This window comes from Streptomyces sp. NPDC093089 (assembly GCF_044754405.1).
Classification (GTDB): Bacteria; Actinomycetota; Actinomycetes; order Streptomycetales; family Streptomycetaceae; genus Streptomyces.
Genome location: NZ_JBIVPA010000011.1, coordinates 279,073 through 335,336 on the forward strand (window position 1 = coordinate 279,073; position 56,264 = coordinate 335,336).

Sequence of the window (56,264 nt, forward strand, 5' to 3'; positions counted from 1 at the left end):
GGCGGAGGCCGCGAGGTACAGCGCCGCGCCGGCGACAGCAGCGCGACCAGGAGCCCGCCGGTGGCGAAGCCGCCTATCTGGCAGGCACCGGAAGCCGTGTTCGTCACCGAACGGCCGAGCAGGTACCGCTCGCGCGGGAGGATCTCGTTCAGGAGCCCGTACCGCACCCCGCCGCCCAGCGAGGCCGCGAGTCCCTCCACGAGGAGGACCGCGAGGACCGCCCAGGCCGGCAGCCCGGGGATCGCCAGGACGGCGGTGACCGCCGCGAAGAAGAAGGCGATCCCGGAGAGCGCGGCGCGCGGCGGCAGCCGGTCCGCGGCGGAGAGCAGTGCGGTCGCGCCCAGCAACTGCGCGAGCGACGGCCCGAACAGCGCGAGCGCCGACAGGAGCGGCGAGCCCGTCGCGCGGAACACGGGCGTCGCGAGACCCAGTCCCGCGACGGTCTGGGCGGAGCCGGTGAGGAAGAGCGGAGTGAACTCGGGCGTACGGAAGAGGGTCCGGTAGCGGGGCATGCGGGAGTGTCCGGGCGGCTCGGCCGCATCGGTACTGCTTCGCGGAGCGGCGAAACCCCGGCCGGCGGTGTGTCGTCACTCCGGACGTGCGGGGCTGGGCGGCACACGTCGTGCAGGGCGGTGCACGCCGGGGCGGACGCGGCGCGCCGGGCGGGAAGGCGCCTGCCCGGGCGGGCGAAGGCGAAGGGTGGGGTGGACGAAGGGTGGGGTGGTGGCGGATCGGTACGGACTCGCTGGCCGGGAGCAGGTTCCTCGTGTCTCCGCTCGCCGAGACGGTCGCGGCGCTGAAGACGCTGCACGCGGGCGTGGCCTCCCATCCGGGCGAGCGGGCCTGGCCGGCCGCCCACCTGCCCGCGTACCGCGGCCGCCTCGCCGCCGAGCCTCTCGGCGCGCTGCTCGTACGGGCCGCCCTCGGGCCCACCTGGAACGCCGACTTCCTGACGCCGACGCCCACCGGCGAGCACGAGCGGTCCTTCGAGGAGGAGGTCGCGGCGGTGCGTGACGCCGGTGGACGCGGACCCGCGGTGACGCGCGCGGGCGGTCGGTGGACGCGGGTCGCGGTGGACACGGGCCTGCGGTGGACGCGGGCGGCCCCCGCCCCGGTGGTCATCGGGGCGGGGGCCGTGGCACGGCTGCCGGGGTCAGACCTTGAGGGCCTTGATCGCGGTCGGCGCGTGGCCGGGCTCGGTCGCGAGCTCCTCGAACTCGGTGACGTCGCTCATGTCGACCGTCTTGCTCATCGCGATGTTGGTGATGCGCTCCAGGATGGCCTCGACGACGACCGGGACCTGGTGCTCGACGGCCAGCTTCTTGGCCTCCTCCAGGGCCTCGCCCAGCTTGTCCGGGTCGGTGACGCGGATGGCCTTGACGCCCAGGCCCTCGGCGACCTTGACGTGGTCGACGCCGTAGACGCCGATCTCCGGGGTGTTGATGTTCTCGAACTCGAGGTTGACCTCGAAGTTGATGCCGAGGCCGCCCTGCGCCTGTCGGATCAGGCCGAGGTAGGCGTTGTTCACGAGGACGTGGACGTAGGGGACCTTGTGCTGGGCGGCGACCGCCAGCTCCTCGATCATGAACTGGAAGTCGTAGTCGCCGGAGAGGGCGACGACCGGGGTCTCCGGGTCGGCGGTGGCGGCACCGATCGCGGCCGGGATGGTCCAGCCGAGCGGGCCGGCCTGGCCGCAGTTGATCCAGTGGCGCGGCTTGTAGACGTGCAGGAACTGCGCGGCCGCGATCTGGGAGAGGCCGATCGTGGTGACGTAGCGGGTCTCCGGGCCGAAGGCCTTGTTCATCTCCTCGTAGACGCGCTGCGGCTTCAGGGGGATGTCGTCGAAGTGCGTGCGGCGCTGGAGGGTGGCCTTGCGCTCCTGCGCGGAGGCGGCCCAGGCGGAGAAGTCGGGCAGCTCGCCCTCGGCCTTCAGCTCCTTGGCGATCTCGACGAAGAGTTCGAGCGCGGCCTTGGCGTCGGAGGCGATGCCGTAGTCGGGGGCGAAGATCTTGCCGAGCTGGGTGGGCTCGATGTCGACGTGGACGAACTTCCGGCCCTTGGTGTACGCCTCCAGGTTGTAGCCCGTGTGGCGGTTGGCCCAGCGGTTGCCGATGCCGAGGACGAAGTCCGACTCCAGGAAGGTCGCGTTGCCGTAGCGGTGCGCGGTCTGGACGCCGACCATGCCGGCGGCGAGCTCGTGGTCGTCCGGGATGGTGCCCCAGCCCATGAGGGTGGAGATGACCGGGATGCCGGTCAGCTCGGCGAACTCGACGAGCAGGTCGGTGGCGTCGGCGTTGATGATGCCGCCGCCGGCGACGATCAGCGGGCGCTCGGACTCCAGGAGGAAGCTCAGCGCCTTCGCGGCCTGGGCGCGGGTGGCCTGCGGCTTGTAGACCGGCAGCGGCTCGTAGGTCTCCGGGTCGAACTCGATCTCGGTCAGCTGGACGTCGATCGGGAGGTCGATGAGGACCGGGCCGGGGCGGCCGGAGCGCATCAGGTGGAAGGCCTGCTGGAAGACGCCGGGGACCTGCGCGGCCTCCAGGACGGTCGTGGCGGCCTTGGTCACCGGCTTGGCGATGGTGGCGATGTCGACGGCCTGGAAGTCCTCCTTGTGGAGCTTCGAGACCGGAGCCTGGCCGGTGATGCAGAGGATCGGGATCGAGTCCGCGATGGCCGAGTACAGGCCGGTGATCATGTCGGTGCCGGCGGGGCCGGACGTACCGATGCAGACGCCGATGTTGCCGGCCTTGGCCCGGGTGTAGCCCTCGGCCATGTGGGACGCGCCCTCGACGTGGCGGGCGAGCGTGTGGCCGACGCCGCCCACGTTCTTGAGCTCGCGGTAGAAGGGGTTGATCGCCGCGCCGGGGACGCCGAACGCCTGGGTGACGCCTTCGCGCTTGAGGATCTCAACGGCCGCTGCGGCGGCGGTCATACGAGGCATGGGAGTGCTCCTGCTTCGGCCGGTCGGATGCGGGCACGCGCTGCGACTCGGGGGCGCTTCGCGACCTGTTTCCGTAATGCGGAAATACTGTTCTGCTATACGGAAGCAATGTAGGTGGGGTCACGGAGGGCCGTCAAGAGAAGTCCGTCCCGCGGGATCGGCGAAGTGGCCGAACACCCTCCCCGGGACGACGGATGGGTGGACGATGGGACGGAACGACAGGGGGTTGGGTTGTGGGCGATTCCGTACCGGTGCGCTGCCCGGAGTGCCGGCGCACGCAGGCGTACGCGGCGCCGGTCTTCCCCTGCGCGTGCGGCAGCCCCGTGGCGCCGCCGGTGACGGCCGGCGCGACGGCGGAGCCGATCACGCACCGGAACTGGACGGACGAATGGGTCACCGTCCGCTGCGGCGCCTGCGGCCGCGAGGACGACTGGCCCCACCCCGAGCTCGGGTGTTCCTGCGGCACGGTCCTCCGCGTCCCCGTACGCCCGGTGACGGAACCCGCCCCGCCACCGCCCTCCGGCGCCCACTCCCCCGCCCCCGGGACCGGCTCGGCCCACCCCCGCCCCGCACCGGGACCGGATCACTCCGGGTCTTCCCTCACCGCCCCCGGCGCCTCCCCGCGGCACGGCGGCACGACACCGGGCGGCACCGGCGGCCAGGGCGGCACCGCCCCCGGGCCCGCCGACGGGCCCGTCGTGCCCTGGCCGGAAACGGCACACGGTCAGGGAGGGGACGGAAGGGCGGGGCCCGAGGGGGCCGGGCCGGGCGGGATCGCCTTCGGCCTCGGTGCCCGTGGGGCCGACGGCGACCACGGGGACTCCCCCGCCGCCGCCCGGCCACGGGCCGCCGACCCGGGCTCCGACTGGTTCGGCAGAGGGCCCGCGGCGCGGGGCGACGGTTCGCGCACGGACGGTCGGTGGGGCCCCGGCCTGCCGGGCGAAGGCCCTCACGCCGACGGTACGCGTCCCGACGGCACGCGCCCGGACGGTTCTCGTGGCGACGGCACGCGCCCGGACGGTTCTCGTCGCGACGGCTCCCGTCCCGACGGTCCTGGCGCCGACGGGACGCGTCACGAAGGTCCGCGTCCCGACGGTCCCCGCTCCGGCGGGCGCGACGCGGGGCGCACGGCCGCCGGGCCCGGTCCGGCCGCGCAGGGTGCCGCCGGGGTACCGCCGCAGAGCGCGTCGGGGGTGCCGCCCCGGGTGGGTGCGCACCGCTCGTTCGCCGAGCGGTATCCGGCGCACATTCCGCTGCCGCCGACGGCCCCGCGGCCGACTCCGGCGCGAGAGGCCTTCCGGCCGGTGACGATCAGGACGGCGCGGGACGCGGTGGCGGCCGCCGCCGGGTACCTGCGGTGGCTCGGGTTCAGGGACGTCGTCCAGCCCGAGGAGCGGCCGGTCTCCGGGGTGGACCTGCGGGCGCCCGGGCTGGTGGCCCAGGTCGACCCGAGCACCCGGCAGACCGGACTGCGGGCGGTCGAGTGCCTCTGGCTGAACGGGCTGAGCGCCTCCGCGGTGAGCGTGTTCTTCTCGCTCGCCGGCTACACCCCGGAGGCCCGCTCGCGCGCCGCCGAGATCGGCCTCCCGCTGTTCGTCCTCGACCTGACCGGCACCCCGCAGCCGGTGAACCTCGCGGCCGACGAACTGGCGGCCGGCGGAGCCTGAGGGACCGGACCCGCCGGCAGCGCCGTCGGCGGGTCCGGACGTCCCGTCCCGTCCACGCCCCGCCCCATCCACGTTCCGTCCGCCCCGTCCACGTCCCGTCCCGCCCCGTCCACGACACCTCGGCATCCGAAACCGGCCATTCACGCGTGACGATCATGTTCCGCCGGGCACAACACCCTCTGGGGGTGGGTGTCATGACGACGGGGATGTGGTGGTTCATCGGTGCCGCGTGGGGAGAACTCCTTCTCGCCGCCGCGCTGTTGCGAACCCGCAGCCGGGAAAGCGGTGCGCCGTGCGGGGACGAGGTGCCGCCGCCGCAGGTGCTCGCGCTGCTGAGGGGCGGGCGGCGGGCGGCGGTGACCGTCGCGCTCGTGGCCCTGCACCAGCGCGGGGCGGTCGCGGCGGGCCGCAAACATACGATTCGGGCCAATGGCGGTCCGGGGCGCACCAGTGACCCCGTCCAGCTCGGCGTGCACGGGGCGCTCCACCGGGCGTTCGGGCTGCGGGCCCTCGCCTCGCGTCCCGAGGCGCGGCGGGCCGTGGACGCGCTGCGCGCCGAACTCCGCGGGTCCGGGCTGCTGCGGCCGCTCGCCCGGCTGTGGGTGGCCCGGGTGCTCCTGGGCTGCGTGCCGCTGACGGTGGTGGCGGGCGCGGCGGCGGGGCTGTACACCACGGGGACCTCCGGCACCCACGTCGCCGCGGCGGTCGCCGCCGGTGTGCCGCCGGTCCTGGCGGCGGTCGTGCTGCTGCGGCTGCCGCCCACCACCCGGGCGGCGGGGCGGCTGCTCGACGGCCTGCGGGAGCGGTATCCGCTGCCGGCCCACCGGAGCGAGGTCACCGACGGGCGGCTGGTCCAGCTGTACGTAGCCCTGTACGGCGATCCGGCGCTCGCGCTGTTCCTGCCGCGCTTCTCCCGGGAGGGCGGTCTCCTCGACCGCCCCGCCGACGGTCCGACCGTCGGCGGGTACGGAGGCGGGCCGTCCGGTCCGACCGTCGGCGGGTACGGAAACAGGCCGCGTCCGGAGCCGGGTCCGAGCGCGGGCGGACCTTCGCGGTGACGCCGCGCCATACTGTCTTATGCGCATCAGAGCGGCCGCTCCGGCCGAACTCCCGCTGCTCCAGGACATCGAACGGGCGGCGGGCGAGCCGTTCCGTTCCCTCGGCATGGCGGCGATCGCCGACGACGACCCCTTGCCCCTGGACGTCCTGGAGACGTACCGCCGCGCGGGCCGGGCCTGGGTGGCGGTGGACGCCGCCGACCACCCGGTCGCGTACCTGCTCGCCGACACCGTCGACGGCGCCGCCCACATCGAGCAGGTGTCGGTGCACCCGGACGCCGCCCGCCGGGGTGTCGGCCGGGCGCTGATCGAGCACCTGGCGGCGGCCGCCAGGGAGCAGGGCCTGGCGGCGCTGACCCTCACGACGTTCACCGAGGTCCCGTGGAACGCCCCGTACTACGCGCGGCTCGGCTTCCGGCCGCTCGCCGAGTCCGACCCGGACCTCACCGAGGGCCTGCTCGCCATCAGCCGTGCCGAGGCGGCCCACGGCCTGTCCGCCTGGCCCCGGATCTGCATGCGCAGGGAGGTCTGCTGACGAACGGGGCCGGTCGGCGGGCGAGGCCGGCCGACGTACGGAAGCCGACTGACGTACCGGGTCGGCCGACGTACGGAGGCTGCTGACGTACGGGAGTCACCGACGTACGAGAGCTGCCGACGTACCGGGCCGGCCGGTGTGCGCCGGCCGGCCCGGCCTCAGGCCCGGTCTCAGGCGGAGCCGTACCGCTGCCGCAGCTCGACCTTCCGCACCTTGCCGCTGACGGTCATGGGGAACTCGGTGAGGATCTCCACCCGGCGCGGGATCTTGTAGTGGGCGAGCCGGTCGCGGCAGAAGGCCGTGACGTCCTCCGGGGTCGGCGGGTCGGCGGGGTCGCGGGGGATGACGCAGGCGAGGATCTCCTCGCCGTAGCGCTCGTCGGGGACGCCGACGACCTGGACGTCGGCGATCTTGGGGTGCCCGTAGAGGAACTCCTCGATCTCGCGCGGGTACACGTTCTCGCCACCGCGGATGATCATGTCCTTGATGCGGCCGACGATCTGCACGTAGCCGTCGGCGCGCATCACGGCCAGGTCGCCGGTGTGCATCCAGCGGCCGGCGTCGACGGCCTCGGCGGTCTTCGCCGGTTCGTCCCAGTAGCCGAGCATCACGCTGTAGCCGCGGGTGCACAGCTCCCCGGCCGTGCCGCGCTCGACGGTGAGGCCGGTGGCCGGGTCGACGACCTTCACCTCGACGTGGGGCATGACCCGGCCGACGGTGCCGGTGCGGCGCTCCAGGTCGTCGTCGCGGCGGGTCTGGGTGGAGACGGGCGAGGTCTCGGTCATGCCGTAGCAGATCGACACCTCGGCCATGTTCATCTCGGCGACGACCCGCTTCATCACCTCCACCGGGCACGGCGAGCCCGCCATGATGCCGGTGCGGAGGCTGGAGAGGTCGTACGCCGCGAAGTCGGGCAGGTTGAGCTCGGCGATGAACATGGTCGGCACCCCGTAGAGGGAGGTGCAGCGCTCCTCCTGCACCGCCCGGAGGGTGGCGGCGGGGTCGAAGGAGGGGGCCGGGACGACGATGCAGGCGCCGTGCGAGGTGGCCGCCAGGTTCCCCATCACCATGCCGAAGCAGTGGTAGAAGGGCACCGGGACGCAGATCCGGTCCTGCTCGGTGTAGGCGATCATCTCGCCGACGAAGTAGCCGTTGTTGAGGATGTTGTGGTGGGAGAGCGTGGCGCCCTTGGGGAAGCCCGTGGTCCCCGAGGTGTACTGGATGTTGACGGGTTCGTCGCAGGAGAGCGGCTCCGGGCGCAGTTCACCGGCCGTGCGGCCGAGGAGGTCGTCCCAGCTCGCGTCCCCGAAGTAGACGACCTCGCGCAACCGCGGGCACTGCGGCCGCACTTGGTCGACCATCGCCCGGTAGTCGCTGGTCTTGTGGGCGAGCGAGGCGAACAGCAGGGTGATCCCCGCCTGGTCGAGGACGTACGCCAGCTCGTGGGCGCGGTAGGCCGGGTTGATGTTGACCATCACGGCGCCGATGCGGGCGGTGGCGTACTGGACGAGGACCCATTCGGCGCAGTTGACCGCCCAGATGCCGACCCGGTCACCCTTCCGCACCCCGCTGCCGAGCAGCGCCCCGGCCAACCGGTCGACGTCCGCGCCGAACCGGGCGTAGGTCCAGCGCCGTCTGGTGGGCACGTCGACGAGTGCCTCCCGGTCCGGCCAGGCGGCGACGGCCCGGTCGAGGTTGGCCCCGATGGTGTCGCCGAGGAGCGCGGTGGTGGACGCCCCGTGCGCGTACGAGAGTTCCGTGGTGCCGTCCGTCGTGCCGGTCATCCGAGGTCTCCTTCCACGTACTCCTTGCCGCCGCCCTCGGCGGTGAGGCGGCGCAGTTCCACCCGGCGGATCTTGCCGGACACGGTCTTGGGGAGCTCGGCGAACTCGATGCGGCGGACGCGCTTGTACGGGGCGAGGACCGCGCGCGAGTGGGCGAAGAGCGCCTTCGCGGTCTCCTCGTCCGGCTGCCAGCCGGCGGCGAGGACGACGTACGCCTTCGGGACGGCGAGCCGCACCGGGTCGGGGGCGGGGACGACGGCGGCCTCCGCGACGGCCTCGTGCTCCAGAAGCGCGCTCTCCAGCTCGAAGGGGCTGATCTTGTAGTCGGAGGCCTTGAAGACGTCGTCCGAGCGGCCGACGTAGAAGACGTAGCCGTCCGCGTCGCGGGAGCCGATGTCGCCGGTGCGGTAGTAGCCGTCCGCCATCGCCTCGGCCGTACGCTCCGGGTCGCCGTGGTAGCCGGTCATCAGGCCGACCGGGTTGGCCGACAGGTCGAGGCAGATCTCGCCCTCGTCGACGCCGGGCCGGCCGGTCACCGGGTCGACGAGGGTGACGCGGAAGCCGGGGCTCGGACGGCCCATGGAGCCCTCCTTGAGCCGCTGACCGGGGCTGTTGGAGACCTGCACGGCCGTCTCGGTCTGGCCGAAGCCGTCCCGGATGGTGACGCCCCAGGAGCGCCGGACGGACTCGATGACCTCGGGGTTGAGCGGTTCGCCGGCGGCGACGACCTCGCGGGGCGGGGTCTTCAGCTGACCGAGGTCGGCCTGGATGAGCATCCGCCAGACGGTCGGCGGGGCGCAGAAGCTGGTGACGCCGTTCCGGTCCATCTCGCTCATCAGCCGCGCCGGGTCGAAGCGCGTGTAGTTGTGGATGAAGACGGTCGCCTCCGCGTTCCACGGGGCGAACAGGTTGGACCAGGCGTGCTTGGCCCAGCCCGGCGAGGAGATGTTGAGGTGCACGTCGCCCGGCTGGAGGCCGATCCAGTACATGGTCGAGAGGTGCCCGACCGGGTACGAGGTGTGGGTGTGCTCGACGAGCTTGGGGCGGGCGGTGGTGCCGGAGGTGAAGTACAGCATCAGCGTGTCGCCGGCGAGGGTGACGCCGTCGGGCTCGAAGTCGGCGGACTCGCGGACCGCGTGCTCGTAGCCGAGCCAGCTCACCCCGTCGCCGCCGACCGCGATCCGGGTGTAGTCGCCGAGCACGTCGTCGAACTTGGCCGTGTCCTCGGCGCGCACGATCACATGGCGGGCGCGGCCCCGGTCGACGCGGTCGCGCAGGTCGGCGGGGCCGAGGAGCGGGGTCGCGGGGATGACGACGGCGCGCAGCTTCATCGCGGCGAGCACGGTCTCCCACAGCTCGGCCTGGTTGCCGAGCATCACGATGATCCGGTCGCCGGCGCGGACGCCCTGGGCGCGCAGCCAGTTCGCGACCCGGTTCGAGCGGGCGGACATCTCGGCGAAGGACACCTTCGTCTCGGAGCCGTCCTCCTCGACGATGTGCAGGGCGGTCCGGTCGTTGCCCTCGGCGATGACGTCGAACCATTCGAGCGCCCAGTTGAAACGTTCGGGCCGGGGCCAGGTGAAGCCCTCGTAGGCCGTCTCGTAGTCGTCGCGATGGCGGAGCAGGAAGTCCCGGGCCGCCCGGAACGCCTCCGTCGCGCTGGTCGCGCTCGCTGCCGTCATGTGTCCTCCTCGTTGCGGGACCGGTCCCGGACATCGTGTAATCGGTGACCCAGGTCTCACTACCCCCGTTCGGGGGTGAACCAGACCGACGACGAAGGAGTGGGCACGGTGCGCGAGCACGTCGAATCGGTGGAGCTGCGCGGCGCGCTGCTGCGCCTGCGCCGCACCACCGGCCTCCAGGTGGTCTTCGGCGGGCTGCTCCACGAGTCCCGGGGCCTGCGGATCGGCGAGCTGAACGGGGCGGTGACCCCGGCGCTGCACGGGCTCGCCATCTCCGCCGGGTCCGGTCTCGGCGGGAAGTGCCTGGCCCTCGCCCGCCCCTGCGCCGTCACGGACTACCCCTCGGCGCAGCACATCACGCACGAGTACGACGGCCCCGTCTCGGCGGAGGGCATCCGCTCGGTGATCGCGGTGCCCGTCGTCGTGCGCCGCAAGGTGCGCGGCGTGCTGTACGGGGCGCTGCGCGACGCCCTTCCGATCGGCGAGCGCGTCTTCGACGCGGCGGTCGCCGCAGCCCGCGACGTGGAGCAGGCCCTCGCCGTCCGCGACGAGGTGCACCGGCTCCTCGCGCCGCCGTCTCCCGGCCCGTCCTGGGAGGAGGTCCGGCAGGCCTACGGCGAGCTGCGCGAACTGGCACCCCGGGTGACCGACCCCGAGCTGCGGGACCGCCTGCTCGCCGTCTGCGGTCGCCTCCGGTCCGCCTCCGGCACCCCGGCGCCCGTCCCCGGCGTCGCCCTCACCCCCCGCGAGACGGACGTCCTCGCCGCCGTCGCCTCCGGCGCCACGAACGCGACGGCCGCCCGACGGCTCGGCCTGCGCCCCGAGACGGTCAAGGGGTACCTCCGCTCGGCCATGCGCAAGCTGGGCGCCCACACCCGGACGGAGGCGGTGGTGGCGGCCCGCCGGGCGGGCGCGCTGCCCTGACGGGTGGGGGGCCGGGCCCCCGGGCGGCGGTCAGACGAAGAGGTCCCGCGCGTCCCGCTGGGGGCCGCGCAGCAGACAGCCGATGGCCTCGTACGCGGTCGCGCCGAGGAACGCGGGACCGGTGTGGTGCAGGAGGAAGAAGCGTCCGGTCTCGTCGATGAGGACCATCGCCCCGTCGAACGTCTCGTAGCCGACGGGGAAGAGCCGCTCCCCCACGTTCCGGGCGAGTTCGGCGACGTCCTCGGCGCTCTCCTCGTAGATCCAGTGCGGTGTGAAGCCGACGGCGTCCGGCGGCGTGCCCGGAATCACCAGGCGCAGTCCGCCGAACTCCCGGACGAAGTCCCGGGCGGCCCGGAACGGTTCGACCGGGTGGCCCTCCTCGGCGAAGCGGTCGGTCACGAAGCCCAGGAGGCCGGGCAGCCGCGCGCCGACGTCCCGGCCGCGCGACCAGCCCGCCGCGGTCAGGACCGCCTCGACCTCCTCCGTCGTCATGCCCGGCGTCATGCCCTGCCTCATGCCCGGCGTCATGCCCGGCGTCAGGCCCGGCGTCAGGCCCGGCGTCAGGCCCTGCCTCATGCCCGGCGTCACGGGCCGACGTGGACGATGTCGTACGGGATGCCGGGCGGAGAGAGGAGCTGAAGGGTCCGTTCGGCCTCGGCGGTGAGGGCGGTGCGCGTCGCGCGCGTGAGGGACGCGAAGGGCTCGACGGTGAGGGTCGTGCGGTCCTTCGCCTCGTCGAGGCGCCAGATGCCGGCGAGGAGGCCGTCGACGAGGAACGTGCGGTGCGCCTGGTTCCCGGTCCAGGTGCGGCCGTGGTGCTCGGCGGGGACGACGCGGGTGCGGTCGGCGTGCGAGAGGAGCAGGTTGTCGAACTCGGGGAGGAGGCGGGGCGGCGCGGGGGTGTCCTCGTCGGGACGGGGCGCGTCGGGAAGGTCGAACAGCTCGGTGCCGCGCTCGTCCCGGAAGACGAGGAGCTCGGGCCGCAGCCGCTCGAAGGCGGGGCGGAGGCGGGTGAGGCCGCACCAGGTCTGCATGTCCTGGACGGAGGCGGGGCCGAAGGCGCCGAGGTAGCGCCGTACGGTCTCGTCGATCTCGGCGGCCTCCCCGTCGGGGTCGCCGAACCAGACGCGGGTGGTGGTGAGCGCGACCTGCCCGCTCCGGCGCCACAGGCCGCGCGGGGTGGCCTGCACCATCAGGAGCAGGCAGCGGGCGGCGATGGTCAGCGCCTGCGGGTCGGCGTCCGGCCACTCCACGAGCAGCCGCTCCCGCAGGTCCTTGGGGGTGCGGGGCCCCTCCTCCACGTACTCGGTCGCCAGCACGGCGAGCCGGTCGAGGTCGACCCCGTCGAGCCCCTTGCGGAACATCTTCAACTCCCGGTCGATGGCCCCGTCCTGCACGAGCCTGCGCAGGCCGACCGCGTCGCGGGCGGTGTGGGTGTGGACGGTCGACCGGAGCGAGACGATGCGGGCGACCCGGCGCGACTCCATCAGGGCCGACAGGTCCTCGGGCCGGAACCCGTCCAGGCGCGCGGCGAGCGCATAGTACGGAGGCTTGGTGTTCTGGGCCTGGAGGCCGACGAGGTGCGCCACGGCCTCCTCCGCGCCGAGCGCTGCGGGACGCAGGAGCAGCTGCCGGTCGAGAGTGGCGCGGTTCAGGGCGCGGGTGCCGAGCACGGGCTGCGAGGTCTTGGAGGCCATGACCGGCACACTACCGAGGCTTGCGGACAGAAACTGTCCTGATTCGAACTCGGCCGAGATCCGTACGGGAGCGATTCACCCCATATATCCTGCTCTCGGCCCCCAGGGCCGCGCTCCCGCCCCACAGAGCTCCGGTCTCCCCGGACTCCCGTCCCTTAGAGCTCCGGTCCCCCGGGCTCCCGTCCCGCAGACCGAGGAGGAGGTGGCGACGATGTCCGAACACCGCCCCCGCGCGGCCTGGCGCCGCCGCCCCGAACCGCCGGCCGCGGACGCGTCGGCACAACCACCCCCGGTGGAGCCGAGCGTCGTGCAGTCGACGCTCTACCGCGACGGCCGCCGGGTCTCCTCCCCCGCCACCCTGGCGGAGACCTTCCACCAGCTGCGCGAGTACCCCGACGGCATGGCCTGGATCGGCCTCCAGCGCCCGACCGAGGAGGAACTCCACTCCCTGGCCGCCGAGTTCGACCTGCACGAACTGGCCGTCGAGGACGCCCTGGAGGCCCACCAGCGCCCCAAGCTGGAGCGGTACGGCGACACGCTCTTCGTCGTCCTGCGGGCCGCCCGCTACCTCGACACCCCCGAGGAGGTCGACTTCGGCGAACTCCACGTCTTCGTGGGCCCCGACTTCCTCATCACCGTCCGCCACGGCGACGCCCCGGACCTCTCGGCCGTACGCCTCCGCATGGAGCAGGAGCCGGACCTCCTGGCGCTGGGTCCCGAGGCCGTCCTCTACGCCGTCCTCGACACGGTCGTCGACGGTTACGCCCCCGTCGTGGCCGGCGTCCAGAACGACATCGACGAGATCGAGACCGAGGTCTTCGGCGGCGACCCCGCCGTCTCCCGCCGCATCTACGAACTCTCCCGTGAAATGGTCGAGTTCCAGCGCGCCACCCGCCCCCTCGTCGGCATGCTCCACGCGCTCATGGCCGGCTTCGCCAAATACGGCACCGACGAGGAACTCCAGCGCTACCTCCGCGACGTCGCCGACCACGTCACCCACACCAGCGAACGCGTCGACGGCTTCCGCCAAGCCCTCGCCGACATCCTCACCGTCAACGCCACCCTCGTCACGCAACAGCAGAACGCGGAAATGCGCGCCCTCGCCGAGGCCGGTTTCCAGCAGAACGAGGAAATCAAGAAGATCTCCGCCTGGGCGGCCATCCTCTTCGCACCCACACTCGTCGGAACCATCTACGGCATGAACTTCGACAAGATGCCGGAGCTGCACTGGGCGGGCGGCTACCCCTTCGCGATCCTGCTGATGGCGGTGGTCTGCACAAGCCTGTACGTGATCTTCAAGAAGCGCGACTGGCTGTAGACGCCGAGCGGAGGGATGCGACGCAGCTCGGCCCGGGAAGCCGCCTCAGCAGGGTCGAACCGCCACCGTGCGCCCGGCTCGTCCTCCCCGCCCGGCTCGTTCTCCCGCGGAGCGGCCTACTTCCTCGTCGGCACACCGATGTCCGAGAAGATGGCTTCCGCCTGCCTCCTTCTCGACTCGGCGGTGTCGGTGTCACGGAGGGCCCTGGCGAGGACCAGGAGGGTGCGGGCTTCTCCGAGTCGGTGGCCCGTGCGGCGGTGGAGCGTGAGTGCCTGTTCGGCGTGCGCGGCAGCCGTGTCGAAGGCGGCCTCCGATTCCGCTGTCTCCGACAGGGCGGTCAGGGCTTGGCCCTCCACCACCCGGAACGAGTGATGGCGCGCGAGGGCGAGCGCCTGCTCGGCGTCACGGCGGGCATCGTCGTACCGGCCCAGCCGCTGGTACGTGAGAGCGAGGCCCAGGAAGCAGTCGGCCTCGCCGCGCCGGTACCTCGACCTTCGGGCCAGCGCAAGCGCCTCGTGGCCGGCCCGCTCGGCCAGGTCGAGGTGCCCCGACTCCCGGTGGCACGCGCCAGTCGTGGTGAGGATGCCGACCCGGATCCAGGGCCGCCCTCGGCTCCCGCACACGGCGAGGGCGCGTTTCGCGTGTTCCGACGCCGCTTCGTGGTCGCCGCGCTCGAGGGCGATCCTCGCGACGGCGTCCAGCATCATCGCGCGGTCGCTCCGGTGGCCGTCCAGGTCGTCGGCGGCAAGTCGCGGGCCCAGGGCGTCGAGGCCGTCCTGAAAACGGCCGAGTTCCCAGTACACCAGGCCCAGGTTCTGCAGGGCCAGGCTGTGGTCGCTCCAGCCGATGTCCCCGTTCCGGGCGATGGCCGCTTCGAGGTTCGCGGCGGCCTCGTGCAGGAAGCCCAGATCGCGGCAGGTCACGCCGAGGACGACGAGCCCCAGCGCCTCCAGGTGACGGTTCCCGGCGTCACGGATCATCCGGAGGCCGGTCGTCACATGGTCGTACGCGGACGGGAGGCGGGCCATGGCCCATTCCGCCAGCGCCATGCCACCCAGGGAAGCCGCCTCGCCCTCCTGCCATCCGAGTTCCCTGCTGATGGCCTGGACACGCAGGTGGTGACCCATCGACTCCCGGGCGTGCCCCCGGTCGGACGTGAGCAGTCCGAGGCTGCTGTGCATGGCCGCCTGCCCGAACAGGTCGCCTTCGGCCACGGCCGCGTCCAGCGCGGACTGCGCGGCGTCCTGCCAGGTCGCCCGAGGCAGATGCAGCCAGAAGTGACCGAACAGGGCGTTGGTCAGGTGCCAGGCCACGGGGCGGGGGCCGTTGCGCCCGGCGTGGTGGATGAGGGCCAGGAGATTCGCGCGCTCCGCGTCCAGCCACGACGCGGCCTCCGGACCGGACGGGAGGCTCTGCCGGGAAGGGGGGACGAGGTCGCGGGGCAGCTCCGGGAAGAGCCAGGACCCTCCTGCGGATCGGGCCGCGCCCAGGTACCGGAGCATGACCCGGCGCAACGCCGCGTCACGCTGCGCCGCGGACTCCTCGGCCAGCGCCCGCTCCCGCGCGTACTCGCGCAGGAGGTCGTGGAAGCCGTACCGGCCGGCCGCCGCGGGCTCGACGAGGTGCGCGGCGACCAAGGCGCTGAGCAGGCGTCGGGCCTGCGTCGGCGGTACGTCCAGGAGGGCCGCGGCGACGTCGGCGGTGATGTCGGGGCCCGGAAACAGACCCAGAAGGCGGAACAGGCGGCGGGCGCCGGGCGCCAGAGCGAGGTACGACACGGAAAACGGTGTCCGCAAAGGTGAGGCATCGTTCTCCTGGCCTTCCAGGACCTCCAACCGGCTGCCCTCGCTCAACTCCGCGACCAGGTCGGCCAACCTCAGCCCCGGATCCCCCGCCAACCGGGCGGCGGCCACGCGCAGGGCGAGCGGCAGGCTGCCGCACAGCCGGATCAGCTCGTCGGCGGCCTGGGGCTCCGTGGCCACTCGCGGCGCGCCGAGCGCCCGGCTCAGAAGTACCAGGGACTCGGCCGGATGAAGGACGTCCAGGGGCAGGGAGTGGGACCCGTCGCGGGCGACGAGATCGCCCAGCCGGTTGCGACTGGTGACGACGACGTAGCAGGAGGGGCTGCCGGGCAGCAGCGGACGGACCTGGTCCGCCGACGCGGCGTTGTCCAGCAGGATGAGCAGACGTCGGCCGGCGAGGAGGGTCCGGTACGCGCGCGCTTGGTCCTCCCGGTCCACCGGGATGTCCGAAGCGTCCAGCCCCAGGCTTCGCAGCAGCAGCGTCAGTGCTTCGCCTGCGGTGAGCGGCGGCCTGTCGTGGTCGAAGCCGTGCAGGTTCACATACAACTGGCCTTCGGGGAAGCGGTCACGTACCCGGTGCGCCCAGTGAACGGCGAGAGCGGTCTTGCCGATGCCGGCGGCTCCGCCGATGGCGGAGATGACGACCGTCCGCGCCGGGTCCGCTCCCTGGGGCGGCAGCAGTGCCTCCAGAGCAGCCAGTTCCTCTTCGCGTCCGGCGAACCCCGCTGTGTCGTGCGGTAGTTCGGCAGGGATCCGCAGAGTGCCACGACTCGACGACGGACTGGGACGTTCTGGGGCGCCGCCGGCGCTCGGGGTGGAACGCGCCGACCCGGACCCCGGGGACGGACGGCCCAGGGCGGCGTCGTCCCGGCGCAGCACCGCCTGGTGCACCCGGCGGAGTTCGTCGCCCGGATCGACGCCGAGCTCCTCGCGCAGCCGTACGCGCGTGTCCGCGTAGACCTTCAGCGCCTCCGCCTGACGTCCGCAGCCGTAGAGAGCACGCATGCGCAGGGCCAGCAGCGACTCGTCGTACAGGTCGGACGGCGACATCACCGCGAGATCGTCCAGCGCGTCACCGAACCGGCCGAGGGTCACCAGGCAGTCCAGCCGATCGCGGCGGAGCGTGCGCCATCGCTGCGTCAGCCGATCGCGTTCGGCCTGCGCGAACGGCCCGGGGAGATGCGCCAAGGGCTCACCCGCGAACAGGGCCAGCGCCTCGCTCAGTTGGCCGGCGGCCGTGGCCATGTCACCGGCCGCCTTGGTGAGCAGCGCCCGCGCAGCCAGTTCCGTCACATCCGTGAGATCGAGCCGGACCTCCTCGACGTCGAACCGGTACCAGCCCTTGCCGCTGCGGATCACGGACCGGGTGTGCCGGACTCCCGCGGCGTCGAGCGTTCTGCGCAGGGGGTTGATGTGACTGGCGAGCACGCTCGCCCCGGTCGCGGGCGGCTCCACGCCCCAGACCGCGTACAGAAGCCGGTCATGGCTCACGACGGCCCCGTCGCGGAGCAGGAGCGCGGCGAGGACGGCCTGCCTCTTGGCGGGCCCCAGCTCGAGCGGGGTGGCCCCCCGCCGGGCCCGAAGGGGTCCGAGCACATCGATCCGCAGCCGCTGCTCCCTGTCCGCGTCCACCGCGCGGCCCTCCGATCTTCCGCCCCATGGGTTTCCCTCAGCATTGCATCACCCTTACCCAGGTGCTGCGCACGAGGCCGGTGCAGCGGTCGGTCTCATGTGATCTGGAGGGAAAGACAGTTGACGATCAGTCACGTGCCGAACGAGGGTCCGACACGATCGACGCGACGCGCGGTACCGGTTGGGCGGAGCGCTCGCTGCCCGTGCGCGCACCGCGTCCGGCCACCCGATCAGGACAGCAGTGAAACAGACTTGCGGGCTTGACACGTCTCTTCACGAACGGCAGCACTGTGAAGCGCAAGCGCAAGCGCAAGCGCAAGCGCAAGCGCAAGCGCAAGCGCAAGCGCAAGCGCAAGCGCAAGCGCAAGCGCGAGGCCGCAGGCACCACGCGGCAGCACAACGGACACGTGTTCACCACTGCGCAGGGTGGAGAGATCGACCCGACCGACCTCACCCGCACCTTCACCACACTCCTACGCAAGGCCGGCCTCCGCCGCATCCGCCTCCACGACCTCAGGCACTCCACCGCCCCCCTGCGCCGCCCTCATCCACTTGCGTTGCCGTCAACTACTGCCGTGACGACGCTCTGAAGCCCCGCCAGGAAATGCCTGGCGGGGCTTCGGTATTGCCGGCGCTATCAGCCCTCCTTACTGGAGATTTCCCACGTCAGCGCTTCACCTGATCTAACGGTCACCCATGCCGCAGGGAACTCCAGATGGACACCACAGACCTCACCTACGGAATTGTGGATATCCGAGGCCGAGACGATTCTGCCGAGACCGGGACTCCCGATCCCCTCTATCTCCTCGAAAGCCCATGTCTCGACAGGCCAGCACCAATCGGGCAACAGCGGCCAACGGCCTTCAGAGACCTTCAGAGTCCAGTCCGTGTCGCACGACAGAAGAATGGAAGGACCCGCACCCAACAGGAACTCCACAGCCTCGACCGAAGTGGCACTTTGGGCGTCATCTGCGAGATACTTGACACCAAACGCAGCTCGCACACGCTGCCCGGCTCGCAGATTCACTACTTTTCGCTCGATCACTTCTTACACCCTCACGAATAGGGAGTGGCCTGCTGGAACCAGCCGTTCGGTTTATCCATGGGGAACATGGTGACGAACTGCCCATCACCCTTCGTCACCAGCAGGTCCTTCCCTTTTCGGTAGAAGAAGTAATCGTTTCCACCACCATTCGCCGGATTCCACGGCCCCTGCCGCACTTCGTCATGCGCCCCGCGGACCTCAGCGATTCTGTCACGGAACGACTGTCGGGCAGAGGCATCGCCGGGGTTGAGACCGTAATCCTGAGCATGCTTTCCCCACTTCTTCCCGAACTGCCCCTCATTGATAGACAACTCAGGACCACAGTTGCTGTTGTGAACGAGAAGCGGAATGTCGCCCGCCAGCACATAGTACGTATGCAGGCCGGAGACAGTGAGGTCGTGCGTGCGGTACCGCGTCTGCTCGTCGCGGGCCTTCGTCACGACAACCCGGGTGCCCTTCGGTGTGTGCAGTTCGTCCCCGGCCCGGAGGTCTGCGGCGTTGTTCCATTCCCGGTCGTTCGCCACCCAGAAGGGGTGGTTGTCCGTCGCCGTGATGTCGGCGGGGCCTAGATCGGTCGTGACGGTGAGGCGGGTGAAGTGCTTGTCGCCGCCGGTCGTGAAGGTGTTGGTGACCGGCCGCGTGGAGGTGAGCCCTGTCTGTGGGTCGCCGGCGGCGACCAGGTCTCCGATTCGGATGTCCTCGATGGCGCGGGTGGTGTCGTCGGCCAGGAGCACCTGGGTGCCGGTGGGGAAGCTGTGCGGCTTGGCGCAGTCCGCGGCGTTCCGTTCCGACCGCGCCTGGTCGGCGAGCTTCCTCGCCTCGACCTTGGCCAGCGCGCGGGCGTCGATGAAGGTGTTGGCGCGGAGGGGATAGGTGAGGCGGACCTTGCAGCCGCAGGCCTGGGCGTCGGCTTCTGCCTGGGCTTCGACGCGGGCTGCGACTGAGGAGTAGAGCGGTCCGGCCCCCGGGTCGGTGCAGCTCAGGGTGCCCGAGACGGAGGTGCCTCGGACCGGGAAGGTGCGCTGTGGGCTGGTGCATGAGCCGGCGGGTTGGCCGTCGATGGAGAAGGTCGCGTTCATCACGGCGGTGACTTCGCCCTTGGTGACGCGTTCCTTCCGTGCGATGGAGGTGACCTCGCCGGTGAAGGCTTGGGTGGCGGTGCAGCCCGAGGGGCCGCAGTTCATCTCGCCCGCGCCGTCGAGGGTGAAGGTGATGCCCCTGTCGGTTGCGTCCTTGAGTTGGTCCGCGTACTCGATCAGCGTGTCGAACATCTTGTCGGCGGCGTCGGCGAGAACCGGAGTCAGGTCCATCCCCTCGGCGCCACCGTCCGCCAGGGGCCCGATGGTTACCCTGCGGGGAGCTGTCGGCGTCTCGCCGTTCTCCAGCTGGTCCCTCACGTCGGCGAGGTCTTCGCGAATGTCGTAGGCCTCGAGCCGCAGCACACGGTGCGGCTTCTCCTTCGTCACGAGCAGACGGCCGGCCGAGGTGTCGATGCCGAGTGCGGGCGCGCCGTTCACGCTCTGCGGCGACTTCGACTCGTTCGCCGGTGACGGTGACGGTGACTTCTCCAGCTCGGCCAGGGCCTTCGCCAGCACGGCCGCCAGCTTCGACGGAGCGACGGTGCGGGCCAGCGCCTCGTCCATGAGTTTGGATCCGTCGTCCAGCCCGACGATCCACTCGCTGGGCGGAGCCTTCTCGCCCGCCGCCACGTCCGTGCTGGGAGCGGGGTCGGTCTGCCAGCGGGTGAACGTCTTCCCGCCGATGCGCAGCACGTCCCGGCCGGTGTCGCGTCTGCCGGACTCGGTGGTGCCGTAGGTGCTTCCTGCCGCGGTCACCGTGAAGGTGTTCTCGGTGATGCCGAACGAGGAAGTGTCTTTGTAGTGCACACCCTGGGCGACGGCGAGGCCTTCCACCGCCTCGCGGAACGGACGCAGGTCACGCGCCGTCGCCCTGGAACCGTCGGACGGGCTGCTGAAGTTCAGCGAGGTGGCCGCGATGACGGCGATCACCAGAGTCAGGATCCCGGTCGGCAGGGCGATCCGCTGCCACGAGCTCAACCGTTGCCACCATTCGTACACCGGGCTGGTCGTACCGGCGGGCCCGGAATGTGGCTCGTCGCCTTCACCGGAGGCGGAGTTCCGCTGGGACACGCTGTCCCCCTTCATGTTTCGGGCACTGGTCTGGGCAAGCCCGCGGCCGGGACCGGCCGGAGCGGAGAAAGATGGACCCGAGACCCACGCGAGGCACGGACTGCCCCGACACGAGCGCGTCGAGGCGCGGCAATCGTGGCCGGGAACGGCCGTGAACCCGTCTGGGTCAGGGCATACGGCAGCCTCGCGGATTGCGCTGCAATTCCGCTGAAGCAACGATCAACGGACTTCGGCGGGGGTATGCGTGACGGATGGTCAGAACGAGCAGCTGCAGCTCGACCTGCTCGGGTCGCCGTCTGCGCACTGCGGCGGACAGCCGTTGGATCTTGAGCCTCTACGCCGCCAGGCGGTACTCGCCGGACTGGTGCTGCGCGCGGGCAGCCGCGTGAGCCGCGAGAAGCCGCTCGCCGACGTGTGGGGCGACAATCCGCCCATGACCGACGTGCGGGTCCTGCCCAGCCACATCTGTTCCCGCGCAAGGCCCTGGACGCGTCGGGGCGGGATCAGGGTCCTTCATCCGCAGCGGTGACGGCTGCTACTGCTTCGACGCCCATGGTGTCCGGCTGCTGTTCAGCGCCAAGGAGTCGGTGTTCAAGGCCTGGTACCCGCTGACCGGGCGCGAGCTCGAATTCGAGGAGGTGGAGGTGGAGTTCGACCTGGCGAGCGGCTTCTCGGCGCGGCTGCCGGTGCCCGGGCCCGAGGTGGCCGGCCGGCGTCACGGCACCTTCTCCGGGCGCTGGACGGTGGGGCGCGGCTTCGTGCGGACCTCGGTCACCCTGCCGGGAATAAGGTGATGATCGGTCCGCCTCGGAGCGGCCCTCTCGATCTCGTCCTGTCTGGAGGTACCGGTGCGGCGCGGTGAGGTCTGGTGGGCCGATTTCGGCGAGCGGCGGGCCGTGGTGCTGCTGTCGGAGGGGCCGAACGCCCAGTTCGTCGGGATGCAGATCGTCGAGCCGGTCACCGTCGACATCACGGGGCTCGGCCTCGAAGTGCCCGTGGGCGCCGCCGACGGACTGTCGCTCGACGGAGTGGTACGGGTCGCCTTCCCCCAGCCGGGCACGACCCCCTGCACCTGGCTCGCGACACTGACAGTGCGGGACGTGATCGAGCGGGCCGGGGAGCTGTCCGAGGCCAAGCTCGACGAGATCGAGGCGGCGCTCCGGCTCGGCGGCATCACCACGCAGGTCTGACGGAACCCATCGGGGCCACCGCCGGGGTCGGCCGAGGGCCCGGCCCCCGGCCCTGACCGGCCGGACGCGAAGGCCCTGCCCCGACCGGCCGGATGCGAGGGCCCCGGCCCCGAACAGCCGGACGCGAAGGCCCTGCCCCGACCGACTGGATGCCCCCTCTGCACCCCGGCGCAGGCCTCTGCGAAGTGGAGGCCACGTCGAGGGCCGGCCCGTGGTCCGGGCCGCCACCGGCCACGGCGGTCGGGTCCACGTGGATGCCGTCCGGTGGGTCCCCAGGGCGCGGTGGACCTCGACGAAGCCCCGCACCTCGTCGCGTATCGCGTCGCGCGTGGTGTCGGCGTGCGCGGGATCGCTCACTCAGCAGGCGGAGGCGCCTCCCGCCCGGACCTTCTCGACGGCCTCGGGCAGCAGGTCGCGGACCCGGTCCGCGCCCATCGCGGTCACGAGGGCGAGTCGGCCCGGCGCCCGGTGCGGATCGAGCCGGTCCACGTGGGCGAGCGCCGTGTCCGAGGAGGTGCCGGGGCCGAGCCTGACGGCGACGGGGTTGTGGACCGAGGAGAGGCGGCGGGCGTGGTCTCCGCCCGGCTCGTGGGGCTCGGCCGGCCGCAGCAGGTGTCCGGTCGTGGCGTACGGGACGTCGTGGCCCGCTTCCGGGTGGGGCCCGTCGCGGTGAGCGCCCGCTCGTAGGCGAGCAGCCGACTCTCGTACCGACGAAGAACTCCGGCGGTGCGCCGGCACCGCTCCGGTCGAGGCCGTAGGACCGTAGGAAGGCGAGGCTTCGGCCGATCGCGGCCGGCAGCTCCTCGTGCGGGGCCCCGCCGTCCGGGTCGGCGGCGTGCTCCTCGTTCTGGGCGTGGAGCCAGTGCGGGCTGGGGGCGGGGGCGGTGGTGAGGGCCCGCAGCAGGTTGAGCACCGTGACGGAGGCCTCGTACTCCCGGCGCAGCGCCTCGGCCGGGTCGCCCGGGGGCGTTGGCGTGCACGATCCCACGGTCCAGCCGACCTTGACGACGGGCAGTGCCGTCGCGTGCGCGGGGACCGGCTTCATCTGGAGGAGGGTCCCTCCCTCGGGAAGAGGGTCCGTTGTCGCCGCATCGCGTCCTCGGTGAGGGCGTGCGGCGGCTCGGCGCGGCTGCACGCCCTGCGGCAGGACGGCCTCGCCCCGGGCGGCCGAGGCCGGGCGTCGGCGCAGTCGCGCGCACCCGGCCGCGAGGACCGGTGGTGGCATCGTCGCCGGTCGCAGTGCCTCGGGACCGACGGGACCAACAGGACCGACGGGTCCTACGGGTCCGATGGGTCCAACAGGTCCAACGGGTCCGACGGGTCCGACGGGTCCGACGGGTCCGACGGGTCCGACGCCAATGGTGTGGTCACGGAAGGTCCTCGCCGCCGCGGGTCACCGGAGCGTGGGGGCCGGTGCCGCCAGTCGGTCCGCGATCAGGTCCGTCACCTTCTCGTGGTGGTCGACGAGGTAGAAGTGCCCGCCGGGCAGCGTGACCACCTCGAACGCGCCGGAGGTGTGCGCCCGCCAGGCGGCCGCGTCCGCCGCCGAGACCTTCGGGTCGTCCCCGCCGGTCAGCACGGTCACGGGGCAGCCGAGCGGCGCCCCGGCCGCGTACCGGTAGGTCTCCACGGCCCGGTAGTCCGCGCGGATCACCGGCAGTGCCATGCGCATCAGTTCCTCGTCCGCGAGGATGCGGGGATCGGTGCCGCCGAGCTCCGCCATCGCGCGCAGCAGGCCCTGGTCGTCCAGCGCGTAGTCGAATTCGGCGCGGTGGACGTCCGGTGCGCGGCGGCCCGACGCGAAGAGCCGGACGGGCGGGTGGCCCTTCTCGGTCAGCAGCCGGGCCACCTCGAAGCCGAGGAGGGAGCCGAGGCTGTGTCCGAACAGCGCGAGCGGCCGGTCCGTCCACGGGACCAGCTCGTCCACGACGCGTGCGGCGAGTTCGGTGAGGGATTCGATCAGGGGCTCGTTCCGGCGTTCCAGGCGCCCCGGGTACTGCACGGCGAGCACGTCGACGTCCGGGCTGAGGGCCCTGGCCACCGGGACGAAGAAGGGGGCCGAGCCGCCCGCGTGCGGCAGGCAGACGAGCCGGACCCTGGCGTCGGGCGCCGGACGGTACCGGTAGATCCAGGGCGAGTTGCGGGCGTCGGGCGTGGTCATGCTGCTCCTCGGTGGTCGTGCGGGGACGGTGCGGACGGTGTCGCGGTCACGATGCCGTCCCGTCGTAGCGGAGGAAACCCCGGCCCGCCTTCCGGCCGAGGCGGCCGTCGTCGACCATCCTGCTCAGCAAGGGGGCACCTCGTCGACGAGGTCGTCGGAGTTGTCCCGCATGCTCCGCGCCACGGCGGTGACGGTGTCGGTGCCGATCATGTCGAGCAGCGCCAGCGGCCCCGTCGGGTGGCCGCAGCCGAGGGTCATGCCGCGGTCGATGCCCTCGGCGCTCGCCACGCCCCGCTCGTACACGCGGACGGCGGCCATCAGGTAGGGCACCATCAGCGCGTTGACGACGAAGCCGCAGCGGCCCCGGGTCCGGACGGCCTCCTTGCCGAGGAGGTCGACCGCGTACGACTCGGCCCATGACCCGTCTCAGCGAAGTTCGGTAAGTCTCATCGAAGTTTGACCACCGGGGCGGAGCAGGTTGTCGCGGCCGAGTCCGGACGTCATGATCACGGGATGGCTGAGGAGACGGTTGTCGAGAAAACCTGGCGCGGAATCCTGGAGGGTCGTCCTGGGGCGCGGTGGGGGGAGCCTGCGGTCATAGCGGCCGCCTACGCCGAACCTCGGCTGCGGGCCCTGTACCCGTTCCCGAGCCACGGGGCTCTCAGCTTTCACCGGAACACGCAGTTCCCGTGGAGCAACGACCTGCCGTGCATCGTGGGCGACGCGCAATCGTGCATCGTCTACGCGCCGCTGCGCGTAGACGGCATGCTGGGCGAGTCGCTTACGCCGCAGGAGGCGGCCGCGTTGGTGGTGGCCCATCTGCCCGACAACTGCGGGCCGGCCTTCGAGGGGCCTTGGCCCCAGCCGGACCGTCCTGTCGGCTGAGCCGACTACGCAGCTGCAGGGCCGGTCAAACTTCGCTGAGGCGGGTCAGTGAACCTGCCTCCGTCCCACGAGAGCAGTGTGTGCCCTGCTGGTGATAACGCCGTTATCACCAGCAGAGCACAGCCCTTCATCCATTGCAGACGAGTTGCGCGGCCGTTGACCGGTCTCACCGAAGTTTGACCGGCTCGGTGAGGTCACGCGCCTGACCTAGTCACATCCCGAGAATTCCTGCTCGCCGCGCCTGCAGTTCGGAGCGGACGAGTTCGAGGAGACGCCCTGCCCAGTTCCGGCCTCGGCCGGCGTTGTCGCCCCAGAAGGTCGAGTTCATGTCGTCGTATATCAGGGTGGCATCGCCCGTCGCCAGGAGGATCTTGGCCAGCTTTGGGTGCTGGTCGTACTTCGCGCGCAGCAGGCTCGTCATGACGGCGGCCCGGACGTGTTCCCAGCCCTCGCGGCGGGGGGCCTCGGTCGCGAGCTTGCGTGCCGCGGCGGCGGTTTCCGCCGTCGCGATGGCGTGCCGGGTCTCGGGCTCGGTGACCGACAAAGCCCAGTAGGCGTGGGCGACGGAGGGGTAGTCGCTGTCTGCGACCGTGATCGGGGCGGGGTAGTCGTGGCGCAGGCCGAGCTTTCCGGGGTCCTCCACCTGCTTGTTCGGATACGAGTGGTAGAGCTGGAGGGCCGGGGCCTGCGGCGTCTCCGGTCCGTCCGCGGGGACACGGGTGGACCGCTCGGTCCTCCAGCGGGCCCGCTCCTCGAAGTACGCGAGGGCGCTGTCGTAGTCCTCCTGCGTGACCGTTTCGTCGAACGACAGGTAGGTCCGGCCGCCGGGCCCTGCCACCAGTACCCGCAGCGGCCAGTCCTTGCTGTCCATGTCGCCCAGCGCGTAGCGGCGTTGCGTCTCCGGGACGGCCAGGAACGCGGTCCGGGCCGCAGCCCGGTTCTCCTCGGTCCGGTCGGCGAGGAAGACATCGACGGCTGCCAGGCAGCGGCCGGTCGAGTCGGGCCGCCCGTTCAGCTGGTCGATGGTGTCGCGGACTTCGTCGACCAGCAGCTCGGGCGTGAGCCAGCTCTCCGGCTCGCTGAACTTCCAGTCCGCCAGCTCGTGTGCGGAGGCTTCCCCGCCCTCCGGGAAGGAGGTGGCTACCCAGCCGGTGCGCAGCTTCTCCTCGAACTCCTCGATGGTGACCAGGCCCCAGCAGTCGATGAGTCCGTCGGCGTAGATGAAGAGGTCGGTGAGGAAGTAGTGGCCGCCGTTACGGATGAAGGCGTGGCGCCAGGTTCCGGGTATGCGGACGCCGTCCGCTGTGCGATAGGTGATCCGGTTGCCGATCATCCTGGGATTGTGTCGCAGTGGCTGCGGAGCAGGCCGTGAGTTTCCTCCGGGTCGGCCTCTGGCACCTCCAGGCCCCAGACATCGTCGGGCACTGGATCCGGCAGTCAAAGTTCGCCGAGACTCGTCAAAGTACGTTGAGACTGGTCAGCCCGGCCGACGGTCGTGTCGCCGGTACGGTCGACGGTCGTGTCGCCGGTACGGTCGACGGTCGCGCCGCCGGTACGGTCGACGGTCGCGCCGCCGGTACGGTCGGATCGGACCACCTCCACGAGCGGCATGACCGGGACCGGGTTGAAGAAGTGCATGCCGACCACGGCCTCGGCCCGGCCGGTCACTCGGCTAGGTCCGCCACGAGCAGGCTGGACGTCGTGGGGGCCAGGACGGCGTCCGGGTCGGTCGCGACCGCTTCGAGCGTCTTGAACACCCGGCACTCGGAGTTGATTTCCTCGGCCACGCCTTCACCACGAGCTGCCTGTCGGCGAGTTCGGTGGGATCCGTCGTGACCCGGAGGCGTTCGGTGACCCCGGGCGCTTCTCGGGCGCTCCTCGGGAGTCATCCGCCCCTTGGAGACGGCCCGTTCGAGGGCGCGGAGGAGCCGGTCCGACCCGGAGCCGACGCAGCCCGGCGAGGAGACCACGACCGTGACGTCGAGTCTCGCCGAGGTGTTCCACGATCTCGGAGTTCTGTCCCCACCAGCCCCGGGCGAAGGAGGTCGCGGGCAGGTCGGCGGCGTGCCGGTGCTCCGTGAGGGCGTCGAGGTACGCGTTCGCCGCCGCGTAACTGCCCTGGCCGGGGGTTGCCGCCGCGTAACTGCCCTGGCCGGGGTGCCGACGGCCGACGAGAAGAGCACGAAGGCGGCCAGGTCCCGGTCGGAGGTCAGCTCGTGGAGGTGGACGGCCGTGTCGGCCTTCGGCCGGAAGGCCGTGTCGAGCCGCTCGGGGGTGAGGGCCGTGACGACGCCGTCGTCCAGCACGCCCGCCGTGTGGATCACGCCGGTCAGCGGGGCCTCGGCGGGTATCTCCGCGAGGAGTCCCGCTGGGGCCTCGCGGTCGGCGACGTCGCAGGCGGCGATCCGCACCCGGGTTCCCAGGGCGGCGAGTTCGGCCGCCGGCGTGTCGGCACCGTGCACCTGCGGTCCGCGGCGCGACACCAGCAACAGGTTCCCGACGCGGCGTTCGCGCACCGGGTGGCGGGCGACGAGACCGCCGAGCGCACCGGTGCCGCCGGTGACCAGTGCCCTGCCGGCCGGGTCGAAGGCCCGCTGCCGTCCTCGCCCGGGCACGGCCCGCGCCAGTCGCGGCACGTGGACCGCTGCCGCTCCCTTACGGACGGCCGTCTGCGCGTCCCAGGACGCCGAGACGCCCGGCGGGGCGCGCAGCGACTCCTCGGTGTCGTCGATGTCGTCGATGTCGATCAGACGACGCGGCCGGGGTTCTCGGTCTGGGTCGAGCCGCCGATCACCGATCTCCGATCCCCGATCCCCGGCCGCTCGGACTCGGGCGTCGGGGGTGTAGCTGGAGTGGTCACGCGGCTTCCTTCCATGGCCGTCGGTCCACCTTCCGGCGGCCGTCCCGGTAGCAGCCCGGACTAGGGTCGGGCGGGTGCGCGTGTCGTCGACGACCGGCGGAAGGTGAGGGGGGCCCGTGATCGAGGAGTTGCTTCCGGGGAGTGTGGTCGCCGTGGAGAGCCGTGACCACACCGGCATGGACGTGGAGTTGTACCCCGAGGAGGCGGTGCTCGTGAGCCGCGCGGTCGCGAAGCGGCGCGGGGAGTTCGCGGCGGTACGGGTCTGCGCCCGCCGGGCGATGGCGACGCTGGGCCTGCCGCCGCAGCCGGTGCTGCCTGGCCGGCGGGGCGCTCCGGACTGGCAGGCGGGGCTGGTCGGGAGTCTGACGCACTGCGAGGGCTACTACGCCGCCGCGCTGGCGCTCAGCGCCGATCTGGCCTCGCTGGGCATCGACGCCGAGCCCGAGGCGCCGCTGCCCGACGGCGTGCTGCGGCTCGTGTCGCTGCCCGCCGAGCGCGATCGGCTGGGCCAGTTGGAGGTGGACGACCCCACGGTGCCGTGGGACCGGCTGCTGTTCAGCGCGAAGGAGGCCGTCTACAAGGCGTGGTCGCCCCTGACGGGCAAGTGGCTCGACTTCTCGGAGGCCGACATCGAGTTCACCGTGGCTCCCGGCGGGCCGCCGCGCGGCGGGTTCAGCGCCAGGCTGCTCGTGCCGGGGCCGCGGGTGGGCGAGCGCCGCCTCGACGGCTTCGAGGGTCGCTGGACGGTCCGGGACGGCTTCGTCGTGACGGCGGTCACCGTGCCGCACGCCTGACCGCGCACGTCCTCGCGGGGAAGGTCTCACGGGGCGCGTACGGAAAGCCTCGTGGAGGTGTCGGAGGGCCTCGTGGAGGTGTCGGAAAGCCTCGCCGCCCCCTGGCCGCTGTCGGTACGGGCGGGATGCGGCGCGCCGTAACCCGGTGTGCCACGACGGAGGGCGGTCGTGGCCACGCTTGAGTCGCGGAGGACGTATCGACGAGGCCCGCGCTTCTGGAACTCGCGACCTGCGCGTCAGCCGGGCAATGGGCGCGCCGCGTCTTTTCGGCCCGCGGCGCGGCGGCGGTGCCTGATGTTGACGAGCGAGGCCTTGGCGAGGGCGCGGGGGTCGAGGAAGCGGAGGGGGCCGATGAGGCGGGAGCCGAAGAAGTACAGGTGGCTGGCCATCGACGCGTCGCGGGCGGCGGCGGAGAACATCAGGCGTTCCACGGGGTTGAAGGGGCGGGACCTGGCGTAGTCGACGGAGAGGTACTGGTGGCCGCCGAGGCGGCGGCGGTGGGTGCGCGCGTAGGCGGCGAGGGCGGCGTCGAGGTCGCCGTGCCCGGTCGCGGCGGGGGCGGTGGTCTCGGCGAGCCATCGGGCGGACTGCAGGGCCCATGCGCAGCCGACTCCCCAGAGGGGGTCGCCGGTCAGCGCGGCGTCGCCGATGAGTGCGAGGCCGGGGGCGGTGGGCTTGCGGGTGTGCAGGGGGTAGTCGACCGTGCCGATGAACTTCGAGACGCGTTCGGCGGCGTCGACGGGCGGCGCGTCGGGGAGGCCGCGGACGAGGTCGAGGAAACTGCCCTCCAGGTCCTTCCGGAAGGCCGGCAGTCGTTCCTTGTCCGGGAGGACGGCGACGACCGTGATGCCGTCCTCGTTGGGGAACGCGTAGGCCGCGTCGGGTTCGAGGAACCAGGCGTGGCTGATCCCGTCGCGGAGCGGGAGGTCGCGGAAGTGGGCGAGGTAGCCGAAGCGCCCGTTCCGGTGCTGCTTGGCGGGCACGCCGGCGAGTCCGGCCACGGCAGAGTCCTTGCCGTCGGCGCCGACCACGAGCCGGGCCCGGATCTCGCGCTCGCCGTCGGCCGTCGAGACGCGCACCCCGACGGTCCGTCCGCCTTCCCCGATCAGTCCGGTCACCCGGTGACCGAGGAGCAGGTCGACTCCGGGGGTCGCCGCCGCACGTGACCTGATCAGCGGGTCGAGCGTGCTGCGCCGGATGTTGTACGCGTACGGCAGCTCGGGTCCGCCGGGTGCCGCCCTCGGCTCGATCCATCCCCAACGGGTGTACCAGCGCGCCTCGTTGCGGATGGCGCCGGCCTTCTCCAGGGCGGGGACGAGGCCGAGTTCGTCGAGGACCGGGTAGGCGGCGGCCTGGAGGGAGTGGGTGCAGAGCACCTTGTACGCCTCGGGGTCCGAGCGGCGTTCGAGCAGGGCGACGCGGGCACCGCGCCGGGCGAGCAGGATCGCCGCGGCGCTGCCGGCGAGGCTCGCTCCCGCGATGACGACGTCGTAGTCGTGGTCGTGGACCGTGCTCTCGGGGCTGGTCATGCGCTGATCGTCTCCTTCGTGGCGGGACACCGTTCGCGGGAGTCGTACAGAGCCACTGCTGTCAGGGACATGGCCAACTCGTCAAGGGCGGGGGCGCGGTCCGGTCGCGGCGAGCCCTCAGACGGCGATGTGCGGCCGCTCACGGGTGAGGTGGTGCAGGCTCGCCCCTTCGGCGTGCGGGCCGAGCAGTTCGCACAGCTCCCCGCGGCGGCTTCGACGAGGTGCCCGTCGCGGGGAGCGTGCAGGGTCGTCGCGGGGAGCGTGCAGGGTCTCGAGGACGAAGGTCACACGGGTCGAGTCCTCGGTGACGCGCGTGCGGTGGGCGTCGCGGTGGTTCCAGTGGCGGGTCGGCCGAGCGGTACGCGGCGTGCCAGGCCCAGGCGGTTTCGTTCGGATCAGCGCCGGTGGGTTCGGCAGAGAACCACCCGGCTGGTCCACTTGCCGGGAATCGGATCGCCGTCAACGGGGTTGGTGGGGGATGAGCCGTTGTTGGAGGGGTAATGCGAGCGATTCAGGTGTACGAAGTGGGCGGTCCCGAGGTGCTGCAGGAGGCCGAGGTGGACCAGCCGCGGCCGGGTCCGGGCGAGGCGGTCGTGGAGGTCGCCGCATCCGGGGTCAACTTCCTCGACGTCTACCACCGCGAAGGCCGGTACAGCCTCCCGCTGCCCTTCACCCCGGGCGCTGAGGGCGCCGGCACGGTCGTCGAAGTGGGACCCGGCGTCGCCGACGTCGCAGTCGGGGACCGGGTCGGTTGGGTGGAGATTCCCGGCACGTATGCCGAGCGGGCCGTCGTGGACTCCTCCCGGCTGGTGCCGCTGCCCGACGACATCGGCTTCGAGACAGCCGCCGCCGTGCTCCTCCAAGGCATGACCGCGCACTATCTCGTCAAGGACGCCTACCCGGTTCAGGGGGGCGACACGGTGCTCGTGCATGCGGCTGCCGGTGGCATGGGGCTGCTTCTGACCCAGCTCATCACCCATCTCGGCGGCAGGGTGATCGGCACGACGTCGACCACGGCGAAGGCCGAGCTGGCGAAGCGTGCCGGGGCCGCTGAGGTGATCCTTTCCTCCGCGGTCGACGATCTCGCAGCCGAGGTGAGGCGGCTCAACGGCGGTCAGGGACTGCCGGTCGTCTTCGACGGCGTCGGCGCGCACACCTTCGATGCGAGCCTCGCCAGCCTGCGAACCCGCGGCCATCTCGTGCTCTTCGGCGCGGCAAGTGGTGCCGTGCCGCCGTTTGATCCGATTCGGCTCGCCCACGGCGGTTCGCTGACCCTGATCCGGCCCAGCCTCGGGGACTTCATCGCCGATCGGTCCGAACTGCTCCGACGGGCCGCCGATGTGTTCGAGTGGGTGCGCTCCAAGGCGCTTGAGGTCACCGTGACGGGCCGCTACGCATTGTCCGAGGCCGCCCAGGCCCACAGCGATCTGGAGGCTCGGCGTACCACCGGCAAGCTGCTCGTCGTACCCGATGCGGCCGCTCTTGGACGCGGCGAGGAGACGCAGAGCTGATCGCGGGTGACGAGGCCGGGGATCTTGGAGACTGAGATGTCGAGGGCATGGCCGACCGCCATCGCCAAGATCCACGACAGCGTCGGGCACCCAGCAGGCCAAGATCAAGTTCTGGCGGGTTTCTGGCGTATCCGGGTCACACCCCTTCAAGATCCCTCAGCCGAGACCTGGCTCACCCGTCCACAACCTCCCGGGACAGAACACCTAGGTCGCGTTCGAGGTGTTGATCAAGGCCGTGTTTCGATCTCGGAATGGCACGTGGAGATCTGACGGATGACCAGTGGCCGCGGCTGGTGGCGCTGTTGCCGCCGATTCCGAAGATGGGGCGGCCGCCGCGGGATCGGCGGCAGTGCTTCGACGGGAGTCGAATGCCGGATCGGCCTGCTGCAGCAGGCACGAGGCGTCGCGACGCGATACGACGAACTCGCCGTCCGCTACGAGGCCACCGTCCAGATCAGCCACCGGCTGACGGCGATCCCGACTTTCAGAACGCGGCCAGATCCGCGGGTCGGTATCGTCGGCGGGCCGCCGACTCCCGTCCGCGAGGCTCCGCTCCAGGTCCGCCACCGCGTCGACGGTGAGCGGCCAGGACTCACGGCCGCACAGGCCGGTGGCGGTGACCAGGACGATGAGGGTGCCCGGGAAGGCGTCCGCGACGGCGGGGTCGAGGCGGAAGTCGGTCATGGGCGGGGTTTCCCTTCCTGCGTTCGGGCGGGAGCGGGGTTACGGGGCCTCGGACCGAGGTGCCGGGGGGCGACGGACATCGCGTACGCGGGCCGCTCCGATCCGAGCCTGCGGTACATCGGTCCCGCGGCGGCGAGGGTGACGGCGAAGGACACCTCCCGGCCGACGATCAGGGGTTCGACACCGCTGTCGGACAGGGCCTGGTGGAGGAAGACCAGCCGGAGGGCGATCGCGGCGCCCGCGCCGAAGGCCGGCAGCAGCGCCGTACGGGAGGGGCGTGCCGACGCGGCATCGTGCCCGGCGCTGATGAGTACCGCGGCGGCCGGCACGAGCGGCAGGCCGACCAGCCCTGCCGGGCCCAGGCGCTCGCCCTGGAGCAGGCCCACGCCGAGGGGGGCGGCGGACACCAGGGCGGTGATCGGCGAGAGCACGTTCATCCGGCCGATCGCCAGGGTGCGGTGGAGCAGGGCGAACGCGGCGGCCGAGGCGACGCCGGACGCGGCGCCCCAGCCGAGGGTGTCCGCGTTGATGGAGGGCCCGGCAGAGGGCCGCGTACGCGTCGTGGCCGCCCACGCCTGTCGCGGTACCGCAGGCCTATCGCGGTGCCGGCACCACGGCCTGCCACCTGATCATGACCGTGCACCTGCCGCCGGGACCCGCGTCGTCCGCCTGACCACGCCGCCCGCCCCCCGCCGCCGGGCCCCGCCGCCGGGCCCCGGCTGCCTGACCCCGCCACCAGGCCCCGCAGCCAGCCTGCCCTCGCCGCGCGATCCCGCCGTCCGGCCGACGCCCGTCCGACCGACACCCGGCCCGTCGGCACCCGGCCGGTCGGCACCCGGCCGGCCAGTGCCTACCGCGGCTCGGTCGCGAGCTGGATCAGGTTGCCGCAGGTGTCGTCGAGGACGGCGGTGGTGACGGGGCCCATGTCGGTGGGCTCCTGGGTGAAGCGGACGCCGAGGGCGCGGAGGCGCTCGTACTCGGCCTTGACGTCGGCGACGGCGAACTGGGCGAGCGGGATGCCGTCCTGGACGAGGGCGTCGCGGTAGGCGCGGGCAGCGGGGTGGCGGGCGGGTTCCAGGAGGAGTTCGGTGCCGCCGGGCTCCTCGGGCGAGACGACGGTCAGCCAGCGGTCCTCGCCGCCGAGGGGGACGTCGTGCTTCTCGAGGAAGCCGAGGACCTCGGTGTAGAAGCGCAGGGCCTCGGTCTGGTCGTCGACGAAGACGCTGGTCAGATGGATCTTCACGGGGTGTTCTCCTCTGCTGGGGCCGCGTCCGACGGCTGGTTCGTGGACGCCTCGGGGGAATCGGTCCAGTACTGGGCGAGTGCCCCCTGACGGTACGGGGCGGGGCTCACGCTGAGGTCGCCGGCGAAGGGGCGGTCGAGGACGAGGACGAGGAGGAGGCTGAAGCCGATGAGGCCGGCCACCGAGGCGACGAAGAGGACCTGGATCCGTCTGCGGCGCATGCCGTAGAGGAAGGTGAGGGGGATCAGGACGAGGGCGCCGCCGAACGCCAGGATCTGGAGCAGCGGCGGGAGCTGCTGCTCGGCCATGGTGAGGCGGGCGCGGCGCTGGGCGGCGACGTCGTTGAGGTGGCTGACGGCCTCCTCGTAGAAGACCTCCTCGCGGGGGGACTTCGGCTCGTACGACTGGAGCACCTCGAAGACGGCCTGGAGATTGCCGGCGGTGGCGTCGTAGTCGGGCGTGCCCGCGCGCATCAGGGGCCACTGCTCCTCCACCACGCCGTGGACGTAGCCGCTGAGGGCGGCGTCCAGCCGTTCGCGGACCGGGGCGGGGAAGGCGGCGGAGTCGCGGGCGATGAGCGCGGCGTCGGTGGCCTCGGTGGCGACGACGGTCTGGGTGCTCTCCAGCTGGGTCCAGAGGGTGACGATGACGAACGCGAGGATGATGCCGTAGATCGCGCCGAACATCCCCAGCGTCACTCCGACCATGTCGTTGTGTTCGCCGTCGGCCAGCGACGGGTACTTGCGGCGGGTCAGGATGCTGCCGGTGACGGCCAGGGCGATGGTCCCGCCCACGATGGCGACGGTCAGGGTGAAGGTGCTGAAGTGGTTGAGCAGCCAGAGCGACATGTGCGGGGAGTCTAGGGACCCGGAGATCGCCGGAGGCGCGCCCTGCGGCGGCGGTGCCGCGCCGTCGCGGGGCCGTGCGCGGTCGGCGGAACCGGCCGTCACCGTGCGTCGTACGGTGTGCGCCTCGCGCACGCCCCGCGCGCGGTGTCCGCACGGCCGTGCCGCGAATCCACGCCATCGGGTGAGCCCGATCCGCTCATCTTGACGCTTTCCTGATGCGCCCGGCGCCTTCGGGCGCCCGCGGGCTGCTTACGCTGGCTCGGCTCGTCCGCACGACGGGCGAAACCCCTCGTCCGGCAGCAGCTCAGGAGCACCACCATGGCCACCCCACCGAACGCGCGCACCGGACGACTGCGCGCGTGGATGCTGGAAGGCCTCTCCGACATGGGGAAGGGCAAGCCGTCCCGGCCCAAGGCGTCGGCGCCGGACGCCGGGCACAAGGGTCAGCGCTGGTGGCGGGTGATGTGCCTGACCGGCGTCGACTACTTCTCCACCCTCGGCTACCAGCCCGGCATCGCCGCCCTGGCCGCCGGCCTGCTCTCCCCCGTCGCGACGATCGTCCTGGTGATCGTCACCCTGGCCGGCGCGCTGCCCGTCTACCGGCGGGTGGCGGAGGAGTCCCCGCACGGCGAGGGCTCGATCGCGATGCTGTCGCGGCTGCTGTCCTTCTGGAAGGGCAAGCTGTTCGTCCTCACCCTGCTGGGCTTCGCCGCCACCGACTTCCTCATCACCATCACCCTGTCGGCGGCCGACGCCTCCACCCACCTCGTGGAGAACCCGCACCTCGAATCGGCCCTGCACGACAAGCAGGTCCTGATCACCATGATCCTGATCGCGCTGCTCGGCGCGGTCTTCCTCAAGGGCTTCCTGGAGGCGATCGGCGTCGCCGTCGCCCTCGTCGGGGTGTACCTCGCCCTCAACGCGGTCGTCGTGGTCACCGGCCTGTGGCACGTGATCACCGAGGGCCACGTGGTCACGGACTGGACGGCCGCCCTGACCCAGGAGCACGGCAACGTCTTCGCGATGATCGGCGTCGCCCTGATCGTCTTCCCCAAGCTCGCGCTCGGCCTGTCCGGCTTCGAGACCGGCGTCGCCGTCATGCCGCACGTGCAGGGCGATCCGGGCGACACGGAGGAGAAGCCCACCGGCCGCATCCGGGACACGAAGAAGCTGCTGACGACGGCCGCGCTCATCATGAGCGTCTTCCTGATCTGCACCAGCTTCATCACCACCGTGCTCATCCCGCACGAGGAGTTCGAGTCCGGCGGCCAGGCCAACGGCCGCGCCCTCGCCTACCTCGCGCACGAGTACCTCGGGAACACCTTCGGCACGATCTACGACGTGTCGACCATCCTGATCCTGTGGTTCGCGGGCGCCTCGGCCATGGCCGGCCTGCTCAACCTGATGCCGCGCTACCTGCCGAAGTACGGCATGGCCCCGCACTGGGCCCGCGCCGTGCGCCCCATGGTCATCGTCTTCACGCTGGTCGCCTTCCTGGTGACGTGGATCTTCGACGCCGACGTCGACGCGCAGGGCGGCGCGTACGCCACCGGCGTCCTCGTCCTGATCTGCTCGGCCGCGATCGCGGTGACGATCGCGGCCCGCAAGGCCGGGCAGAAGGGCTGGACCATCGGCTTCGGCGTCATCTCCGCCGTCTTCCTGTACACCACCGTCGTCAACGTCATCGAGCGCCCCGACGGCGTGAAGATCGGCGCCTGCTTCATCGCCGGCATCATCCTCATCTCGCTCCTCTCCCGCCTCGGCCGCGCCTTCGAGCTGCGCGTCACCCACGTCGAGCTCGACGAGCTGGCCGAACGCTTCATCCAGGACATCTCGCGCCGCACCCCCCGGTTCATCGCCAACGAACCCGACAACCGGGACGTCGCCGAGTACCGCGACAAGATCGAGCAGATCCGCGCCGACAACGACCTCCCCACCACCGAGGACTTCGTCTTCATCGAGGTCACCGTCACCGACCCGTCCGAGTTCGAGGCCGGCCTGACCGTGCGCGGCGAGGTCCTGCACGACCGCTTCCGCGTCCTCACCGTGGAATCCTCCTCCGTGCCCAACGCGCTCGCCGCCCTGCTCCTCCACTCCCGCGACATGACGGGCGCCCGCCCCCACGTCTACTTCGAGTGGACCGAGGGCAACCCCTTCGCCAACTTCCTCCGCTTCTTCCTCCTCGGCCAGGGCGAGGTCGCCCCGGTCACCCGCGAGATCCTGCGCGAGGCCGAGCCCGACCGCGACCTGCGCCCCCGCGTGCACGTCGGCTGAGGCACCCCACGCGACGGAGCGGCCCCGCACCGCCTTGAACGGACCGGCCCGCACCGCCTTTAGCCGTCCTCAGGTCGCTCACGGTAATCTTCCGGCCGTCGTGCGGGGCGTGTAACGCCGGGTGCCCGTGGGGTGTGACGGTCCGGAAACCCGCGGTTCGTACGGTCGGGGCCGTGGGAGACCTCCCACGGTCCGGCGTACCGGCGCAGGTCGGGACGGGCGGAGTGTTCCTGAGGGGGAGGAGTCCCGGTGGCGTCGTCGGACTCGCGGACCGAGGCTGTGTCGTCGGACCCGCGGACCAAGGCTGTCCGGACGGTCTGCTCGTACTGCGGAGTCGGCTGCGGGATCGTCCTCGACGTCGCGCGCGACCCGGCGACGGGCCTGCGCCGCGCGGTGCGCGCCACGGGTGACAAGGCGCATCCGTCGAACTCCGGACGGCTGTGCACGAAGGGCTCGACCAGCGCGGACATGATGGCGGCACCCGGCCGCGCCCGGACCGCGCTGGTGCGGGCCGAGCGCGGCGGCGAATCCGCCGAGACGGACGTCGACGCGGCCGTCACGGCGGTGGCGGGCCGGCTGCGCGCGCTCCTGGACGAGCACGGTCCCGACGCACTGTCCTTCTACGTCTCCGGGCAGATGTCGCTGGAGGCCCAGTACCTGGCGAACAAGCTGGCCAAGGGCTTCGTACGGACCCGCCACATCGAGTCGAACTCGCGGCTGTGCATGGCCTCCGCGGGCTCCGGGTACAAGCTCTCGCTCGGCGCGGACGGCCCGCCCGGCTCGTACCAGGACTTCGACCGGGCCGACGCCTTCCTCGTGATCGGGTCGAACATGGCGGACTGCCACCCGATCCTGTTCCTGCGCATGATGGAGCGGGTCAAGGCCGGGGCCAGACTGATAGTCGTCGACCCGCGCCGCACCGCCACGGCCGACAAGGCGGACCTCTTCCTGCAGATACGGCCCGGCACCGATCTGGCGCTGCTCAACGGGCTGCTGCACCTGCTGGTCGCCGACGGCCGCACCGACGAGGAGTTCATCGCCGAGTTCACCGAGGGCTGGGAGGGGATGCCCGACTTCCTCGCCGACTACCCGCCCGCCCGGGTCGCCGAGGTCACCGGGCTCGCCGAGGCCGACATCCGGCAGGCGGCCCGGTGGATCGGCGAGGCCGGCGAGTGGATGAGCTGCTGGACGATGGGGCTCAACCAGTCCACCCACGGCACCTGGAACACCAACGCCCTGGTCAACCTGCACCTCGCCACCGGCGCCCTCTGCCGGCCCGGGTCCGGCCCCTTCTCGCTGACCGGCCAGCCCAACGCCATGGGCGGGCGCGAGATGGGATACATGGGGCCGGGGCTGCCCGGGCAGCGGTCGGTCCTCGTCGACGCCGACCGCGCCTTCGTCGAGGAACTGTGGAACGTCCCCGAGGGCTCGGTCCGTAAGGACACCGGCACCGGCACGGTGGACATGTTCGAGCGGATGGCGGCCGGCGAGATCAAGGCGTGCTGGATCATCTGCACCAACCCGGTGGCCTCGGTCGCGAACCGCAGGACCGTGATCGCGGCCCTGGAGGCCGCCGAACTCGTCGTCACCCAGGACGTGTTCGCGGAGACCGAGACCAACGCCTACGCGGACGTGGTGCTGCCGGCCACGCTGTGGGCCGAGTCCGACGGCGTCATGGTGAACTCCGAGCGGAACCTCACCCTCGTCCGGGGCGTCGTCGACCCGCCCGGCCAGGCCCTGCCCGACTGGCAGCTCATCGCCCGGGTCGCCTGCGAGATGGGCTTCGCCGACGCGTTCACGTACGCCGGCTCGGAGGAGGTCTTCGAGGAGCTCAAGCGGGCGTGGAACCCGCAGACCGGCTGGGACCTGCGCGGCGTGACGTACGAGCGGCTGCGCGCCACCCCCGTGCAGTGGCCGGCCGCCACCGCCGACGGCCCCGACCGCAACCCGGTCCGCTACGTGAACGACGGCGTCAGCCAGACGCTCCTGGAGCGCGAGGACGGCAGCCGCCCCCGGCTGGCCTTCCCGACGGAGAGCGGACGGGCCCGGTTCTTCGCCCGGCCGCACCTCCCGGCGGCCGAACTGCCCGACGACGACTACCCGTTCGTCCTCAACACCGGCCGGCTCCAGCACCAGTGGCACACCCTGACGAAGACCGGCAAGGTGGCCAAGCTCGCGAAGCTCGACCCGGGCCCCTTCGTCGAGGTGCACCCCGAGGACGCGGCGGCCCTCGGCGTCGCCGGCGGGGACCACCTGGAGATATCCTCGCGCCGCGGCCGGGCCGTGCTCCCCGTCGTGGTGACCGACCGGGTGCGGCCGGGCAACTGCTTCGCCCCGTTCCACTGGAACGACCTCTTCGGCGAGTACCTCAGCATCAACGCCGTCACCCACGACGCCGTCGACCCGGTCTCCTTCCAGCCGGAGCTCAAGGCGTGCGCGGTCGCCCTCAGCCGGACGGTCGCTCCCGTGCCCCGGGCACACCGGGACGACGAACCGGCCGCCACCGCTCCCCCCGTCTCCGCCGCGTCGCCCGCCGGGGCCGGAGCTGGAGCCGGAGCTGGGACCGGAGCCTTGCTCGCCACGCTGCTCGGCGTCGCGGACCTCGCCGCACCTCCCTCGTTCACCGAGTCCGAGCGCCACTACCTGGCGGGGTACGTGTCGGGCCTGTCCGGTCTGACCGGCCCGACCGGCCCTGGCGCTCCGCCCGGCGCTTCCACCGGGGCCGCCGCACCTCCCGAGGGCCAAGTCCCGGTCCCCGTACCGGTGCTGCCGTCCGGCGCGCCCCTCGATCCGGCCCGCGCCCTGTGGGTCGACGGGCTCCTCGCCGGATTGTTCTCCCGCACCACCGCCCCGGCGTCGTGGACACCCGCGGCGGCGCCGGCCGGCGAGGCCGCCGTACCCGCGCGCCGCCTGCTGATCCTCTGGGCGTCGCAGACCGGGAACGCCGAGGACTTCGCCGCCGTCGTCGCCGGCTCCCTGTCAGGGGCGGGGCGGGTGCCGGAGGTGCTCGCCATGGCGGACGTCGACCTGGAGCAACTCGGTCCGGATACCGACCTGTTGGTGGTCACGAGCACGTTCGGCGACGGCGACGCCCCCGACAACGGCGCCGACTTCTGGCAGGCCCTCAGCTCCCCGGACGCACCACCGCTGACGGGGGTCCGCTACTCGGTGCTGGCCTTCGGCGACTCCAGCTACGACGACTTCTGCGGCCACGGCCGCCGCGTGGACGAGCGGCTCGCCGAACTCGGCGCGACCCGGCTGCACCCGCGCACCGACTGCGAGCCCGACCACGAGGAGAGCGCCGGCGCGTGGCTGACCGGGGTACTGGCCTCCCTGAACCCCGCCTCGCCGCCCCCGACCGCCGCGGCCCCTCCTGTGCCGACCCCTACCGTCCCGACTCCTCCGGCGCCGGCTCCCACCGACCCGGTGTCCGGTGCGGCGGCCCTCCGCCCCGTACCCCCGGGGGCCGCGACCCCCGCCGCCGAAGGCCGGGGCGCGTACTCCAAGTCCTCGCCGTTCTCGACGCTGCTGGTCGGGAACCGGCTGCTGAGCCTGCCGGGTTCGGAGAAGGAGGTGCGCCGTTTCGCGTTCGACACGCGCGGCGGCGAGCTCGCGTACGAGGCGGGCGACGCGCTCGGCGTGTGGCCGGTGAACGGTGCCGGGCTCGTCACCGAGTGGCTGGCGCTCACCGGCCTCGACCCGGACGAGCCGGTCGGCGTCGGGGACGCCGGACCCGTCCCGCTGGCCGAGGCCCTGCGCACCCGGCTGGACATCAGCCGCATCACACCGGACCTCCTCAGGTTCGTCGCCGCCCGCACCGGCAGCCACGAGCTCAAGCGGTTGCTGCGCCCCGGCAACAAGGACGAGCTCGCCAAGTGGAGTTGGGGCCTCCAGGCCGCGGACCTGATCGGCGCCTTCCCCGTACGGGCGTCCGCCGCGGACTGGACGGCGGTGCTCAAGCGCCTCCAGCCGCGGCTGTACTCGATCTCCTCCAGTCCGCTCGCCCACCCCGGCGAGGTCAGCCTCACCGTCTCCGTCGTCCGGTACGCCAACGACCGCGGGCGGGACCGCGGGGGCGTCTGCTCCACCTATCTCGCCGACGGCGCCGACGACGGCCCCGTCCAGGTCTTCGTGCAGCGCTCCCCCGCGTTCCGCCCTCCGGTCGACCCGGCGACGCCCATGATCATGGTCGGGCCCGGCACGGGCGTGGCACCGTTCGTCGGCTTCCTCGAAGAGCGCAGGGCGCGCGGCCACACGGGACCGAACTGGCTGTTCTTCGGCGAACAGCGCGAGGCCACCGACTTCTACTACCGGCAGGAGCTCCAGGACCACCTCGCGGCGGGCCACCTCGACCGGCTCGACGTCGCCTTCTCCCGCGACCAGCGCACGAAGGTCTACGTCCAGGACCGCATGCGCGAGCACGGCGCCGTGCTCTGGTCCTGGCTGCGGGACGGCGCCCACTTCTACGTCTGCGGCGACGCCACCCGCATGGCCAAGGACGTCGACCAGACCCTCCGCGACGTCGTCGCACGGCACGGCGGGATGGGCCCGGAGGACGCGGCGGCGTACGTCAAGCAGATGGCCGCCGACCGGCGCTACGTCCGCGACGTGTACTGACGGCGGAGCACGGCCGCGGACGACGGGCACCGCCGAGGCCGGCGGCGCCGCCCGCCGCACCCTCGTCCCTTCCTCCAAGGGGGCCCGCATCCGCGATGGACGGTCCCACGAACTTGTTGCAGATGGGAGCTTGACCGACCTACGGTGTCGCACATGCAGTCCTACACGATCGGCCAGGCCGCCCGCCTCCTGGGCGTCAGCCCCGACACCGCGCGGCGGTGGGCGGACGCGGGCCGGGTCGCCACGCACCGCGACGAGGGCGGGCGCCGCCTCATCGACGGCAAGGCGCTGGCCGCGTTCTCCGTGGAGATCGCCCAGGGCGGCACCGGCGAGGAAGCGGAGTCCTACACCTCGGCGCGCAACGCGTTCCCCGGCATCGTCACCGCGATCAAGCTCGGCGACGTCGCGGCCCAGGTCGAGATCCAGGCCGGGCCGCACCGTCTCGTCTCGCTCCTGACCCGGGAGGCAGTGGAGGAGCTGGGGCTCGAAGTCGGCATGCAGGCCACCGCCCGTGTGAAGTCGACCAGCGTGCACATCGACCGCACCTGACCTCTCCCGCGGATCAGGGAACCGTCGCCGTGCGGGCGCCGCCCCTCACCGCGCTCCCCTTTCGCCCAAGGAGTTCAGGCCCTCATGTCCCCCACCCTCACGCCCACCGGACGCCGCACGGCCGCCGCCGTCCTCGCCGCCGCCCTCCTCGTCCCGCTCGCGGCCTGCGGCGGCAACGACGACACCGCGAAGGACACCGGCGGCGCGGCGGGCACCACGCCCCAGACGAACCTGACGGTCCTCGCCGCCGCGTCCCTCACCGACGTGTTCAAGACGGCCGGCGCCGCGTACGAGAAGTCCCACCCCGGCACGAAGATCACCTTCTCCTTCGCCGGCTCCCAGGAACTCGTCGCCCAGGTCTCCCAGGGCTCCCCCGCCGACGTCCTGGTCACCGCCGACACCCAGAGCATGGACAAGGTCGAGGCCGACACCGACACCCCCACGATCATCGCCAAGAACCGGCTCGTCATCGCCACCGGCGAAGGCAACCCCTTCAAGATCGACGACCTCAAGGACCTCGCCTCCACCGAACTGAAGGTCGTCCTGGCCGCACCCGAGGTACCCGCCGGCAAGTACGGCAAGAAGATCCTCGACGCCCAGAAGATCACCGTGAAGCCGGTCTCCCAGGAACCCAACGTCCGCGCCGTGCTCAGCAAGGTCGAAATGGGCGAAGCCGACGCCGGCCTGGTCTACAAGACCGACGCCGAAAGCGCGAAGGACAAGGTCGACGCCGTCGAGATCCCCGACGACCACAACGCCATCGCCCAGTACCCCGCCACCACCCTCAAGGACTCCGAGAACGCCCGGGCCGCCACCGCGTTCGTCACCTGGCTCTCCTCCCCCGAAGGCCAGAAGATCCTCCAGGACGCCGGCTTCCAGAAGCCGTAGCCCCGCCCCCTGTTCGTGAGAGGCTGCCCGTCACGGGGGACGGGCAGCCCCTCGCACCACTCGCCCCTCCAGGAACCTCGATGAAACGAGCAGGCGTACGCACGCCCGGAGCCCGCGTTCCCGTCATGCTGGCCGTGCCGGCGCTCCTGGCCGTGGCGTTCCTGGCCCTCCCGCTGATCGGCGTCCTCGTACGGACCGAGTGGGGCGAGCTCGCCGGCCACCTCGGCTCCCCGGGGACCGTCCAGGCCCTCAAGCTCTCCCTGCTCGTGTCGTGCTGGGCCCTGGGGCTGTCCCTCTTCCTCGGGGTCCCGCTGGCCTGGCTGCTGGCGCGGGTGCCGTTCCCGGGCAAGGCGGTCGTCCGCTCCCTCGTGCTGCTGCCCATGGTGCTGCCGCCCACGGTCGGCGGTGTCGCGCTGCTGCTCGCGTTCGGCCGGCGCGGCCTGCTCGGGCCGTGGCTGGAGTCCGCCTTCGGCATCACCCTGCCCTTCCACACCTCGGGCGCCGTGCTCGCCGCGACCTTCGTCGCGATGCCGTTCCTCGTCATCAGCCTCGAAGGCGCGCTCGGCGGGCTGCGTCCCCGGTACGAGGAGACGGCGGCCTCCCTCGGAGCCTCCCCGGTACGGGTCTTCCTCACCGTCACGCTCCCCATGGTGGCGCCCGGCCTGATCGCGGGCGCGGCCCTCACCTGGGCGCGCGCGCTCGGCGAGTTCGGCGCCACCATCACCTTCGCCGGCAACCTGCCCGGCACCACCCAGACCCTGCCCCTCCAGGTCTACCTGCTCCTCCAGGACGAACCGGAAGCGGCCACCTCCGTCTCCCTCCTGCTGCTCGCCATCGCCATGGCCGTCCTGATCGCCCTGCGCGGCCGCTGGACCGGCACCCCCCAGGAGCGCCGCCCCCGCCCGACCCCGCCTACGGGCCCGGAGGACGCGTCGCCGTCGCCGTCACTGCCGCCGTCGCCGGAGCCCCTGCCGGCACAGGGCGCCACAGAGTCCCGGGAGTCGGAGGGCGACACGAAGCCCGTACCGTCGTCGCACATCGCCCCGGAGTCCGGCACGCGGCGGTGGCCCTTGCACGCCGAGGTCACCGGCTTCACCCGGCTCGTCCTCGACGCGGACGCGGGCACCACCATCGCCGTGGTGGGGCCGAACGGCGCGGGCAAGACCACGCTGCTGCGGGCGCTGCTCGGGCTGACGCCCCGGGCCCATGCCGCCCTGCGGCTCGGCGAGACCGACGTCACCGGGCTGCCGCCGCACCGGCGGCGGGTCGCCTGGGTCCCGCAGGACGGGGCGCTCTTCCCCCATCTGACGGCCCTCGCCAACACGGCGTACGGCCTGCGGGCGCAGGGCGTCCCGCGTGCCGAGGCCCGTCGCGAGGCCCGGGCCTGGCTCGACCGGCTGGGCGTCGGCCACCTCGCGCACCGGCGCCCCGCGCAGCTCTCCGGCGGGCAGGCCCAGCGGGTCGCGCTCGCCCGGGCGCTGGCCGCCCGGCCCCGGCTCCTGGTCCTCGACGAGCCGCTCGCCGCGCTCGACCAGACGACCCGCGCCCATGTCCGGCACACCCTGCGGACGCATCTCGCCGGGTTCGGCGGCGTGTGCCTCATCGTCACGCACGACCCCGTCGAGGCGGTGTCCCTCGCCGACCGCGTCCTCGTCCTCGACGAGGGGCGTGCCGTCCAGGACGCGCCCCCCGCCGAGGTCACCCGGCACCCCCGCTCCCCCTGGGTCGCCCGGATGCTCGGCCGCAACGCCTGGCCCGGCACCACGACCGCCGACGGCCTCGCCCTCGCGGGCGGCGGCGCGCTCGTCGCCGCCGATCCCCTGCCGCCCGGCGCCGAGGCCCTCGCGGTCATCCCGCCCGAGGCGGTGGCCGTGCACCGTACGCGGCCCGCCGGCAGCCCCCGTAACGTCTGGCCCGGCACCGTGCGCGAGATCACCGCCAGTGGCAGCCGTCTGCGCGTCCTCGTCACGTCCGACCGGGTCCCCGACCTCGTCGCCGAGATCACCCCGCAGGCCGCCGCCGAACTGGGCCTGGCCGACGGCGTGTCCGTCTGGACCAGCGTGAAGGCGACCGAGGCGACGGTCGTGCCGCTCTGATCGTGCGGGCGGCCGGGTGACACGTCCGATCGGGCGTTGAACTCGTCGCGGGCCGTGTCGCAGGCTCCGGCGTCGGAGGGTGTCGCATATCTGTGAGCCCATGGCCAACGACTACTGGGACCGTTCGATGTCAGCCCCTCACGATCGTCCGCACCCGCTGGTGGACCCGTATCTCCGGATCATTCTGAGCGCGCTCGGTCCACGGAGGGCGACGGCGTTCCTGACGGCGGCGCTCAAGGCGCACCAGGAGGAGCGGGCGCGCGAAGGAACGATTCAGCTCGGGTTCTGCTCCTACCTCTCGGACCGGTTGGGCGAGACGTGGGGGCGGACGCTGGCCGAGATCTCCGCGTGGGAGGCGATGCAGGCGGTCCGGAGGCTCGTCCGCGCCGACCCGGAGGCCGACCTCGGACGGCAGTTGTCGCACGGCCTGGCGCTCGCCGTCGCCGTGTCTCCCGGACCCGCGCCGACGGCGGCGCGCTGACGGAAGCCCGCCGACGAGGGAGCGGTGACGGCGACTCACCGGCGAAGGCCCGGTGGCGCACGAGGAGGAGCCGGTGCCCCGAGGGGCACCGGCTCCTTCGTGCAGGGGGTGCGGCGGTCAGGCGAGGGACTCCGTCCGCTCCGCCGCCTTCCCCTCCGTCTTCTCCTCCGCCGGCTCCTCGGCGGAGGGGGCGGTCTCGGCCGGCTTGGTGTCACGCATGACCAGGGCGGCCAGGACGGCGGCGGCGAGGACGCCGACGGCGCTGATGGTGAAGGTGGTGGACATCGCGGAGGTGAAGGCCTCGCGGGCGGCCTCGACGAGGCGGGTGTCGCCCTGGGCGGTGGCGAGGGCTCCGCCGATCGACTGCTTCGCCCGGTCGGGGGCGCCGGCCGGCATCTCACGGGAGAAGGTGCTCGTGAGGAGCGAGCCGAGGATGGCGATGCCGAGGGCGGTGCCGGCCTGCTGGATGGTGTCGTTCAGGGCGGAGCCGACGCCCGCCTTCTCCGCGGGGATCGTGCTCATCAGCGCGCCGACGGCGGCCGGCATCGCGAGGCCGGCGCCGAGGCCGAGCAGGCCGAGGGCGACGGCCGGGACGGTGAAGCCGGAGTCGGGGCCGACGGTGGTGAGGAGCGCGAAGGAGGAGGCCATGACGAGCATGCCGGCGAGGATCAGGATCCGGTTGCCGGTCTTCGCGGCGAGGCCGGCGCCGGCGCCGTTGCCGATCAGGGCGGCCACGGCGAGCGGGACGAAGGCGAGGCCCGCCTTGACCGGCGAGTAGCCGAGGACGAACTGCAGGTACTGGGTGAGGACCAGGAGCAGGCCGCCGTTGCCGATCTGCACGAGGGTCAGGGAGAGCGAACCGCCGCTGAAGTTGCGGTGCTTGAAGAGGACCAGCGGCACCATCGGCTCGGGGGTGGTGTTCTCCCAGACCACGAATCCGCCGAGGGTGACGACGGCGACCGCGAGGGTGCCGAGTCCGCGGCCCTCGAAGGCGCCGTGCTGCGGGATCTCGATGATCCACCAGATCAGGGCGGTCATGCCGACGGCGGAGAGGACCGCGCCGAGCGGGTCGGGCTTCTGCCACGGGCCCTTGGACTCGGGCATGAGGGTCAGGGCGGCGAGGACGGCGAGGACGACGACCGGGACGTTGATGAAGAAGATCGAGTGCCAGGAGAAGTGGTCGATCAGGAAGCCGCCGAGGACGGGGCTGCCGACGAGGCCGAGCATCGAGACCGAGCCCCAGGCCGCCATGGCCCGGGGGCGCTCGTCCTCGTCGAAGACGGTGATGAGGATGGAGAGCGTCGAGGGCATGATCAGCGCGCCGCCGACACCCATGGTGATCCGGGCGGCGATGACCTCACCGGGGCTGGTGCAGACCGTGGCGGCCAGGGAGGCGGCCCCGAAGAGCAGCAAGCCGATGATCATGATCTTCCGTCGGCCGAAGCGGTCGCCGAGGCTTCCCGAGGTGAGCAGGAGTCCCGCGAAGACCAGGATGTAGGAGTCCAGGATCCACTGGATGTCCTGGGCGCTCGCCCCGATGTCCTCGGTCATGGAGGGGACCGCGACGGTCAGCGCCATGCTGTCGACCACCAGGACCAGGGTGCTGAGGCAGAGCACGACCAGGATCCACCAGCGGCGTGGGTTGCGGGTTTCCATCGGGAGTTCCCCCTCGGTTCTCGTTCGTCTTCCTTCGTTGCGAACACTGTACGCAGCTGCGCACAGTGTTCGCAACCCCGGGGACCTGTACGCTGGATGCGCACGCCGTACGCAGTGAAGGTCGCAGCCGTAGAAGGAGGACCATGGCCGCCAAGGCGAACCCCGTACCGTCCGTGTGGGCCCGCGAGCAGTCCACCCCCGACCAGCCGGCGCTCAGCCGGACCGCGATCGTCCGCGAGGCGATCGCCATGCTCGACGCCGACGGCATCGAGGCCCTCAGCATGCGCAAGCTGGGCGCCCGCCTGAACGCCGGCGCGACCTCGCTCTACCGCCACGTCGCGACCAAGGACGAGCTCATGGAGCTCGCCGTCGACGAGGTCGCGGCCGAGATCACCGTCCCGGCCCCCGGCGGCCCCTGGCGCGAGGCCGCCACCGAGGCCGCCGCCTCGTTCCGCGCGACGGCCCTGCGCCACCCGTGGCTCTCGTCCGTCCTCGGCCAGGCCGGCCTCGCCTATCTGGGCCCCAACCTCATGGCGTACTCCGAGCGGCTCGCCGCCCTCTTCGCGGCCATCGGGTTCCCCGAACCGAGCCGCGCGATCGACACCCTCCTGTCGTACGTCATCGGCATGAGCACCACCGAGGCCGCCTGGCTCACCACGGTCGCCCGCTCCGGCGGCACCGAGGCCGAGTTCATCGCCCGCCTCATGCCCGCCGCCCAGCAGGCCGCGGCCGACCACGACCACCTCGCCGAGGCGTACGCCGACGCCGCCGTCCACGCCACCGTCGACCCGGTCGCCATCCGGGACGCGAAGTTCTCCTACGGCCTGGACGTCGTCCTCGACGGCCTGGAGATGCGCCTCCCGCGCTGACCGGACGCCGAGGGACCCGGACCGGACCGGCCCCGGCCGGTCCGCGCCGGGGCGGGCCGGCCGGACCCGTGCGGTCCGGGCGCCTCCGGCCAGTACCGGTGCAGCGCGTCGATGCGGAAGTCGTGCGCGTGCGCACCGCCCGCCCCGGCCAGGTGCGGGTGACCGGCGGGGAGTTCCGGGTGGGCGTGCGGCAGCTCGGCCGGGTCCGTGCGGGGCCACAGGCGCGCCGCACCCACGGCCCCGAGCAGGGCGACCGCGCCGAGCACGGCCGCCGCGACGGCGGGGCCCGCCCGCACCGCGAGCACACCCGCGAGCGGATAGGTGACGAGCCAGCACGCATGCGAGAGGGAGAAGCGGGCCGCGAACGCGGCGGGCAGGTCGCCGCTCGCCGCCGAACGGCGCACCACCCGGCCGCCGGGGGTCAGCACCGCCGAGCCCGCCGCGCCGAGCACCGACCAGAGCGCCAGCAGGGCGGGCCACGACCACGCACCCGGCGGTACGGCGAGCCCCGCGGCGAGCAGCCCGAGGGCCGCCGGCAGGACGAACGCGGCGCGCACCATCACCGCGCGGTCGCCGGTGCGCCCCAGGACGCGCGGCAGCAGCAGGGCCACCGCCATCGACCCCGCCCCGTACGCGCCCAGGGCGAGCGGGACGTCCCCGGCGCCGCGCCCCAGGGTGTCCCGTACGAGCAGCACGGTGCCGACGAGGACCACGGCCCCGGCCGCCGCGACGGCCAGGTCGAGGGCGAGGAGGGCCCGCAGCCGGGGGGTGGCGAGCAGGAGCCGGGTCCCGAAGGCCGCCTTGGCGTACACGCGGCGGGCCCGACCTCCCCGCCCACCGTGACCACCGGCTTCGGCTTCGGCATCGACACCGGCCTCAGCGGGGACGGCTCGCGCGGGCGGGGCGGGCAGGGCGGTCGAGCGGACGAGGAGTGCCGAGGCGAGGAATCCGGCGGCGGTGCCGGTGAAGAGCCAGGCGTACGGCAGGACGGTGAGCAGGGCCGCGGCGAGCACGGGGCTCGCGAGGCTCTCCAGGTCGTAGGCGAGCCGGGAGAGCGAGAGGGCCTCCGTGTACTCCCGCTCGTCCGGCAGGACGCGCGGGATCGTCGCCTGGAACGCCGGGGTGAAGGCGGCGGAGGCGGCCTGGAGGAGCAGGATCAGGACGTAGACCTGCCACACCCGGTCGACGAACGGCAGGGACAGGGCGACGGCCGCCCGCGCCAGGTCCGCCGAGACGAGCAGGGTGCGCGGGCGCACGCGGTCGGCGAGCGCGGTGACGACCGGGGCGATCGCCACGTACGCGGCCATCTTGATCGCGAGGGCGGTGCCGAGCACGGCGGCGGCGTCGGCGCCCGCCAGGTCGTAGGCGAGGAGGCTCAGCGCCACGGTCGCCAGGCCGGTGCCGGCCAGGGCGACGACCTGGGCGCCGAACAGGCGCCGGTAGGTGCGGTTGCGCAGCACGGACAGCATGGACGCCCCCGGTCGGGCCGCGGCGGACTGCGGACGTCTCCACGGTAACCGACGCGTGCGCAGGTGCGCACACGTTCACATGAAAAGCCGGGCCGGGCGTCGGGCGCTCAGGAGTGCCAGGGCTCGCCGCTCACCTCGTGGTCGGCCCGGCTGATCGCCTCGACCACCAGGCGCTTCAGGTGCCCGTCCGGCATCGCGTACACGACCCGGCGGCCGTCCTTGCGGGACTGGACGAGCCCGCCGAGCCGCAGCTTGGCCAGGTGCTGGCTCACCGCGGGGCGGGCGGCGCCGCAGGCCTCCGTCAGGGCGGTCACGTCGGCCTCGCCGCGGGTGAGCAGCCACACGAGGTGGAGCCGGGTCGGGTCCGAGAGCAGCGCGAAGACCCCCGCCGCGGCCGCGAGTTCACGCGGGCCCGGCGTCCGCTCGTGCGCGTGGGAGGCGGCCGCGGGTTCCACTCGTTCGGACATGGGCCCATCGTAGGCAGCCCCGGCGGCGTCAGACGCGCAGCTCCTTCGCCTCGAAGCGGCCCTCCCCGAGCACCAGGACGAAGGTGACCTGCTGCCCCTCCGAAAGGCTCCGCTCCCCGCCCTCGATGTCCTCGGCGCTGAAGTAGACCTGCTCCTCGGAGCCCACGGGGACGACGAACCCGTATCCGCCGAGGCGGTTGAAGGAGTGGACGAACCCTGTGCTTCTGCCTTCCACGGCGGCCTCCCTGTCGTCACCGGCGATGCCCCCCCCCAGAGGACATGTACCCCGTGCGCCCGCCCTTCGCCATCCGGGCCGGGAGCCCCGCTGGACAGCGGCCCCCCACGACCTCGTACAATCTTCAACAGAGGCCTGGTGCCGGCTATCCCCCGTGTCCGGCACCGGGCCTCGCCGACCGCTCCACGGCATCCCGATACCGGTGAACCCGCGGAAGCCCGCTCCCGGCAGACCCGTGGAAGCCCGCTCCCCGTAAACCCGTGGAAGCCCCGCGCGGGCGATGCCTACGCTGGCCCCGTGCCCCCTCCGAAGACGTCTTACGTGTGCCTGCCGTGCCGTGCCTCGTACAAGCAGCTTCCCGACGCCGACCGGCGGCGGGTCTGCCCCCGCTGCGCCAAGGACCTCGTCCACGTCGGATCGGCGTTCGCCGCGCCCCGGCGGCGGGACACGGAGGCCTGGCGCACGCTGTCGGTACTCCTCCACGCCGGCGTCCGGTTCCCCAAGGACTGCTGCTTCGGCGGCCCGGGCTACCGGCCCAGGACCCTGCGCGAGGTCCGCGAGCGCATGACGTACGCGGCGCGCACCGGCGTCCCCTTCGCCCGGGCGCTCGTCCTGCCCGAGCTTCCGTCGTCCGGCGCGGCGGGCGGACCCGTCAGGCGCGGCCGCCCGGGTACGCGATCCGCGCCGTGACGCGGGCGATGCGGCGGGCGGACTCGTCCGGGGACGCGACCGGCTGGACGATGTGGCTGACGGTGAGGCGGACGATGGTCTCGACGGCGAGAGCGCGCGACTCCTCGTCCACGTCGGGCCACGCCTCGACCGCGTAGGCGTCGAGCATGGTCATGGCAGTGCCGAAGACCGGTTCGGGGCGGGTGGTGAGGTAGGCGAGGAGGTCGTCCTCGCCGCCCCGGGCCGCCAGCAGGACGCCCTTGACGAGAGGGTTGTCCAGGGCCTGCTGGAGCGTGTAGCCGACACCGGCGGCCGCGGCGGCCTCCAGGTCGCCCCGGTGGGCGTCGAGTTCGCGCTGGATGCCGAGCAGGAAGCCCTCCAGCTCGCGCTGGACGAGGGCCTTGCCGATGGCCTCCTTGGACCCGAACTCGTTGTAGAGCGTCTGGCGGCTGATGCCGGCGGCCCGCGCGATGGAGGTCATGCGGAGGCCGCCCCACCCCTCGGCGGCGACGAGGCGGTGGGCGCCGTCGAGCACCTGCTCCCGCAGCAGGGACCGAACACTCTCGCGGAATCGTGTCATCGTGGCCCCACCTTATCCACCGGGCGTCAGCGGACTCCGGGGGCCTCGTTCCGCAGCCAGGGGGCGGCGGCCGCGAGCAGCGCGGTGACGCCGAGGGGGATCGTCGGCCCGGGGACCGGGGCGAAGTGCGGCGAGTGGTTGGCCGGCACGGTGGCGGGGAGGCCGTCCTCCAGGAGGGAGTCGGGGTCGACGTCCGCATACAGGGCGGGATCGGCGCCGCCGAAGTGCCAGAAGACCGAGGGGACGCCGAGCGCGGTCCCGAAGACGCCGAAGTCCTCGCTGCCGGTGATGACCTGAGGGAGCGTGAAGACCCTTCCCCCGCCGAGGACTTCGGCGAGGGAGGCGTGCACGACGGCGGTCGCCCCCGGCTCGTTCACCGTGACGGGGAAGGCGTTGAACGGGATGATCTCGGGCTCCTCGGGGGCGCCCGACGCGGCGGCCTCGGCGCGCACGATGCGCTCGACGGCTGCCAGGATCCGGTCCCGTACGGTCGGGGTCGTCGAGCGGATGTTGATCCGCAGTTCGGCGGTGTCCGGGATGATGTTCTCCTTCGTCCCGGCGTGCAGCGAGCCCACGGTGACGACCGCGGTCTGCGAGGCGCCGATCTCCCGGGACACGACGGTCTGGAGCCGCATGACGACAGCGGCGGCCATCACCACCGGGTCGACGGCCGTCTCCGGCGACGAACCGTGCCCGCCGCGCCCGAAGAGGGTCACCCGGAGACTGTCGGAGGCGGCCATCAGCGGACCGGGCCGGGTGCCGAAGAAGCCGACCGGGGCGGGGGCCACGTGCTGGCCGAGGCAGACCTCGGCGCGCGGGAAGCGGTCGAGGAAGCCGTCCTCGATCATGGCGGGCGCGCCGCCGACCTCCTCGGCCGGCTGGAAGACGGCGACGACGGTGCCGTGCCAGGTGTCGCGGTGGGCGGCGAGCTGGCCGGTGGCGCCGAGCAGGCAGGTGACGTGCACGTCGTGCCCGCAGGCGTGCATGACGGGCACCTCGTTGCCTTCCGGGTCTGTGCCGGTGGCGGTGGACGCATAGGGAAGTCCGGTCTCCTCCCTGACGGGAAGGGCGTCCATGTCGGCGCGGAGCAGCACGACGGGCCCGGGTCCGTTGACGAGGACGCCGACCACGCCCGTCCGCCCGACGCCCTCGGTGACCTCCCAGCCCTGCTCGCGCAGCCGCGCGGCGACGATCCCGGCCGTACGGACCTCCTGGAAGGACAGTTCGGGGTGGGCGTGCAGGTCCTCGTAGAGCGCGACGAGCCCGGGCATCCGCTCGTCGAGACCGGCGAGGAGAGGAGCGAGGGGCGAGGCCAGCGGCGCGGCGAGCAGGGCGTCGAGGGGCGGCACGGCGGTCATGCGGATTCCTTTGCGGGGCTCGGGTGTCGGGGGGTGCGGTCGGCGGCGGCGCGGAAGGCCTCGGCGTCCTGCGGGGTCAGGCAGGCCATGACGGCGGCGACGGCCGCGCCGAGGACGAGGAAGCCGAAGGCGACCCGGAAGGAGAAGGCGTCGGCGAGCGCGCCCATGACGGGCGGGGCGACCATGCCGGCTACCTGCCCGCCGAGGATGATCACGGCGCTGCCCACGCCCACGTACGCCGGGGTGAGGCCGGCGAGGGGGACGGCGAAGATCGGCATGTACGCGAGGGAGGCGGCGAACACGGCGACGGTGCCGAACACGACGAAGCCGGCGAGCGAGGGCGTGTTCGCCATCAGGAGCAGGGCGACGGCGGCGACCCCCATGCCCGGCACGATGATCCGGCGGTGGTGGCCGCCGAGCCGGTCGGAGAGCCGGCCGCCGAGGACGGTGGCGACGGCGGCGCCCAGGGCGGGCACGGCGAGGAGGGCGCCCGCCGACGCGAGGGAGACCCCGTGCTCCTCGGCGAGGTACGACGGGACCCAGGTGTTCAGGCCCCAGACGATGGTGTTGTAGCCGAACATCATGAGCGCGAAGCGCCACAGGACGCCCTTGCGCAGGACGGCACGGAGGGCGGGCCGGGGAGCGGGGCCTTCGGCGGCTCCCCCGGTGCGGAGCCCGGACTCGTCCGCCTCGGCGGCGGGGCCCTCCGTCCGCTGCAGCGGCGCCGGGAGCCAGAGGCGTACGGCGACCAGGGCGAGGATGCCGAGGGCGGCGGTGGACCAGAAGGCGGAGCGCCAGCCGAAGGCGGCGACGAGCGGGGCGACGGCCAGCGGGGTGACGACGGCCGCGAGGGCGTTGGAGCTCATGATCGTGCCGTTGGCGCTCATGCGCTCCTCGGGCCTGGTGCGCTCGACGAGGACCTTCATGGAGGCGGGCGGGAAGACGCCCTCGGCGACGCCGAAGGCGAAGCGGAGGGCGAGCAGGACCGCGAAGGACCAGGCGAAGCCGGTGAGCGCGGTGAAGACCGACCAGGAGAGCAGCGCCCAGAGGGTCACCCGTCGGCCGCCGAACCGGTCGGCGAGCAGGCCGCCGGGGATCTGGCAGAGCGCGTAGGCGAGGAAGAAGGCGGAGACGACGAGGCCCTGCGAGGCGCGGTCGAGGTCGAACTCGGCGCCGATGGACGGCAGGACCAGATTGATCACGAGCCGGTCGGCGTAGTCGACCAGCCAGGCCGCGAAGAGCAGGACGACGGTGAGCCGGACGGCTCGGCGGTGCGCGGGCGGTGCCGCCGGGGGTGCGGGAAGGGTCGGAGCAGGCACGGTACTCCTCTGCCGGTGGCCGAAACTGGTCGTCGGCCCGAAGTGCCCCTACGATCCGGTCCATGAGCGAGATCCCCCTCGAAACGCCGGAATCCATCGGGATCGTCGGTCCTGCGCAGGATTCCCTCACCGAGGGGTCCCCCACGGGGTTCTCCGAGCTGGACCTCGCCCTGGTCGACGCGCTCCAGGCCGCCCCGCGGGCCCCCTGGACCCGGATCGGGCAGGCGCTCGGCGTGAGCGCGACGACGGCTGCCCGCCGGTTCGAACGGCTCCGCGCCGAGGGCCTCGCCTGGGTCACCGCGTACGACGCGGCGAAGACGGCCACCGTCGCCTACGTCGAGGTGCGGTGCCGGCCGCGCGCCTTCGACCGGGTGAGCGCCGAGGTCACGGCGCTGCCGTGGGTGTTCAGCGTCGACGAGACCGCCGGGGACTTCGACCTCTTCCTCTCCGTCGCCGCCGCCGACCTGCCGTCCCTGGGGCGCGCGGTGCACGGGACGATCGGCGGTCTGCGCGGGGTCCGCTCCACGCGGACGAGGGTCGGCATCACCCTGTACGGGGAGGGGCGCGACTGGCGGATGCGGGCGATGAACCCGGTGGAGCGGGCCGGGCTCGGCGAGCCGCGCAGCGCCCGGCCCCGGACGTACAGCACGCACCTCCACGAGCGGCCCGCGCCGCAGGACCAGGCGATCCTCACCGCGCTCGGCGGCGACGGGCGGCTGGGGTACGCGGAGCTCGGCGCGCGGACGGGCATGAGCGAGCACACGGCCCGGCGCCGGCTCCAGCGGATGATCCGCGACGGCGACATCTCGCTGCGCTGCGACCTGGCGCACCCGCTGGCCGGGCTCTCCACGATGGTGATCTACCGGACGTCGGTGCCGCACGCCCTGCTGGAGCGGACGGGCAACGCCCTGGCCCGTCTTGAACAGGTGCGGATGTGCGTGTCGGTGAGCGGTCCGTACAACCTGCTCGTCCTGGTCTGGCTGCACGGCCTCGGCGCCGTGGACCCGTTCGAGGCGCTGCTCGCCGAGCGGTTCCCCGGTCTCGTGGTCCAGGACCGGACCGTGGCGCTCCACACCCCCAAGCGCATGGGCTGGCTCCTCGACGAGCAGGGGCGGGCCACGGGTCGGGTCCCGCTGGGTCCGCCCGGCACCGGAACGGGGAGGGGTGCGGCGGCGTCGACCGCCACCCCATGATCGTGAAAGTTCCGTGGCGGACGCGAAAGCCTCTTACAATACCAAGCAGTCTGTTATGAGTTGTCGAGCGGCATCGGCGCTACGCGGCGCGGGCCGCGCCGCAGGGTGCTACGGAGCGATGGGTGACCAAACAAGAGCGGGCCGCGCGGACCCGTGACGCGCTGATCAAGTCGGCGGCCGGCGAATTCGACCGCCGGGGCTACGACTTGGCCACGCTGTCGGTGATCAGCTCCGGTGCGGGCGTGAGCCCCGGGGCACTTCATTTCCATTTCGAGAACAAGGCGGCGGTCGCGGCCGCCGTCGAGTCGGAGGCGGCCTCGCGACTGCGCCGCGCGGCCCGGGTCACCTACCGGCGGCCGTCGAACGCGCTGCAGAACCTCGCCGACACCGTGCACGCGCTGGCCCGGCTGCTGCGCGGTGACGTCGTCGTCCGCGCGGGCTTCCGGCTCAGCTGCGCCGACGACCGGCGCACGGAGTTGAATCTGCGTCAGGAGTGGCAGAGCTGCGTGCAGCAGCGCATCTCGGAAGCCGCCGACGAGGGACTCCTCGCCTCCGGTCCGGGCCGCCAGCTGGACCTCGCCCGGACCGTCGTGGCCGCCACCGTCGGCCTTGAGGCCCTCGGCCGCGACAACGACGAATGGCTGTCCCCGCGCACGGTCACCGGCCTCTGGGAGACCCTCCTGCCGCTGCTCGCGGGGCCCTCGGCGCTCGCGGACCTGGAACCGGCGGGCACCGCGGTCCCGGTCGGCTGACGTTCCGTCAACTACCTGTCGGTCGGCGGGGTCCCGGTCCGGCCTCGCCGACCGGGACACGGGGCGACCCCCGCCGGCCGGGTCCGGCGTCCGCCCCCGCCGGCCGAATCCCGGGGCGGCCGCTGCCGACCGGGCCGGTCAGGCCTCGCTCAGGAACTCCCGGTACCAGTTCATGGGGGCGGCGATCCCCGTGGTGTAGTTCGGCCCGGGATCGTGGGCCCATTCCCGCCGGGGGCGGTCGTCGTCGAACCAGTGGTCGGTGGCGAGCATGGCGAGGTGGTGCAGCGCGAAGGGCACGTCGGCAAGGAGCGCGCGGGCCTCGGCGATGCCCACGGCGGGGCCCCGGGGCGGGCCCGCGCGGCCGGCGAGGAGGGCCTCGCAGGGCGCGAGCAGTTCCGCCACCGGCACCGGTTCGGGATGGGCGACGTAGTACGCGCCCGCCGGCGCCCGCTCCGACAGCGCCGCGCCGAGCAGGGCGCGGGCCAGGCCGTCGACCCCAGTCACGGAGTGCAGGGAGGCACCCGCGTCGAGGGGGCCGGGCAGCTCGGCGAGCAGCCGGACCAGACCGGGCACCAGCTGCCGGTCGCCCACGCCGTAGACGAGGTGCGGTCGCAGGACGGCTCCGCCCGCGGCCAGGACGTGCCGCTCGCCCGCCGCCCGGGTGCGGCTCGTCGTCGAGCCGGGGGCGAGCGGGAGGGTGCCGGGGGCGGCGGCCCGGAAGGGGCCGCGGCCGTGGACCGAGGCGGTGCTCAGGGCGACGATCCGGGTCACCCCGGCGCGTACGGCGGCGTCGACCAGAGCCCGGGTGCCCTCGTCGTTGACCGAGCGGGCCGTCTCCTCGTCCGCTCCGAT

45 protein-coding genes and 6 pseudogenes (2 of these 51 only partly in view) are annotated in these 56,264 nt (G+C 72.8%); 23 read left to right on the forward strand and 28 right to left on the reverse strand.

Going from position 1 to position 56,264, the window contains the following annotated elements:
* A pseudogene (locus ACIQFX_RS26490) lies at positions 1 to 512 on the reverse strand (MFS transporter); its annotated part reaches 289 nt to the left of the window's first position; the annotation flags it as partial.
* A 203-nt stretch (positions 513 to 715) separates the two neighbouring features.
* Here ACIQFX_RS26490 and ACIQFX_RS26495 point away from each other — a divergent pair.
* A pseudogene (locus ACIQFX_RS26495) lies at positions 716 to 1,045 on the forward strand (transcriptional regulator); the annotation flags it as partial.
* A gap of 108 nt (positions 1,046 to 1,153) precedes the next feature.
* Here ACIQFX_RS26495 and gcl read toward each other — a convergent pair.
* On the reverse strand, positions 1,154 to 2,932 hold the full coding sequence (gcl, locus tag ACIQFX_RS26500) for a glyoxylate carboligase (protein WP_402468223.1): 1,779 nt from the start codon (positions 2,930 to 2,932) through the stop codon (positions 1,154 to 1,156).
* A 1,214-nt stretch (positions 2,933 to 4,146) separates the two neighbouring features.
* On the opposite strand from gcl, the gene ACIQFX_RS26505 reads away from it, so the two are divergent.
* The 3 genes from ACIQFX_RS26505 (at position 4,147) to ACIQFX_RS26515 (ending at position 6,201) form a co-directional block, all read left to right on the forward strand.
* The gene (locus ACIQFX_RS26505) at positions 4,147 to 4,608 is read left to right on the forward strand and encodes a hypothetical protein (RefSeq protein WP_402468076.1); all 462 of its coding nucleotides are present in this window, start codon (positions 4,147 to 4,149) and stop codon (positions 4,606 to 4,608) included.
* A gap of 194 nt (positions 4,609 to 4,802) precedes the next feature.
* On the forward strand, positions 4,803 to 5,666 hold the full coding sequence (locus ACIQFX_RS26510; RefSeq protein ID WP_402468079.1) for a TIGR04222 domain-containing membrane protein: 864 nt from the start codon (positions 4,803 to 4,805) through the stop codon (positions 5,664 to 5,666).
* 19 nt (positions 5,667 to 5,685) lie between these two features.
* Positions 5,686 to 6,201: a GNAT family N-acetyltransferase gene (locus ACIQFX_RS26515; protein WP_402468082.1), complete on the forward strand. Its 516-nt coding sequence runs from the start codon at positions 5,686 to 5,688 to the stop codon at positions 6,199 to 6,201.
* A 170-nt stretch (positions 6,202 to 6,371) separates the two neighbouring features.
* Here ACIQFX_RS26515 and ACIQFX_RS26520 read toward each other — a convergent pair whose 3' ends face one another.
* Entirely contained in the window at positions 6,372 to 7,985 is a 1,614-nt protein-coding gene (locus ACIQFX_RS26520; RefSeq protein WP_402468084.1) for an AMP-binding protein, read from the reverse strand.
* The gene (locus tag ACIQFX_RS26525; protein WP_402468087.1) at positions 7,982 to 9,667 is read right to left on the reverse strand and encodes an AMP-binding protein; all 1,686 of its coding nucleotides are present in this window, start codon (positions 9,665 to 9,667) and stop codon (positions 7,982 to 7,984) included. The genes ACIQFX_RS26520 and ACIQFX_RS26525 overlap by 4 nt, the downstream gene beginning before the upstream one ends.
* Positions 9,668 to 9,766: 99 nt before the next feature.
* Between ACIQFX_RS26525 and ACIQFX_RS26530 the strand changes: the two genes are divergently transcribed.
* Positions 9,767 to 10,591 carry a response regulator transcription factor gene (locus ACIQFX_RS26530; protein ID WP_402468226.1) on the forward strand — a complete coding sequence of 275 codons (825 nt, stop codon included), beginning with the start codon at positions 9,767 to 9,769 and terminating at the stop codon, positions 10,589 to 10,591.
* Between the two features lie 30 nt (positions 10,592 to 10,621).
* On the opposite strand, the gene ACIQFX_RS26535 is transcribed toward ACIQFX_RS26530, so the two are convergent.
* Positions 10,622 to 11,083 carry an SUKH-3 domain-containing protein gene (locus ACIQFX_RS26535; protein ID WP_402468090.1) on the reverse strand — a complete coding sequence of 154 codons (462 nt, stop codon included), beginning with the start codon at positions 11,081 to 11,083 and terminating at the stop codon, positions 10,622 to 10,624.
* 92 nt (positions 11,084 to 11,175) lie between these two features.
* Positions 11,176 to 12,288 (reverse strand): winged helix DNA-binding domain-containing protein, encoded by a 1,113-nt coding sequence (locus ACIQFX_RS26540; protein ID WP_402468093.1) that lies wholly within the window; start codon positions 12,286 to 12,288, stop codon positions 11,176 to 11,178.
* Between the two features lie 211 nt (positions 12,289 to 12,499).
* Between ACIQFX_RS26540 and ACIQFX_RS26545 the strand changes: the two genes are divergently transcribed.
* Positions 12,500 to 13,606 carry a magnesium and cobalt transport protein CorA gene (locus ACIQFX_RS26545; RefSeq protein ID WP_402468095.1) on the forward strand — a complete coding sequence of 369 codons (1,107 nt, stop codon included), beginning with the start codon at positions 12,500 to 12,502 and terminating at the stop codon, positions 13,604 to 13,606.
* A 116-nt stretch (positions 13,607 to 13,722) separates the two neighbouring features.
* Here ACIQFX_RS26545 and ACIQFX_RS26550 read toward each other — a convergent pair whose 3' ends face one another.
* Positions 13,723 to 17,040 carry an AfsR/SARP family transcriptional regulator gene (locus ACIQFX_RS26550; RefSeq protein WP_402468097.1) on the reverse strand — a complete coding sequence of 1,106 codons (3,318 nt, stop codon included), beginning with the start codon at positions 17,038 to 17,040 and terminating at the stop codon, positions 13,723 to 13,725.
* A 260-nt stretch (positions 17,041 to 17,300) separates the two neighbouring features.
* Between ACIQFX_RS26550 and ACIQFX_RS26555 the strand changes: the two genes are divergently transcribed.
* Positions 17,301 to 17,630, forward strand: a complete 330-nt coding sequence (locus tag ACIQFX_RS26555; protein ID WP_402468100.1) for a hypothetical protein — start codon at positions 17,301 to 17,303, stop codon at positions 17,628 to 17,630.
* Between the two features lie 466 nt (positions 17,631 to 18,096).
* Here the strand turns inward: ACIQFX_RS26555 and ACIQFX_RS26560 are convergent, their stop codons facing one another.
* Positions 18,097 to 20,235, reverse strand: coding sequence for a Hint domain-containing protein (locus tag ACIQFX_RS26560; protein WP_402468102.1), 2,139 nt, complete (start codon positions 20,233 to 20,235; stop codon positions 18,097 to 18,099).
* A gap of 244 nt (positions 20,236 to 20,479) precedes the next feature.
* Between ACIQFX_RS26560 and ACIQFX_RS26565 the strand changes: the two genes are divergently transcribed.
* The 3 genes and pseudogenes from ACIQFX_RS26565 (at position 20,480) to ACIQFX_RS26575 (ending at position 21,425) form a co-directional block, all read left to right on the forward strand.
* Positions 20,480 to 20,764 (forward strand): hypothetical protein, encoded by a 285-nt coding sequence (locus ACIQFX_RS26565; protein ID WP_402468104.1) that lies wholly within the window; start codon positions 20,480 to 20,482, stop codon positions 20,762 to 20,764.
* A 16-nt stretch (positions 20,765 to 20,780) separates the two neighbouring features.
* Positions 20,781 to 21,029, forward strand: a pseudogene (locus tag ACIQFX_RS26570) (4'-phosphopantetheinyl transferase superfamily protein); the annotation flags it as partial.
* A 54-nt stretch (positions 21,030 to 21,083) separates the two neighbouring features.
* Complete coding sequence (locus tag ACIQFX_RS26575; protein WP_402468106.1) at positions 21,084 to 21,425, forward strand: type II toxin-antitoxin system PemK/MazF family toxin; 342 nt, start codon at positions 21,084 to 21,086, stop codon at positions 21,423 to 21,425.
* Between the two features lie 357 nt (positions 21,426 to 21,782).
* On the opposite strand, the gene ACIQFX_RS26580 is transcribed toward ACIQFX_RS26575, so the two are convergent.
* The 3 genes from ACIQFX_RS26580 to ACIQFX_RS26590 form a co-directional block, all read right to left on the reverse strand.
* Positions 21,783 to 22,163: a 3-deoxy-7-phosphoheptulonate synthase gene (locus tag ACIQFX_RS26580; RefSeq protein WP_402468109.1), complete on the reverse strand. Its 381-nt coding sequence runs from the start codon at positions 22,161 to 22,163 to the stop codon at positions 21,783 to 21,785.
* A gap of 655 nt (positions 22,164 to 22,818) precedes the next feature.
* Positions 22,819 to 23,586, reverse strand: coding sequence for a thioesterase II family protein (locus ACIQFX_RS26585; RefSeq protein WP_402468112.1), 768 nt, complete (start codon positions 23,584 to 23,586; stop codon positions 22,819 to 22,821).
* Between the two features lie 123 nt (positions 23,587 to 23,709).
* Positions 23,710 to 23,919 carry a 3-hydroxyacyl-CoA dehydrogenase family protein gene (locus ACIQFX_RS26590; RefSeq protein WP_402468115.1) on the reverse strand — a complete coding sequence of 70 codons (210 nt, stop codon included), beginning with the start codon at positions 23,917 to 23,919 and terminating at the stop codon, positions 23,710 to 23,712.
* A gap of 180 nt (positions 23,920 to 24,099) precedes the next feature.
* On the opposite strand from ACIQFX_RS26590, the gene ACIQFX_RS26595 reads away from it, so the two are divergent.
* The gene (locus tag ACIQFX_RS26595) at positions 24,100 to 24,471 is read left to right on the forward strand and encodes a DUF6193 family natural product biosynthesis protein (RefSeq protein ID WP_402468118.1); all 372 of its coding nucleotides are present in this window, start codon (positions 24,100 to 24,102) and stop codon (positions 24,469 to 24,471) included.
* 211 nt (positions 24,472 to 24,682) lie between these two features.
* On the opposite strand, the gene ACIQFX_RS26600 is transcribed toward ACIQFX_RS26595, so the two are convergent.
* The 3 genes and pseudogenes from ACIQFX_RS26600 to ACIQFX_RS26610 all read right to left on the reverse strand — a co-directional run.
* Positions 24,683 to 25,804, reverse strand: a complete 1,122-nt coding sequence (locus tag ACIQFX_RS26600) for an NADAR family protein (RefSeq protein WP_402468121.1) — start codon at positions 25,802 to 25,804, stop codon at positions 24,683 to 24,685.
* A gap of 104 nt (positions 25,805 to 25,908) precedes the next feature.
* A pseudogene (locus tag ACIQFX_RS26605) lies at positions 25,909 to 26,441 on the reverse strand (3-hydroxyacyl-CoA dehydrogenase NAD-binding domain-containing protein).
* 246 nt (positions 26,442 to 26,687) lie between these two features.
* Positions 26,688 to 27,107, reverse strand: a pseudogene (locus ACIQFX_RS26610) (KR domain-containing protein); the annotation flags it as partial.
* 340 nt (positions 27,108 to 27,447) lie between these two features.
* Here ACIQFX_RS26610 and ACIQFX_RS26615 point away from each other — a divergent pair.
* Entirely contained in the window at positions 27,448 to 28,125 is a 678-nt protein-coding gene (locus ACIQFX_RS26615; RefSeq protein WP_402468123.1) for a 4'-phosphopantetheinyl transferase, read from the forward strand.
* Between the two features lie 236 nt (positions 28,126 to 28,361).
* Here the strand turns inward: ACIQFX_RS26615 and ACIQFX_RS26620 are convergent, their stop codons facing one another.
* Both ACIQFX_RS26620 and ACIQFX_RS26625 read right to left on the reverse strand, forming a co-directional pair.
* Positions 28,362 to 29,654 (reverse strand): NAD(P)/FAD-dependent oxidoreductase, encoded by a 1,293-nt coding sequence (locus ACIQFX_RS26620; protein WP_402468126.1) that lies wholly within the window; start codon positions 29,652 to 29,654, stop codon positions 28,362 to 28,364.
* A 117-nt stretch (positions 29,655 to 29,771) separates the two neighbouring features.
* The gene (locus ACIQFX_RS26625) at positions 29,772 to 29,942 is read right to left on the reverse strand and encodes a hypothetical protein (RefSeq protein ID WP_402468129.1); all 171 of its coding nucleotides are present in this window, start codon (positions 29,940 to 29,942) and stop codon (positions 29,772 to 29,774) included.
* A 212-nt stretch (positions 29,943 to 30,154) separates the two neighbouring features.
* Here ACIQFX_RS26625 and ACIQFX_RS26630 point away from each other — a divergent pair, with 212 nt between their 5' ends.
* Positions 30,155 to 31,165, forward strand: a complete 1,011-nt coding sequence (locus ACIQFX_RS26630; protein WP_402468132.1) for a quinone oxidoreductase family protein — start codon at positions 30,155 to 30,157, stop codon at positions 31,163 to 31,165.
* Between the two features lie 204 nt (positions 31,166 to 31,369).
* Here ACIQFX_RS26630 and ACIQFX_RS26635 read toward each other — a convergent pair whose 3' ends face one another.
* The 4 genes and pseudogenes from ACIQFX_RS26635 to ACIQFX_RS26650 all read right to left on the reverse strand — a co-directional run bounded on the left by ACIQFX_RS26635 (position 31,370) and on the right by ACIQFX_RS26650 (position 33,940).
* Positions 31,370 to 31,849 carry a hypothetical protein gene (locus tag ACIQFX_RS26635; RefSeq protein ID WP_402468134.1) on the reverse strand — a complete coding sequence of 160 codons (480 nt, stop codon included), beginning with the start codon at positions 31,847 to 31,849 and terminating at the stop codon, positions 31,370 to 31,372.
* Positions 31,850 to 31,917: 68 nt separating this feature from the next.
* A pseudogene (locus tag ACIQFX_RS26640) lies at positions 31,918 to 32,367 on the reverse strand (EamA family transporter); the annotation flags it as partial.
* Between the two features lie 332 nt (positions 32,368 to 32,699).
* On the reverse strand, positions 32,700 to 33,092 hold the full coding sequence (locus ACIQFX_RS26645; RefSeq protein WP_402468137.1) for a VOC family protein: 393 nt from the start codon (positions 33,090 to 33,092) through the stop codon (positions 32,700 to 32,702).
* Complete coding sequence (locus ACIQFX_RS26650) at positions 33,089 to 33,940, reverse strand: hypothetical protein (protein WP_402468140.1); 852 nt, start codon at positions 33,938 to 33,940, stop codon at positions 33,089 to 33,091. Before ACIQFX_RS26650 ends, ACIQFX_RS26645 begins: the two co-directional genes overlap by 4 nt.
* A 318-nt stretch (positions 33,941 to 34,258) precedes the next feature.
* On the opposite strand from ACIQFX_RS26650, the gene ACIQFX_RS26655 reads away from it, so the two are divergent.
* The 6 genes from ACIQFX_RS26655 (at position 34,259) to ACIQFX_RS26680 (ending at position 44,845) form a co-directional block, all read left to right on the forward strand.
* A complete protein-coding gene (locus ACIQFX_RS26655; RefSeq protein WP_402468142.1) occupies positions 34,259 to 36,214 on the forward strand; it encodes an amino acid transporter in 1,956 nt (651 codons plus the stop codon).
* Positions 36,215 to 36,463: 249 nt separating this feature from the next.
* Complete coding sequence (locus ACIQFX_RS26660; RefSeq protein ID WP_402468144.1) at positions 36,464 to 40,831, forward strand: molybdopterin-dependent oxidoreductase; 4,368 nt, start codon at positions 36,464 to 36,466, stop codon at positions 40,829 to 40,831.
* A 153-nt stretch (positions 40,832 to 40,984) separates the two neighbouring features.
* A complete protein-coding gene (locus ACIQFX_RS26665) occupies positions 40,985 to 41,380 on the forward strand; it encodes a molybdopterin-binding protein (protein WP_402468147.1) in 396 nt (131 codons plus the stop codon).
* An 84-nt stretch (positions 41,381 to 41,464) separates the two neighbouring features.
* On the forward strand, positions 41,465 to 42,268 hold the full coding sequence (modA, locus tag ACIQFX_RS26670) for a molybdate ABC transporter substrate-binding protein (RefSeq protein ID WP_402468150.1): 804 nt from the start codon (positions 41,465 to 41,467) through the stop codon (positions 42,266 to 42,268).
* Between the two features lie 80 nt (positions 42,269 to 42,348).
* Positions 42,349 to 44,364 (forward strand): ABC transporter permease, encoded by a 2,016-nt coding sequence (locus tag ACIQFX_RS26675; protein ID WP_402468153.1) that lies wholly within the window; start codon positions 42,349 to 42,351, stop codon positions 44,362 to 44,364.
* Positions 44,365 to 44,491: 127 nt separating this feature from the next.
* On the forward strand, positions 44,492 to 44,845 hold the full coding sequence (locus tag ACIQFX_RS26680) for a hypothetical protein (RefSeq protein ID WP_402468157.1): 354 nt from the start codon (positions 44,492 to 44,494) through the stop codon (positions 44,843 to 44,845).
* A gap of 117 nt (positions 44,846 to 44,962) precedes the next feature.
* On the opposite strand, the gene ACIQFX_RS26685 is transcribed toward ACIQFX_RS26680, so the two are convergent.
* Positions 44,963 to 46,501, reverse strand: coding sequence for an MFS transporter (locus ACIQFX_RS26685; RefSeq protein ID WP_402468158.1), 1,539 nt, complete (start codon positions 46,499 to 46,501; stop codon positions 44,963 to 44,965).
* A 143-nt stretch (positions 46,502 to 46,644) separates the two neighbouring features.
* On the opposite strand from ACIQFX_RS26685, the gene ACIQFX_RS26690 reads away from it, so the two are divergent.
* Complete coding sequence (locus tag ACIQFX_RS26690; RefSeq protein ID WP_402468160.1) at positions 46,645 to 47,370, forward strand: TetR/AcrR family transcriptional regulator C-terminal domain-containing protein; 726 nt, start codon at positions 46,645 to 46,647, stop codon at positions 47,368 to 47,370.
* Here ACIQFX_RS26690 and ACIQFX_RS26695 read toward each other — a convergent pair.
* From ACIQFX_RS26695 to ACIQFX_RS26705, 3 genes are all read right to left on the reverse strand, one after another.
* Positions 47,319 to 48,839, reverse strand: coding sequence for an MFS transporter (locus ACIQFX_RS26695; protein ID WP_402468163.1), 1,521 nt, complete (start codon positions 48,837 to 48,839; stop codon positions 47,319 to 47,321). The genes ACIQFX_RS26690 and ACIQFX_RS26695 overlap by 52 nt on opposite strands.
* Before the next feature lie 107 nt (positions 48,840 to 48,946).
* Positions 48,947 to 49,306 carry an ArsR/SmtB family transcription factor gene (locus tag ACIQFX_RS26700; RefSeq protein WP_376490238.1) on the reverse strand — a complete coding sequence of 120 codons (360 nt, stop codon included), beginning with the start codon at positions 49,304 to 49,306 and terminating at the stop codon, positions 48,947 to 48,949.
* Between the two features lie 28 nt (positions 49,307 to 49,334).
* The gene (locus tag ACIQFX_RS26705; protein ID WP_402468166.1) at positions 49,335 to 49,541 is read right to left on the reverse strand and encodes a cold-shock protein; all 207 of its coding nucleotides are present in this window, start codon (positions 49,539 to 49,541) and stop codon (positions 49,335 to 49,337) included.
* Positions 49,542 to 49,838: 297 nt separating this feature from the next.
* Between ACIQFX_RS26705 and ACIQFX_RS26710 the strand changes: the two genes are divergently transcribed.
* Positions 49,839 to 50,231, forward strand: a complete 393-nt coding sequence (locus ACIQFX_RS26710) for a deoxyxylulose-5-phosphate synthase (protein ID WP_402468168.1) — start codon at positions 49,839 to 49,841, stop codon at positions 50,229 to 50,231.
* Here ACIQFX_RS26710 and ACIQFX_RS26715 read toward each other — a convergent pair.
* Genes ACIQFX_RS26715 through ACIQFX_RS26725 form a run of 3 tightly spaced genes read right to left on the reverse strand, consistent with a single transcriptional unit; the run spans position 50,194 to position 53,467 of the window.
* Positions 50,194 to 50,790, reverse strand: coding sequence for a TetR family transcriptional regulator (locus ACIQFX_RS26715; protein WP_402468171.1), 597 nt, complete (start codon positions 50,788 to 50,790; stop codon positions 50,194 to 50,196). The genes ACIQFX_RS26710 and ACIQFX_RS26715 overlap by 38 nt on opposite strands.
* 26 nt (positions 50,791 to 50,816) lie before the next feature.
* A complete protein-coding gene (locus tag ACIQFX_RS26720; RefSeq protein WP_402468173.1) occupies positions 50,817 to 52,148 on the reverse strand; it encodes an amidohydrolase in 1,332 nt (443 codons plus the stop codon).
* On the reverse strand, positions 52,145 to 53,467 hold the full coding sequence (locus tag ACIQFX_RS26725; protein WP_402468176.1) for an MFS transporter: 1,323 nt from the start codon (positions 53,465 to 53,467) through the stop codon (positions 52,145 to 52,147). Before ACIQFX_RS26725 ends, ACIQFX_RS26720 begins: the two co-directional genes overlap by 4 nt.
* 62 nt (positions 53,468 to 53,529) lie before the next feature.
* Between ACIQFX_RS26725 and ACIQFX_RS26730 the strand changes: the two genes are divergently transcribed.
* Both ACIQFX_RS26730 and ACIQFX_RS26735 read left to right on the forward strand, forming a co-directional pair.
* On the forward strand, positions 53,530 to 54,660 hold the full coding sequence (locus ACIQFX_RS26730; RefSeq protein ID WP_402468178.1) for an Lrp/AsnC family transcriptional regulator: 1,131 nt from the start codon (positions 53,530 to 53,532) through the stop codon (positions 54,658 to 54,660).
* A gap of 122 nt (positions 54,661 to 54,782) precedes the next feature.
* Complete coding sequence (locus tag ACIQFX_RS26735) at positions 54,783 to 55,412, forward strand: ScbR family autoregulator-binding transcription factor (RefSeq protein ID WP_402468181.1); 630 nt, start codon at positions 54,783 to 54,785, stop codon at positions 55,410 to 55,412.
* 138 nt (positions 55,413 to 55,550) lie between these two features.
* On the opposite strand, the gene ACIQFX_RS26740 is transcribed toward ACIQFX_RS26735, so the two are convergent.
* Positions 55,551 to 56,264 carry the 3' portion of an NAD-dependent epimerase/dehydratase family protein gene (locus tag ACIQFX_RS26740; protein ID WP_402468184.1) on the reverse strand. It continues 297 nt past the right edge of the window, so the window shows 714 of its 1,011 coding nt (coding positions 298-1,011); its start codon lies beyond the right edge, outside the window; the stop codon is at positions 55,551 to 55,553.

Excerpts from the sequence above, each read along its gene's own strand:
- gcl (WP_402468223.1), bottom strand. The coding sequence starts at position 2,932 with ATGACCGCCGCCGCAGCGGCCGTTGAGATCCTCAAGCGCGAAGGCGTC.
- ACIQFX_RS26510 (WP_402468079.1), top strand. The coding sequence starts at position 4,803 with ATGACGACGGGGATGTGGTGGTTCATCGGTGCCGCGTGGGGAGAACTC.
- ACIQFX_RS26515 (WP_402468082.1), top strand. The coding sequence starts at position 5,686 with ATGCGCATCAGAGCGGCCGCTCCGGCCGAACTCCCGCTGCTCCAGGAC.
- ACIQFX_RS26520 (WP_402468084.1), bottom strand. The coding sequence starts at position 7,985 with ATGACCGGCACGACGGACGGCACCACGGAACTCTCGTACGCGCACGGG.
- ACIQFX_RS26525 (WP_402468087.1), bottom strand. The coding sequence starts at position 9,667 with ATGACGGCAGCGAGCGCGACCAGCGCGACGGAGGCGTTCCGGGCGGCC.
- ACIQFX_RS26535 (WP_402468090.1), bottom strand. The coding sequence starts at position 11,083 with ATGACGACGGAGGAGGTCGAGGCGGTCCTGACCGCGGCGGGCTGGTCG.
- ACIQFX_RS26540 (WP_402468093.1), bottom strand. The coding sequence starts at position 12,288 with ATGGCCTCCAAGACCTCGCAGCCCGTGCTCGGCACCCGCGCCCTGAAC.
- ACIQFX_RS26545 (WP_402468095.1), top strand. The coding sequence starts at position 12,500 with ATGTCCGAACACCGCCCCCGCGCGGCCTGGCGCCGCCGCCCCGAACCG.
- ACIQFX_RS26585 (WP_402468112.1), bottom strand. The coding sequence starts at position 23,586 with ATGACCACGCCCGACGCCCGCAACTCGCCCTGGATCTACCGGTACCGT.
- ACIQFX_RS26590 (WP_402468115.1), bottom strand. The coding sequence starts at position 23,919 with ATGGTGCCCTACCTGATGGCCGCCGTCCGCGTGTACGAGCGGGGCGTG.
- ACIQFX_RS26595 (WP_402468118.1), top strand. The coding sequence starts at position 24,100 with ATGGCTGAGGAGACGGTTGTCGAGAAAACCTGGCGCGGAATCCTGGAG.
- ACIQFX_RS26600 (WP_402468121.1), bottom strand. The coding sequence starts at position 25,804 with ATGATCGGCAACCGGATCACCTATCGCACAGCGGACGGCGTCCGCATA.
- ACIQFX_RS26620 (WP_402468126.1), bottom strand. The coding sequence starts at position 29,654 with ATGACCAGCCCCGAGAGCACGGTCCACGACCACGACTACGACGTCGTC.
- ACIQFX_RS26630 (WP_402468132.1), top strand. The coding sequence starts at position 30,155 with ATGCGAGCGATTCAGGTGTACGAAGTGGGCGGTCCCGAGGTGCTGCAG.
- ACIQFX_RS26635 (WP_402468134.1), bottom strand. The coding sequence starts at position 31,849 with ATGACCGACTTCCGCCTCGACCCCGCCGTCGCGGACGCCTTCCCGGGC.
- ACIQFX_RS26650 (WP_402468140.1), bottom strand. The coding sequence starts at position 33,940 with ATGTCGCTCTGGCTGCTCAACCACTTCAGCACCTTCACCCTGACCGTC.
- ACIQFX_RS26655 (WP_402468142.1), top strand. The coding sequence starts at position 34,259 with ATGGCCACCCCACCGAACGCGCGCACCGGACGACTGCGCGCGTGGATG.
- ACIQFX_RS26665 (WP_402468147.1), top strand. The coding sequence starts at position 40,985 with ATGCAGTCCTACACGATCGGCCAGGCCGCCCGCCTCCTGGGCGTCAGC.
- modA (WP_402468150.1), top strand. The coding sequence starts at position 41,465 with ATGTCCCCCACCCTCACGCCCACCGGACGCCGCACGGCCGCCGCCGTC.
- ACIQFX_RS26675 (WP_402468153.1), top strand. The coding sequence starts at position 42,349 with ATGAAACGAGCAGGCGTACGCACGCCCGGAGCCCGCGTTCCCGTCATG.
- ACIQFX_RS26680 (WP_402468157.1), top strand. The coding sequence starts at position 44,492 with ATGTCAGCCCCTCACGATCGTCCGCACCCGCTGGTGGACCCGTATCTC.
- ACIQFX_RS26685 (WP_402468158.1), bottom strand. The coding sequence starts at position 46,501 with ATGGAAACCCGCAACCCACGCCGCTGGTGGATCCTGGTCGTGCTCTGC.
- ACIQFX_RS26690 (WP_402468160.1), top strand. The coding sequence starts at position 46,645 with ATGGCCGCCAAGGCGAACCCCGTACCGTCCGTGTGGGCCCGCGAGCAG.
- ACIQFX_RS26695 (WP_402468163.1), bottom strand. The coding sequence starts at position 48,839 with ATGCTGTCCGTGCTGCGCAACCGCACCTACCGGCGCCTGTTCGGCGCC.
- ACIQFX_RS26700 (WP_376490238.1), bottom strand. The coding sequence starts at position 49,306 with ATGTCCGAACGAGTGGAACCCGCGGCCGCCTCCCACGCGCACGAGCGG.
- ACIQFX_RS26715 (WP_402468171.1), bottom strand. The coding sequence starts at position 50,790 with ATGACACGATTCCGCGAGAGTGTTCGGTCCCTGCTGCGGGAGCAGGTG.
- ACIQFX_RS26720 (WP_402468173.1), bottom strand. The coding sequence starts at position 52,148 with ATGACCGCCGTGCCGCCCCTCGACGCCCTGCTCGCCGCGCCGCTGGCC.
- ACIQFX_RS26730 (WP_402468178.1), top strand. The coding sequence starts at position 53,530 with ATGAGCGAGATCCCCCTCGAAACGCCGGAATCCATCGGGATCGTCGGT.